Genomic DNA, 57671 nt, shown 5'->3' with positions numbered 1-57671 from the left:
TCATTCTGCAAAGCATTGGTCGATATTGCTTGTGAGGCGATATGCACACCTTGAATAGTTCCAAGATGCAGATGGTGCGGTTGAATAGACTCCGGTGCGATATGCACGGACTTCACCGCCCCCTCTGCCAGCGCTCTGTCCTGTACAACACCGGGTGCCAAATGCCGAGGGTGTACGGCATGCTCAGACAGCTGTGAAGGACCAACACTTCCTTCCGCGAGATTCGTCGCGTGCACCGAGCGTGCCGCCAGTTTTTCCGAGGTGATGCTTTCTGCTTGAAGCGCACGACCTGACACACTGTCCTGGGCCAGATGTCTCGCAAATACCGAGGAAGCCTGCAAATGATCAGAGGTGACGGATTCAGGAGCCAGATGGCTCGACTGGACGGCCTCTTCTGCCAAATGATTGGCTTGCACCGCTTCGTCTGTAATGTGCCATGGCTGGACTGAGTGAGCAGACAGCTTGGCGGCAGTCACGCCCTCATCCGCCAGTTTGTCGGACGTAACGGACTCATTCTGCAAAGCATCGGTCGGTATTGCTTGTGAGGCGATATGCACACCCTGAATGGTTCCCATTTGCAGATGATGCGACTGGACGGACTCCGGTGCGATATGCACGGATTTCACTGCCCCTTCTGCCAGCGCTCTGTCCTGTACTGCACCAGGTGCCAAATGCCGGGGGTGTACGGCATGCTCAGACAATTGTGAAGGGCCGACGCTTCCTTCCGCGAGATTCGTCGCTTGCACCGAGCGTGCCGCCAGCTTTTCCGAGGTGACGCTTTCTGCTTGTAACGCACGGCTAGACACACTATCCGGGGCCAGATGGCTCGCAAGTACCGCCGAAGACTGCAAGTGGGCTGAAGTGACAGATTCCGGTGACAGATGGCTCGACTGGATGGTCTCTTCTGCCAAATGATTGGCTTGCACTGCTTCGTCCGCAATGTGCCACGGTTGTACCGAGTGAGCCGACAGTTTGGCAGCAGTCACACCCTCATTCGCTAATTTATCAGACGTAACGGACTCATCCTGTAATACATCGGTCGATATCGACAGGGATGCTAGATGCTCGCTCTGAATAGTTCCAGGGTGCAGGTGATGCGGCTGGATGGATTCCGGGGCAATGTGTACTGACTTCACTGCCCCCTCAGCTAGCGCTGTATCCTGCACAGCGCCGACTGCCAAGTGCTGAGTGTGTACCGACTGTGCAGATAAATGCGAAGGACCGACGCTGTCTTCCGCAAGATTCGTCCCTTGTACCGAGCGTGCTGCCAGCTTTTCCGAAGTGACGCTTTCCGCTTGTAGCGCAAGACCGGATACACTATCCGGCGCCAAATGACTCGCAAGTATCACCGAAGACTGTAAGTGGGCTGAGGTGACAGATTCCGGCGCCAGATGACTTGATTGAACGGCCTCTTCTGCCAAATGATTAGCTTGCACTGCTTCATCTGTAATGTGCCACGGCTGTACCGAGTGAGCCGACAACTTAGTGGCAGTCACACCCTCATCGGCCAATTTATCAGATGTCACAGACTCATCCTGTAAAACATCAGTCGATATCGACTGAGATACCAGATGCTCGCCCTGAATGGTTCCAGGGTGCAAATGGTGTGATTGGATTGATTCTGGAGCGATATGCACGGATTTCACTGCTCCCTCTGCCAACGCTCTATCCTGTACCGCTCCGGCTACCAGATGCCGGCTGTGTACGGAATGTGCAGACAGATGTGACGGTCCGATGCTGCCTTCCGCAAGATTCGTCCCTTGTACCGAGCGCGCTGCCAGCTTTTCCGAGGTGACGCTTTCCGCCTGTAGTGCACGACCGGATACACTATCTGGCGCCAGATGACTCGTAAGCACTGAGGAAGCCTGCAAATGGCGAGAGGTAACGGATTCGGAAGCCAGATGGCTTGACTGGATGGATTCTGCTGCCAAATGATTTCCTTGCACTGCTTCGTCTGTAATGTGCCACGGCTGTACCGAGTTGACCGCCAGCTTGGCGGAAGTCACACCCTCATCCACCAATTTATCGGAGGTAACAGACGCATCCTGCAAAGCATCGGTCGATATGGCCTGGGATGCGATATGCTCGCCCTGAATGCTTCCTGTGTGCAGGTGATGTGGCTGGATTGACCCCGCGGTAATGTGTACCGACTTCACTGCTCCCTTTGCCAGCGTTGTATCCTGTACTGCGCCAGTTGCCAAATGCCGGGCGTGTACCGACTGTGCAGACAAATGTGACGGGCCGACGCTGTCTTCCGCAAGATTCGTTCCTTGCACCGAGTGGGCTGCCAGCTTTTCCGAGGTGACGCTTTCCGCTTGTAGCGCACGGCCGGACACACTATCCGGGGCCAGATGGCTCGTGAGCACTGACGAAGACTGCAAGTGGGCTGAAGTGACACTTTCCGGTGCCAGATGGTTCGACTGGATGGATTCTGCTGCCAAATGATTTCCTTGCACTGCTTCGTCTGTAATGTGCCACGACTGTACGGAGTGGGCCGACAGCTTGGCGGCAGTCACGCCCTCATCTGCCAGTTTGTCAGATGTCACAGACTCATCTTGTAAAGCATCGGTCGAAATGGCCTGGGATGCAATATGCTCGCCCTGAATGATTTCAGTATGCAGATGGTGTGGTTGGATCGATTCCGGGGCAATGTGCACGGACTTCACCGCTCCCTCTGCCAGCACTCTATCCTGTACCGCTCCAGCTGCCAAATGCCGCGTGTGTACGGACTGCACAGATAGATGTGAAGGGCCGATACTGCCTTCTGCAAGGTTCAATCCTTGTACCGAGCGGGCTGCCAGCTTTTCCGAGGTTACACTTTCCGCTTGAAGTGCACGACCGGACACACTATCCGGAGCCAAATGTCTCGTTAGCACCGAGGAGGCCTGTAGGTGCACCGAGGTGACCGCTCCAGATGCCAGATGGGTCGAGTCCACAACCGCCACGGCCAAATGGTTGCTTTGTACAGCTTCATCCATAATATGCTCGGACTGCACTGCATGGGCCGACAACTTGGTAGAGGTTACACTTTCCTCTGATAGTTTGGCAGAGGTAACCGCTTCATCCTGTATGGCTTGAGTCGCTATAGCCTGCAATGCAATATGCTCTCCCTGAATGATCCCGCTTTGCAAATGCTCGGATTGGATGGATTCTGCTGTAAGATGCTCAGACTTCACAGCATTCTGGGCTAATATCGTGTCCTCTACTGATCCTGCGGCCAAATGTCTGGTTTGTACGGCCTGTGCAGCCAAATGCCCGGGTCCCACGCTGTTTTCCGCCAGGTTGGAAGCCTGCACAGCCCGAGCCGCTAACTTCTCGGAAGTGACGCTTTCCGACTGAAGTGCATGGCCGGACACACTATCTGGGGCGAGATGTTTGGTTTGGACCGAAGCAGACTGCAAATGGTTGGAGGTGACGGATTCCGGCGCCAGATGATTCGCCTCCACTGCTTCAACAGCCAGATGGTTGCTCAGTACTGCTTTATCCGTAATATGCCATGGCTGCACCGAACGAGCAGACAGCTTGGAGGAAGTGACACTGCCCTCAGCTAGCTTAGGCGCAGTAATCGCCAAATCATTAATTTTATCCGTAGCCACACTTTCCGGCGATAGTTTCAACGAAGTAACGGCATGATCCTGTAAATGGTGGGAGTATACCGCACCACTGGCCAAATGCGCGGTATGAACAGCGCCTTCGCCTAGTATGTCTGCGGTAACGGACTGTTCTTGCAACGCCGCGGTTCCGACACTTTCTTCCCCAAGATGCTTGCTCTGTACAGAGCTCTGGGCCAAATGGGTTGAATCCACCGATTGAGCCTGTAACGCCTTTCCGCCCACACTGTTGTCGGCAAGGTGGTTTTCACGGATTACTCCCGTTGCAATGTGTACGTGGGTAATGGCTTGAGACGCAACTTTATTTCCGGTTACCGCCCCTGTGCCAATTTTAGTTTCTATAACCGCCTCGTCAGCGATTTTGTCAGACTTAATAGCGCTCGAAGCGATGTGATTTTCCTTGATAGCCTGATTCGCCACATGGTAATCCAGAACTGCACCCTTCCCTATTTTCTCGCTTGTCACAGCCCCGGAATGCAAATGTTGCTCCGTAACCGCCTCTGGTGCAATATGATCTTTCCGAATAATTTCGGATTGAAGATGCACGGAAGAAACTGCCTCTGGAGAAATCTGAGGTCCTTGTATGGCTGCTGTTGCAATATGTCTGGTAAGTACTGCCTCATCGGCAATTTTGTGTGGGAGAATGCTCTGATCCGATATTTTGGATGAAGTGACGGATTGATCAACAATCTGCAATGAGCCTACAGACTGATCTGCCAGTTTATTGGATTGAATACTCCGATCCGCGATATGCCGGGCTGTTACTTGGCCCGTTCCAAGCTGCTCTTCCCCGATGGAGCCAGGACCCAGATGCTTTCTTTCAATCGCTCCTGCCTGAATGTGCGTACTGGTGACTGCCTCAGACTCCAGATGACGCCCGCTGACAACACCTTCCTCCAATTGTTCCCTGCCCACAATTCCGTCGGATAGCTGCTTGCGATTAATCGAACCGGGGGCCAAATGCCTTGCATGAACGGCATGCTCGGTCAGGTGCGCGCTCTCAATGCTGCCTGCCTGGATTTTAGTTCCATCCACAGCCCCATCCCGCAATTTGGAGGTGGTCACAGACTGATCGCCCAGCTTGGAGCTATCAACAGCTTCATTCGCCAAATTGTTCGATTGAATCGTACCGCTGCGAATTTTATCGGAGGTGACCGACTGATCTTGAAGCATATCTGAAGACACGATCCATTGCTTGAAATGACGGCTTTCAATCGAGCCATTGGCAATATGATCGCCGCTGATAATTTTATCCGCCAGCTTTTCTGGAGTGATGCTGCCATCACGAAGTTTTTCACCACTAATAGAGCGATCCTGCAATTTACTGCCTGCCACTGATGCGTCTGACAGATGCTCGACCGTAATGGAGTCGGGAGCAATCTTCGAAGCAGTCACAGCACCGTCAGCTATTTTAATTGTATGAACAGCATAATCTGCTAGAAATTCCGTTTGGATACTCTCTTGTTTCAGCTTGCTGGAATCTATGGAAGCGGGAGCGATCTTTTCACCTGTCACAGCGAAATCACTCAAATCGTCTGTATAGATGAAAGCATTGTTTACATGCGGAGCCTTCTTATTGTTCAAAATTTCTTCCACATCAATTGGATCAGGTTCTGGTTCTGGTTCCGGCTCTAGCTCTAGCTCTATCTCTGGCTCTGGCTCTAGCTCTGGCAGTGGGGGTTCTTCCATCAAAGCTGGAGTCTCCTCTACATCTGCAACCTCAATTTCTTTCTCGTGCAGAGCCTCGACTTCAGGCTCGAAAACTGTCTTTAGCTCCGACTCCTCTGTAGTTGGGGGAGGCGGAGAAGCAACTTGATGAAGTCTTGCTTCTGTCTCCCTCTCCGCAGGCAGTGGTTTTGAGCGTTGTATCATACTTAACTCATTCATATCCGGGTCAATTACACGATAGAGCGGCTTTTTGTTTCTGTTGGTTTTTCGGCTCTTGTTCTTCAAGCAGCTCTCTCCCTTCTCATGTTTATCGTTACAGCATCATATGCAGACCCTTAGGCACTTGCCACCCTGTACAGAGATTCACTTTTGGGTAAAAAGGATACTTACTAAAATCCACGTTTGAAAAAAAATAGTTAAAAGTTAAAATAGTAAGGGTGAAGATCGCTACAAGAAGAGAGGAATTACAATAACATGATTATCAAACCAAGAACACGTGGCTTTATCTGCACCACTGCTCATCCGGTGGGCTGTGCCCAACATGTTCAGGAGCAAATTGACTATGTACAGGCCCGTCCTGCTATCCAAGGCCCCCGTAATGTACTTGTAATCGGGGCATCTGCCGGATATGGATTGGCTTCTCGCATTACTGCCGCCTTCGGTGCGCGTGCCAATACAATTGGCGTGTATCGTCCTAGCAATGCTACGGCTACACGCACAGCATCGGCAGGCTGGTACAATTCTGCTGCATTTGAAAAAGCCGCTCAGGAAGCTGGGCTTAAATCCTTAAGCGTGACAGGAGATGCCTTCTCGGATGAGGTCAAAGCCAAAACGGTGGAAGCCATTCGCGAAGAACTGGGACAAGTCGATCTAGTGGTTTATAGTGTCGCTTCAGGTCGCCGTACAAATCCCCGCACAGGCGAAACGTTTAATTCCGTGCTTAAACCTATTGGTAAGCCTTACACAAACAAGACCGTTAACTTCCACACCGGGGAAGTCAGCAGCGTGACGCTCGAACCCGCAACAGAAGAAGAGGTACAAGGAACTGTAGAAGTTATGGGCGGTGAGGACTGGAAATTGTGGATTGACGCCTTGCGTGCTGGCGGCGTGCTCGCCGATACTGCAACGACCTTCTCTTTTTCGTACATCGGTTCAGATATTACACAAGCCATCTACAGAGAGGGCAGTATCGGAAGTGCAAAGGATCATCTGGAGGAGACAGCACGTCAGCTGAACGATCAGCTGAAAGTTACAGGCGGACGCGCCTTCGTCGCAGTCACCAAAGGACTCGTTACCCAATCAAGCTCCGCTATCCCTGTCGTTCCTCTGTATATTTCTGCTTTATATAAGGTAATGAAGGAAAAAGGGCTGCATGAAGGGTGCGTAGAACAGAGCTACCGCCTGTTTGCTGAGCGTCTGTACGCACCAGAAACTCCTGTAGATGAAGAAGGACGTATTCGCATTGATGATTGGGAACTGCGCGAAGACGTGCAGGCAGAGGTTGAGAAGATATGGGAGGCGCTGACGACCAACAATATCTACGAATTGTCAGATCTTGAAGGATATCGTCGCGAATTTTTCCAACTGTTCGGCTTTGAGTTCGAAGGTGTGGACTATGATGCTGATATTGATCCCATCATAAATATTCCTAACGTGCGCTAAGTCTTTTAGTGCTGTCCCTATGTTAGAAAAACAAAAAAAGCTGTTCTCCAGCAGAGAAACATTTCGTTCTGCATGGAGGACAGCTTTTGTTTTTAATTAAAAGGGACACTTATGTCCGCTTTGAACTGCAAATGATGCTATCATTGCAATTTTAAATTTCATTTGATATTGTACAGGTAGGCATAGCAAAATCCCTCTTCCTAACAAGAGGGTAAACACAGTTGGACAAGTCCTACCTTGACTGACCGTGATACTATTTGCTCAGCCCATCACACCCATATAAGGAGGTGCACAACATGGCAAAAGACGTTCTGTGTGAAGTCAACTCTTGTACGTACTGGGCCCAAGAGAATAAATGCAGCGCTAGCTCCATTTACATCGTAAGCAACAGACCAGAAGACACTCACAAGTCTGAAGAAACAGACTGCAAAACCTTCGAAGCCAAGTAAATCTTTGATTTCAAGCCTAGCTTTATAATGAAGGAGCCCATGCCCGGGTTCCTTCTTTCTTATGATATTCTAACAAGAATGATAATTATTATCAAGTCCTTTTTCGGTACAGAAAAGCGCTTTTCGCTTGTATACAATCATTTCTCTGCTACTTTATAAATCCACGCTGAAAAGGACACTGCTGTTCTCTCTAAAGACAAAAAAAGAAGCGTCGCTCTGAACGATTCGCTTCTTGTGCTTGACCTTTTGTAATTGTTCCTGCTTGGTCGGCTTCATTCGTATGTGCTGTGAAATCTCGCCATAATGGTCATTTGTTTTGCGGCTCTGTGCCGCGCAATAGATTCCAGCGCGTTTTGCCTTGCTTAGCGCTTTTTGTGTTTGAGTACGTGCCATACGGCTTCACTCTCCTTCATTGGACTCCTTTTATCATAGCATCCAATAGTCAAATCGTGAATGGTTTGTCTGACTCAAGCATTCTTCAATTCATTAAATGTCTGAAAAAATATCCGGATCGCCACTGGAGGCCGCTACAATAAAAACAATAACTATAAAAATGATGATCAGTGTATAAATCAGTGTACCGATAATACTACATACCAGTCCAGCAATGGCCATACCTCTGCCTTGCTCGCCATGACGGTTAATTTCCTTCAGGGAAAGACTGGACAAAATAATACCCACAATTCCGATAATCAACCCGATATAGGGAATGACAACAGATAAAATCCCGAGCACCATCGAGGCAACAGCTTTACTATTGGTAGGTGGAACTACTGGGGGCGGGTTAAATGGGGCGTTATAATCGTTCGTCTCCTGAAAAGGATCGGAAGATCGAGGCTCCTTGTACAAATCACTCATCTGTTAAATTCAACTCCAATACGAAAAATAGCAATTATATAAGTTCTAGGGTACCACAATCTTACAAATCAGGACAGTACTTATTTCGAATTTTTAAATTAGAACGTTAAAAAGAAGAAACATAGCGATATTAGCACTTTTTGAGGTAACTGGGCATACAGTATTTTACCTGTTACAGATCAATTGTGCTCCATGAGAGCATCCTGCCAAGGAGGTCGGAGCTATGCTATATCGTGCAACATCCCACAGAAAGCGCTCGCCTCACAAACGTTTAAATGCAAACACACTTAGGATAATATCCACTGCCATGCTGCCATTTTACAAAGCTATAGCAACTCGCCGTGCGTTTGCAGTTCAATGGTCACGAGCTGTCGTTCAGGCGAATTTGGATCGGATGAAATCCCTTCTCTGCTCAGTAGCTCCATTTGCCGCCAAACAAGGCTTAGGCACGAATGGCATCGGCTACTTTATTTCCTTTTTAGCTCAGCCACCGATGCTCTATTATACGAATGGAACAACGATTCCACCGGGGACTGTGCAGTTTACATTTGAGCCGAGAGTTCATCGCGCCATCGCAAAAGCCGTTTTTCCGCTGTATCGCGAATTAGCACGTAATCCATGTTTTGCTTCTGCCTTAGCCAAAGCGATCAACAGACAAGACCAGCGTGCAGTTCATGTCATGATCCGTAGTTTGATTCCATCCTCTGCGCTGAAATCCGTACAGATTGAGGACGATGGCTTTGCCTTGCTTTTTAAGTATCCCTTTAGTAAGTATCCCTATCGCAATCTGCTCTTTCGGGAGTTCACTTAAAAAGGTTGCTACTAGCGTGCTTGCTTGAGTTCTCCAATGAGCTCTTTTCCCAGTTGTATAGCCATATCTGTCAGCACTCGGATTTCGTCCTTGGATGCATGGTCCAAATGTGTCCCGCAGCAAATGGCAAAATTGCCCGCAAACTCTTTTCGTAAGCGAACTGCAATTTCTTCGGTAATATAAAACTCCTTGTGATTTTGCAATTGCACAGTTTGAATCGGCTCGAGTCTGGCCCCTGCTGTAATCGTTCCCAAATGGGGCTGATCACCGCCAGAAATGAGTACAACGATATCTTCCCCCATAAAATAGGCATCCAGTACAAGACGGATACGTCCGCTTTCTTTTTGCAAATGAATCATAGGATCCTCTCCTGCTAAAAAATATTATTGTGAAACGATTCACTTTATAGAGTTCTACTCATTGTATCGCTTCTTGAACAGTTCGACAATTTAAAAATGGCCCACAGCAGCCTATAAACCGTAGCTTGCTGTGGGCCTTCATTGTTATTCTAAAAGAAGCATTTCCCTTCCTGCTGGCTTTTAACGGATCGTGATCGTATGCACAGTCTTACCGCTTGCGCCATCATTATCCGTCACCGTTAGCTCTACGGTATACGTTCCAGCTGTGGTGAATTTATGTTTCACCTTGGAACCGACTGCCGTATCGCCATCGCCAAAATTCCAGCTGTAGCTGACGATTTCACCGTCTACATCACGGGAAGCTTTGGCGTTAAATTGTACATTTTTGTTCTTCTTAGCTGATTCATTAGCCTGAATAATGGCTACTGGCTTTTCATTGGATGTAGGTGGATTCGGATCAGGGTTCTGTCCTCCACCATTGGTTACATACAATCTTCCCGGCGCCTCCGTCTCCACTTCATTTCCCGCTGCATCCCTTACCCGGATCACGATGACTCCGCCTTCCAGGTTCAGAGAAGATGAAGTGAAATAAGTACCTTCATAGTGGCCTGACGAAGTCTCATTTAATGGAATATCGTTGCGGCCCAAAGTGGACAGGTTGAAAGGCAGCTCCACATGGAAGGACGCTTCCAAACCGGATGCACTGTCAAAGGATACTCGTACCGACTGTCCTGGAGTAATACGCACATCCTCAGCAGGACTAATGTTTTCAAGCTTCGGCAGAGCTGTATCGACATACACCGAGCGCGTAACAGTTGTTTCGTTTTCGGCAAGATCCTTGGCCGTCACTGTAATTTGATTTTCACCTTCGTTGATAAGCAACCGCTTGTTAAAGCTGCCGTCACTTCCAAATTCAGCGGGCTCACCATTAATCGTCAATTCGGTGAGGAACTCGTCATACACAGTACCGACTACACTGACTACACCCGCGTTTGTACGCGCCCCTTCATCAGGTGAAGTCAGGATCAGCCCCGGTTTAGTCTGATCGAGCGTCACAACTACCGGCTCGGAACGGTCCGTTACTTTGCCGTATACCGCTGCTTGAACACTTAGCGGATTAGCACCTGGCTGAAGATCGACCGACAGACTGAACTGACGATCCTTCACCTTCGTTGTGCCAGCCAGCTCCTTGCCGTTAAAGAGCTGAATATCGGCTCCTTCTGCCGGGGAAGTTCCTGTTACGGTAATCGTCTCTTCCTGCGTATAGGTAGCCTTCGTAGGAGTCGTAATCGTTGGAGCATTCACCGGATATCTGACGATAGCCCGGATCATGTAGTTCCCTTCCTCCTCAGGTGATTGGCTCCATGTGCCGCTTACACCTTGCCAGCTTCGAAGCGCATTGGGACTGCTTTCATCTGTAGCAAGACCCGGCGACTGTGTGCCTACAGCAGACTGTGTATATACGATGTAGAAGTCACCTTGAACCGTCACCGGCTCTGGGAGCTGCACCGTCGTCCATTGTGTCTCATCCCGTACGGCAGTCCCGTCGAATGGACCAGCCAACAATCGTCCAGGTGCTCCTGCCACACCGGAGGCGTCATAGACAGAATATTGGAATGCCGTTCCTCCCGGATTCGGGAAGGCAGAGTTCCAGAACAAAAGCGATGCTCCTGTCACTTGAGTCACTTCCGACTCAGGTGTCATTCTGACTGCCCATGAGTTGCCTGCCGCATTAAAGGCTCTGGCATTTTCTCCTGTCCCGTCATCGTAAGCAATGCCTCCTTGGAACCCGATAAAAGGTTTCAACATGACATTCGCTTCCACACTACCGTTCGGAGGAGCAGTAACGGATACACTGTCGCTATAATAATTTTCGGCTGCAATGGACAATGTGTATGTTCCTTCCAGCACGTCCAGTGTAAATTCTCCAGCCTCATTCGTTTCTACCGGAGCAATACGTGCATCCTCCAGCACCAACACTTTCGCTTTTTGGATCGGTTCACCGGATTGCTTGTCGGTAATGACCCCGTGAATCGTACCGTGAGGTATGGCCTGAAGACTAAAGTTTGCTCTGATGACTTTGTTATTCTCAATCGTGACTGCTTTCGTTTGAGGCACGTAACCATAGGCTTCAGCCTTCAGCGTATAGTCGCCGGCTACATGGGTGAAGCTGTATTTGCCCGTGGTCGGATCCGTTTTTACCGAACGTCCGGTTTCCAATACCGTAACCGTAGCGCTGGCTGGAAGACTGTCGAGACCGACACGTCCACGTTCCACCGTTGTTTCTGCCGGCTTCACTTTCTCCTGGAATTCACTCTTTTCAGTGCTTGTAATTTTGTACAGCGGGAACTGTTCTTCCGCTTTTTCCAGCTTGATATTCGACTCAGGTACAATGTCCTTGGTCACTGTCGCAGCTGGAATTCCCAACACACGGAAATCGTCAATATACCAGCCGTTCTTGTTGACACTGTTATCTGATTTCAAACGGAAGCGAATTTGAATTTCATTTCCGGCGTAGCTATCTAGATTGTAATAAACCGGAGCCCACTTTTTCCCGTTCGTATTGTGAGAGAATTTGCCCAGCTCGCTCCACGTGTCACCATTGTTTTTGGACACTTCCACATAACCGTAATCATAGCCAGCCTCAATTTCAAACCAGTGATTGAAGGTCAGTGTTGCGTTGCGTACAGCTTGCAAATTAATTTTTGGAGAAACCAGCGAAAAGTCAGCTCCGTTCTCATAATTGCTATCAAGATCGGTTGCCCACACATTCGGTTTGGACACCGCACTCTCTGGTCCTACTTCCTTAGGAATGCCGCGTTCCCACTCATCTTTGGTGCCGGAATGAGTCCAGCCATTATCCGAGCTGCCATCAAAATGATCGCTATACAGCGTATCCGGCACGTCTACTCTCAGAGAAGCCTCATTCGACTTGATTCCTTCATTGCCACTATAATCCTCGGCCGCCACTGCATAATGGTAAGTCGCTCCACCGACCGTGATGGTATCTGTGAATGTCAGTGCTGAGGTTGTACCGACGGAAGCATAATTTTTACCTGACTGGGTAGAACGATACACCTTGTACTGCTTCACATCTTCATCGGAGGAAGCATTCCAGGCCAGCGTGACGTTGCCCACAGTATCTGCTTCAGCAGTCAAATTGCTCGGCGCAGCAGGTGCAACGGTGTCTGGCTCCTGAATCGACAGATCGTCAATATACCAGCCATCTTTCACAACCGTATTGTCACTAGTAAAGTTGAACAGGAGGTACACCTTTTGACCCGCGAATGCCCGCAAATCAAGATATTGTGTTTTCCAGCCGTTGCTGGTACCGGTAAACGATAATACCTGTTCAAACGCATTCTGATTGTTTGTGGTTGCTACGTACACTTTGCCGAAATCAGAATTATTTTCAAGATCGTACCAATGCTTGAAGCTGACCAATGCCCCTTTTGAACTCTCGGTCAGATCAATCGGAGGGGCCATAAAATAACTGTTGGAGTTAGCCTGATATTGGCCTTCGAGATTAGTCGCGATGACCTTTGTACCCGAATGTGCGCTTTTAGGGCCGCTTGTCGGAGTTCCCCATTTCCAAACACTGCCCTGTCCACCGACATTAATACCGGCAATGTCTTTTTCAAAGTCTTGTGTGTAGCCTGGTTTTACGCCTTTGGAGATTTTAACTTTGTATACTTCAGTTTCAAATCCGTTATTACCGTAATCATTTACACGAATATAGTATTCCAGACCAGCGCTGTCCACCAAAAAAGTCGGGATGGATGCTTGATATGTACCATCTTTGCTGTCGCCGGAGGTCCGTTCGAACGGAATATATACATAGTTTGACGTACCTGCTGTTTTGGCAAATGCCTCAACGGCTGTCACGCCGACATCATCCGTTACATGAGCAGTCAGAGGTATATCAATACCCTCGAATGCGGCTGCGGGCGGTGTATGCTCGAGAACAGGTGCTTCCAGATCGTCGCCACCCGTTACAACTTTACCAGACACGGAGCCCAGACCTTGCATGACCGAACCGACTGCATCCAGCGCATTAATGACACCATGTCCGTAGCCATTGTTTGGCGAAGTAGGATATGTGCTGTCCGTGCGTGGTGTAGCCGTGTTCATCAAAATTTCCTCAAGCTGGTCTACGGTAAGAGAATGATTCGCCTGCAGCAACAGTGCTGCAAGACCCGCAACATGCGGACCTGCCATGGAAGTACCGTTATATCCACCTTTATAGGCGCCGCCAGCGACAGATGACCGGATATTTACACCCGGCGCGGAAACTTCTGGCTTCACCTCACCATAGGGTGAGGGTCCTAACAATGAGAAGCTGGCCAGATTATCATTGCTATCCGTGGCTCCAGTAGCAAAGGATTCCGGATAGTTCGCCGGATTGGCTACCGAGGCAGGTCCGCCCGGATTGGAAAGAGAGGTGTTACCTGCGGAGAATTCGGGGAAGATTTGAGCATCCCGCCATGCCTGAACCACAGGCCGGAACCATTCATCAAGACCCGGTCCGCCTCCCCACGAGTTGTTCACTACGTCTGGAGCAAGCTCGGGATGAAGATTTCCTTGGGCATCTTTTGGCGCAAGCAGCCATTGACCGCCATCCAGTATAATTGCATCCGTCGTTTCCGGATTAAAAATCCGAACCGCAATCCACTTCGCCCCAGGGGCAACGCCCACTCGGTTCGTTCCGTTTTCCTCAGAGCCGACCATGGTACCCATTGTATGTGTACCATGGGAATCGTCTTCCTGATCGACCGGAAGCGTTGCGTGACTATGCGGATCGTACCAGCTCAGCTCGGGATTCACGACATTGCCTGCCGCGTCCAGACCCCGCCATTTGCGATGAAGGGCCGGATGTGTATAATCTACACCTGTATCCAGATTGGCAACCACGATTCCGGTTCCGTCGATTCCTTTTTCCCACACTTGTGGTGCGTTAATATGGGATATGTTCCATTCCACCGTAGATGGGTCTACAGCGTTCTTACCTGCATTGCCAGGCTTAGCCGATGTTTTGCCATCGTCCTTCTCCAGTTCTACAGCTTTCTCTACCGTTGCAGACTTCGCCGTTGCTGCTGTCGCTGTTTCAGCTGTTTTGGCATTTGCCCCCTCTGCTTGCTTGTCAACCGTCACCTTTTGCAGATAACGCGTTTCATTCGGCAAGACTTTATCGACCTCAGGCAACTGCGAAATATGATCCAGCACCTCCTTGGTGCTTGTTACAGCCAATGCATTGACAATAAAAAAGCTTTTATATTCCTTCACTCCGCCGCTCTCTGATTGCTTATCCAAATAATTTTCAAGCCCATATTGGGTTCTTGAAGCCGTTTCGCGCAGAGAACTGATCACATGGCTGCGTGCAGCCATTTTGGCAGCGGAGGGTGTTATTTTCTCAAGTGAGGCCTTTTGGAGAGCATTTTTGGAAACCTTGTTGGTGTCTACCTGTTCTTTTAATTTGACCAGATAGGTAACATAGTTATTCTCCTCAAACTGTTTGGTCAGTTTCGGAGATACCTTCGCGGTCGTGACCTTGTGAGAGGCTGATTTCAGCTCCAGCTTGGAGCCATCCGGTGTGTTATTCGCCAAAGCAGGTTGAACAAAGGAAAAGGCCATTAGTAAAGATAGTCCGATAGACAGTGGTTTCTTGAATCGTTTAGGTTTAATCAATTACTTTTCCACTCCTTTTACTAGGTTTAATGTTTCTGAAACAACCTGTACAGAGTAAGACCTCATGCCTTGCACATCAAACACACGGGTTGCGCAACATGATGTGGTTGGCGACCACCTCCTTCATAGAATATAGAGGCACAAAAATATTTGGCTGTTCATAGATGGTGGTACTTCATAGGTGAGTTTACAATCCCAATAGAAGAGCGATGAAATTCAGTAGAAACCAAGGAGAAAAAGCAGGAGAACTTCGAAGAAAAACATGTTATATCATTACAGTTTATATTAAAAATTGATATATAATCATATATTATGGAATAGTATAAAGTTATCAAAACAGATATACAAGTCATTTTTTTGCATTTTTCTTGAAATTCTATGACTTTTATATTCTTTTATGTACGAAAACCCCTTTTTAGCAGCTACGTAATTAGTGCATTACACGGTTAGCAGCTGTATGCTATCTCTGTACGAGCCGCTCAAAGGGATTTTCGGGGGCTATCTTAATCCTATCTGTTCATTGGAAATCGCTTTTGGGATTTTTGTAAATTCCTCACTTAAGTACGGAATTCACCGCAGCAAGCGCATCGATCAGACCATTTCCATAGCTGTTGTTGGGTGAAGTCGGATACTGGCTGTCAGTCAGCGGCGTCGCTGTTTTCGAAATCACATCCTCCAGTTGATCCACCGTCAATGATGGTTTGGCCTGAAGAAGCAGTGCCACCAATCCGACTGTATGCGGACCTGCCATGGAAGTACCGTTCCATCCCCCCTCATACACTCCACCCCGTACAGAAGAACGGATGTTGACACCAGGAGCCGAAATTTCAGGCTTCACTTCGTCATAAGGAGAAGGACCGCGCAGCGAGAAGCTGGCCAGCTTGTTGTTAACGTCCGTGGCCCCTGTGGCATAAGCCTCCGGCAAATTCGCCGGATTGGCTACAGACCCGGCTCCGCCTGGATTTGACCATGTTGTGTTCCCTGCGGAGAATTCGGGGAATATCTGAGCCGCTCTCCACGCCTTGATCATTGGGCGATACCATTCGTTCAGGCCAGGTCCACCACCCCAAGAATTATTCACCACATCCGGGGCAAGTTCAGGATGCTTTTCGCCGTTTTTATCTACAGGTGCAAGAATCCACTGCCCACCATCCAGCAAGATGGAATCTGTGGTAGATGGATTAAATACTCGCACGGCAATCCACTTGGCCCCTGGGGCAACACCGATTTGATTCGTACCGTCGCTGTCTGAGCCAACGATTGTCCCCATCGTATGTGTACCATGTCCATGGGAATCGGTTGGCAGCGCTGCGCCTCTCACCGCATCATACCAGCTCAGCTCTGGATTTACGACTTGACCAGAAGCATTCAGCCCGCGCCATTTTCTTTTCAATGCCGGGTGAGTATACTCAACACCTGTATCCAAACTAGCAACGACAATGCCTTTGCCGTCAATACCTTTGGCCCAAACCTCTGGTGCTTTAATTTTAGAAATATTCCACTCCACACGACTTGGCGTTACCGCATCTTTATATACGGATTCTTGCACCGATTTTTGTGCATTCTCTTCCGTCACAGCCGTATCTACAGCGGCCTGATCTGCAACCGCTTGGTCAGCTGTAGATTCCTCAACCACAGGTAGGGCATCCTTATCTACTTCTACCTTTTGCAGTTCCCGCTTTTCATCCGGTAAAATTTTGTCGATCTCAGGAAGTGTGGCCAGATTATCCATGACCTCTTTGGTGCTGGTGACCGCAAAAGCGTTCACGATAAAGTAACTCTTGTACTTTTTGACGCTTCCGTTATTAACTTCTTTCTTTAAGTATTCTTCCACGGATTGTTGCGTTTTTTCTGCTGTATCCATGAGAGAGTTCACAACTGTTGTACGTACAGAAAGCTTAGCAGCAGCGGGTGAAATCTGCTCTGCAGAGGCCTTTTGGAAAGCATGCTTGGCAACGGACTCCGTATCCACCTGATCCTTCAATTTAACCAGATAGGTGACATACTCACTGGCACTGAATTGTTGGTTCAGCTTGGCTGAAACCTTGGCGGAAATGGTTGATCCTCCTGCTGAGGTGGTGGTGCTGGAATCTCCATATACCGGAGAAATTAGAGAAAAAGCAAGAAGAGCAGTAAAACTGACCGACAGCGTCTTTTTGATATTTTTCGACTTAATTAATACTTTCCATCTCCCTTTACTTGGTTTTTTAATTCTCAAGGACAACCTTCCGGGCAGCTACGTCAAAAGCTCACAAAATAGCCTCTGGTACTCACCTCCTTTAAAAAATATAGATTCCGCCGGGGTGAAATCCATAGATCATCATTCTGAGGTGAACAACCCTTGGTGCAGACCGTAAAAAACGAGCATCGGGTAGAAACAGGTGGACAAGTTTGAAAATGATAAGTGAAAAAAATGAAGAGAAAGGTAGGATAAGAAATTTAGAAGTAATCGAGGAGGTTAATGTGCAAGTATTAAAATACAATTTAAAACAAAAGAATGAAACACATGGTATCTTTTGAATCTAGTATAGTGTCATAAAATCAGATATTCAAGCATTTTTTTGAATTTTATTCCTTTTTTCCTTGAAGAAAAGAAAAATCTCTTCCATTTTCGAAGCAAATGCAAGTCTTCATTGTGCACTTGGTTTCGGAGATCGGAAGAGATTTTTCGACATTCAGCAAGAAACTTAAAAGAGTGTTATCTGCCGCTATTTACAGGTATGGGAACCGAGACGGCTCCATCTGGAAAGGATGATTTGGTTGGCTGCGGTCTGCGGCACAGACTCGTACATTCTCGGAAAGCCATTTGCCTGCATCCACAGCAATGATCCTGATTCACCAGTGCAAGAGCAGCCGTAAGGGCCTCTCCTGTGTGTTCAAAAAAATGCTTTTGTCCAATCATGTCGTAGCATCCAGTTTTCTGTAGTAATGCCAGCGGTTGAGGCTGGAGTCCGGAAACAAGCACTGTCCCGCCAGACTTCCGGTATTTCTGAATTAATGCAGTAAAGTTACCTTCTCCCGTCATATCCATAAAAGGAACCTTTCCCATACGTAACAACAAAATCCCTTGTAGGTGATCAGTCCGGCCTCCCACACCTGAGTTTTCCAATACCGAGGCTGCACCGAAAAATAGAGGGCCTTCCACATTGTAAATAGCCACTTGTGGACAATCATGCTGATCTGTGACCATATGGGCGCCTACTTTTTCATGTTTTACAGAAGGATCAGGAAGTACCTTGTCTACTGAAAGTGTACTGCTCATACGTTTAACAAACAATACAACCGCTAGAATCAGGCCTACCTCCACAGCCGTTGTCAGCGTCGTAAAAACCGTCAGCAAAAAGGTGACAACCAGCACAATAGAATCCGCTGTCCGCGTTTTGAGAATGTGCGCAAAATGCTTGCGCTCACTCATATTCCACGCTACTACCATCAGCACCGGAGCCATACTGGCCAACGGAATGTTAGATGCGTAAGGTGCAAAAAGCACCAGAATGAGGAGCACCACGAACCCATGTACGATGCCTGACATAGGAGAAACAGCACCATTACGGATATTTGTGGCGGTGCGGGCAATTGCACCTGTCGCAGGAATACCGCCGAACAGCGGAGTCAGCAAATTAGCAATCCCTTGTCCAACCAGTTCACGATTGCTGCTATGCCGGGCTCCCGTCATACCGTCAGCTACCACCGCTGAAAGCAGAGATTCAATAGCTCCCAGCATTGCAATAACAAGTGCTGGCGGCAAGAGTTTCACGATCAAATCCCACGTCACCGCAGGAATATGTAGCTCAGGCAAAGATGCTGGAATTGCGCCATACGCAGAGCCAATCGTAGCCACCTGCCCTGGAAAAAGTAAAGCTGCCACCAGCGTTGACAAGAGTAGACCAACCAGTGATCCGGGTATCTTGGGCCATTTTTTAGGCACCAAAATAAGCGCGGCAAGACAGATACAAGCCGTCAGGATACTATACACATTCAGTGAAGGAAGTCGATGGATGAGCTCTGCCATGGAAGGCAGAAAAGTTTCATGCCTCTCTACCCCGCGCAAGCCGAGAAAGTTAGCAATCTGACCACTGAATATCGTCACGGCAATTCCGGCCGTAAAGCCAATCGTTACTGGCTTGGGAATAAACTTGATCAATGCCCCCAGCCTGAGTACACCCATTAAAATGAGCATAATGCCCGCCATAAAACCGGCTATGAGTAAGTTCTCATAACCGTATTGCATGACAATAGCTAGCAAAATCGGAATAAACGCGCCTGTAGGTCCTCCGATCTGGAATTTGGATCCTCCCAGCAGCGAAACCAAAATTCCCGCAACAATGGTCGTATACAGCCCATATTCCGGCTTTACTCCTGATGCAATGGCAAACGCCATACCGAGTGGAATCGCCACAATCGCTACAATACTTCCGGAAATGAGATCCTTTCGCAAAGCCCCTGCGTTATAGCCTTCGAACCTTCCTATCCACTTCATTCCTGTAACCCTTCTTTTCTGTAATAGCATTACTTCTCGTTACGTATACCTTCCAGCAACGAGATAGCTTCGACCAAATGATTGTCAAAAATCCGTCGCGCCACTGCAAGCAGCTCCGTCAAAAGCGGATCACGTAGTGAATACACAACCGATGTACCTTCCTTGAAGCTGTTCACCAAATTTTTGGCTCGTAAAACGGCCAATTGCTGCGATACGGCAGAACCTTCAGAACCGAGCGCAGTCTGCAGCTCGTTCACATTCCGTTCCCCTTCACTCAGCACCTCCAAAATGCGGATGCGCAGAGGGTGAGCCAATGCTTTGAAAAAGTCGGCCTTAAATTTCTGGAGATCTCCTTCCATGCCTGCTCCGTCCCCCTCACAGAATTGTCCTATAAACGATCAACAATATCTGAATATTTGAATATTTAGTACAATAACAGCTTCGGGCCAATTGAACTATGATGTTACTCACACTTCACCATGAGTAAAGTCACATTTTTCCACACTTCTACCTTTCAGGGGTTGACAGCTTCCACAGGTTTCCATTAACATAGCAATTAACTTTAAGAAAAGGGGGCCGACAGACATGACCGTGCTTTACATGATAACGACAGACAGGCAGCATGATACAACCACATATTTGAGTTTTCGTCTCATCGGCCCCGTTCGGGCGACATGATGGGTGATATCACGCTGTCTGACGGCGTGATTAGCCAGGCTTTTTTATTTTTTTATGCTATTGGAAGAACAAGTTATTTTACGTATTTATGATGTGTTGATCATAAAATGTAATAACACTTTCGGTGCAAGAAGCCGTAGACGACAAGTCTGCGGCTTTTTTTGTTTTTTAAATCTTTTTATGCAAGTATTTATGAATTTACTTGAAGAAGGGAACTACCCATTTATATGAATATACAACATACAACCGACTCGTCCTTGCATGAAGGACCATACAGCCATCTGATGAAGCTTCCGGCAGGTGATCTAACCGTCTATGCTTCTCAGCAACTTTTCTCCTCACTGGATTACAAAGTGTTCGAGATGGCTAATAACAATTTACAAATTCCAGGTATCCGCTATATGGGATACACACCAGATGTACATGTAGGCGTCGGAACCTGCATCGGTACGACTGCTGTATGGGGAATGGAGGATGGTTACGTATCTCCCTCCATCGTCGGCAGTGATATTGGCTGCGGCATGCGCGTACACCTGACCAATCTGCACAAGGATGCTTTGAAGGAAACCAAGCTGCGCCGTAAGCTGGTCAAAACCATCGACAAATATTTGCCCATGGAAGCCCACCAACGCGGGCATTATTCGGATATCCGACTGGAGCATATTGTACGCAAGGGTCTACACGGCTTACCCAACAAATATATTCCGGACAGCTACACTCCTAAGAAATCCACCTCACTCACCCATGTAGAGCACAGTAAGTTCTCCTTTGACGAGGAGGTGCTGAATCTTGTCGAAGACCGTACATGGCACCGGGCTCACCGACAGCTCGGCACACTGGGTGGAGGCAATCATTTCGTCGAAATTCAGGCGATTGAAATCGCGGAGGAAAACCGTGAAACAGCTGAAGCTTGGGGGATGTTCGACGGTCAGGTGGCTGTGATGATTCATTCTGGATCGCGGGCTTGGGGTGGAGCAGTCAGCCAGGCTAGTTCATCTGCCATTGCCAAGACGATGAGCCGTCTCGGACTCGGTACCTCTGACCCGAGACTGGTATTCGCACCGCTGGACCATCCCGAAGCTGCACATTATGTCGATATGATGTATTCGGCGCTGAATTATGCCGTGGTGAACCGACATCTCATCGCATACTCCGTGCGTGAAGCCTTTCGCGATGTCTTTGGTACAAAGTGCGAGTTGCGTACTTTGTACGATCTAATGCACAATTATGCTTGGGAGGAATCCCATCCGGATCACGGTAGTGTGTTTGTGCATCGTAAAGGTGCTACGCGTGCTCTTCCAGCAGGACACCCCGACAATCCGCGGCCTTATCAGGCGACAGGGCATCCGGCCCTGATTCCCGGCTCTATGGGAACAGCCTCTTATATTATGGTAGGCTTACCGGGCGGTCAGGATAACTTCCACTCCATTTGCCATGGAGCAGGCCGTATTCGTTCGCGTTCTGCGACCAAACGACTCGTCAGTGTGGACGATTTTGCAGGGGCCCTGGGTGTAGGGACAGACGACGAAATTGTGGTCAATCAGGCATCACTGGAAAGCATTATCGACGAATCTCCGCAAGCCTACAAAAATGTAGATGATATTATCGAAAGTGTCACCGGGGCAGGACTCGCAGCAGTTGTAGCCAAATGCAAGCCGCTAGCTGCCCTGAAAGGAGCCAAATAATTTGAGTATAGACATCCCAGCTATTTATGAATTTGATGAACGTACAGATGGACGTATTACCGGTTATGCCGCTTATGCCCGTCTGATCGACGGTATCAGTGAAGCACTCTATAACCGCTATGGCGTAAAATACGTGCTGTATGCCAGCGATGATCCCAATATTGAGTATTGGGATCTGCTGGAGGAGGATATTCGTTCAGGCAGTCCCGACCTGGAGCATGTGGCACGGGTCTTCGATCGTTTGGAGGAACGCACCATCCAGTATGACGATGACGGGCCGACTCCTGAATACGGCGTGCATCTGTCGATGCGTAATAATGTATTCGCCTATCCCAAGTGGGGCATCGCGCTGGCGCGAGTTCCCTTTTTCCGTGATAATGGCGTGTACAATGAAGATTACGTATTTGCGATAGGCGACCAGGAGCTGCAAGGCTTCCTCGCGGGAGTACGCGGTCGTGAACGTAAGCAGAATATGAAGCGTGTCACCGTGTTTACCGACACAAGCCGTGGACTTTCTCGGCAGGCAGAGCCGATAACCCGCGCAATTACGCGAGATGACGTGATTTTGAAAGCGGAAATCAAACGGGATATTTTCCGATCACTCGATCAGTTTTTTGAAGCGGATCGTACCTTCTATCAGACTTATAACATTCCTTACAAGCGCGGTATTCTACTATACGGCCATCCGGGCAACGGTAAAACAACACTTGTAAAATCAATTGCCAGCAGTGTACCGGGTCCGGCAGCCTACTGGCAAATTACGGAGTATACAACCAGTGAATCGGTCAAAGAGGTGTTCGAGGCGGCTACTCGCCTGGCTCCGATGGTGCTGGTCATTGAGGACATTGATTCCATGCCTCAGGAGGTGCGTTCTTTTTTCCTGAATACCCTCGACGGTGCTACATCCAAGGAGGGCATCTTCCTGATCGGAACGACCAATTATCCCGAAAAAATCGACCCGGGTCTGATGAACCGGGCAGGGCGTTTCGACCGGGCTTATGAAATCAGTTTGCCTGACGAAGCGCTGCGACTGGCATATCTCAAGTTGCGTAACTTCCTTGTTTTTGCAGGAGAAACGGGTACACAGAAGGCGGCAGCCATGACTGACGGGTTTTCGCTGGCACAGCTCGGAGAACTTTATGTCAGCACGGCTCTGGAGTGGCATGAGCAGGGAAAAGCCGATATTGAACTGATTATCAAAGGTATGCGAGGCGAGCTCGATAAGAGCCGTAAGCAGGACTGGCTAAAAAATGTGGCCGAAGGACGAGTCGGGTTCTTCTGATTTATCCTTTCATTTCCTTATCAAGAAATTTATGTTACGTTGATAAACAATAAAGTATCGAAAGGGTGACCTTAAGCCAATGATCTACTAATCCTATTCCACCAAAGAAAAAAATCGTAATCTTACGAATTTTCTGGATAGGATTAGTGTAGGCTTTTGGGTATTAACGATAAGAGCATTGCTTCTTTGACGGGAGCAGTGTATCTTCTTGTTCGTATGTCTGCCTCCTATCCAGAAACCAATGGATAAGGAGGTTTTTTGCATGAAAAGAATACTTGGGATTCTAATGATTAATATCTTCATTGTTATGGTGGGCGTGGGTTTAATTACCCCCATCCTGCCGGAACTGATCATTGAGTTTGGAGCCAGTGGGCGGGCAATCGGTTTATTGGTATCAGCCTATGGCATAACGCAGTTCCTGCTCTCTCCCCTGACTGGACAGCTGTCTGATCGATATGGGAGAAAAGTTTTTATCCTCGTAGGTGTCATTGTTTTTGCTGTAGCTAAATTTATCTTTGCTATCGGAGATGAATTATGGATGCTGTATACCTCAAGACTTCTGGAAGGAATGGCAGCAGCCTTGATTGTTCCTCCTATGATGGCATATGTAGCGGATATTACAACAACCGAAGAACGCGCCAAAGGGAACAGCCTGCTCGCCGCAGCCATGTCATTCGGATTTGTTATTGGACCTGGATTGGGTGGTCTTCTTGCAGGATATGGAACGAGAGTGCCGCTTTACACAGCGACAGGTGCTGCTATAGCTGCTGTTATTTTTTCAGTGTTTTGTTTGCCTGAAAGTTTATCGAAAGAGCAAATGAAAGCAGCACGGGCAAGAATGATTCAGAAGGAATCTATTTATAAACAATACGCGAGATCATTGAAGTCAAAATATACAATGCTCTTTGTACTTGTCCTGGTGATGACCTTTGGACTCGCTAATTTTGAATCTGTTCTTGGTTTATATGTAACGAACCGCTTCCAATTCTCGCCGCAAAATATTGCTGTCATTCTGACCGCAGGTGCTGTGATCGGAGTCGGTATGCAAGCATTAGTTGTTGCTAAAATAATCAATAAGTTTGGTGAACAAAGAGTGATCAAAGGATCGCTTCTTTTCACCTCTGTTGCTTATATTTTATTTCTCTTAGCCAAAGATTTCTGGAGTATCTTCCTTGTCACTTCCCTTATTTTCTTTGCCACAGCTATGCTTCGTCCAGCTCTTAATACACAATTATCGAAGATGGCCGGGAATGAGCAAGGATATGTAGCTGGTATGAATAATGCCTATATGAGTGTTGGGAATATTTTAGGCCCTACTCTAGCGGGTTTTTTATTGGATGCAAATCTGTTCGCTCCATTTATAGCAGGCTGTTGTATTCTGTTGATTACTTTTTTGCTTACATTAAAAATGAAATAAAAGAGGACAACTGATGAGCAAAAGGCAGCTACGGGTGCAAGGCTTTATTTTTGAAATGCCCGGCTGTAGCTGCCTTTTATTCAGTCTAAACGCTTATTTTAATAAATACTGTATTTCCCTTTATTCCACTTCCCCGCTCAGACGATTCAAAAACTGAATAGCCCGTGGACTGGTGGGCTGTTCCAGAACCTCATGCGGCGTACCCTGCTCAACGATTACACCCTGATCCATCAAAATCACATGGTCTGCGACCTCGGCTGCAAACTTCATTTCATGGGTAACAATGACCATCGTCATCCCTTCGGCAGCCAGCTGTTTTATAACCTTGAGCACTTCGCCTACCAACTCGGGGTCAAGCGCGGAGGTCGGCTCGTCGAACAATAGTACCTCAGGTTCGACCGCCATTGCCCGGGCAATACCGACACGTTGCTGCTGTCCTCCTGATAACTGATGCGGATAGGATTCGGCTTTATCAGCCAACCCCACTTTTTTAAGCAACTCCAATGCACGTTTGCGCGCTTCGTCCTTGCTCTTTTTCTGAACCGTGACTTGTCCCTCCATCACATTTTGTGCTGCTGTCATATGTGGGAAAAGGTTGTAGGATTGAAACACCATCCCTGTCCGCTTGCGCAGCGCCAAAATATTTTCTTGCCGGAGCTTCGTTCCTTTCGCAAAATTCAGTGCAATATCCCCTGCTTGAATCTCTCCTTGGTCAGGAATCTCCAGCAAATTTAAGCAGCGTAAAAACGTTGTTTTACCAGAACCGGAAGGACCGATGATAACAAGCACCTTCCCCTTACCCAACGTTACGTCAACACCCTTAAGCACTTCCAGCGAGCCGAACGATTTGTGTATATTCCGAATTTGGATCACCGGTACAATCTCCTTTATCTGACGGAAAAACGGCCTAGTCGCTTCTCCAGGTAATTTTGCAGCACAGTCAAAATAGTGCTAAACAGCAGATAAATAACCCCCGCCTCGGTATACACCAATAGCGGTTCGTATGTGGTAGCTACAATCTGGTTAGCCGTTCTGAACATTTCCACATAGGTGATGGTCGCAGCCAGTGAGGTATCCTTCACCAAGCTGATGAATGAATTAGCCAACGGAGGTACGGACACACGGGATGCTTGCGGTAGCACGATACGTCGCAATACTTGCCAGCGCGTCATCCCCAGGGAGTATCCCGCCTCCCATTGGCCTTCCTGAATAGATATGATAGCCGCACGTATAATTTCAGAGCTATAAGCCCCTACGCTGAGGGTAAAACCGATTACTGAAGCAATAAACGGGTCCAATGTAATACCCACGGAAGGTAAACCATAGAAAATAATATACAACTGCACCAGCAACGGAGTTCCTCGAATCACCCATACATAGAAGCCGAAAATCAGCTTGAGTATTCTCCATTTGGACAGACGGGCTAACGCTGTAATCAGCGCCAGCACGAGTCCCAGAGCAAAGGAGATAAGCGTGAGCGGAATCGTAAAAGAAACCCCTGCTTTTAGCAGAGGCAATAATGAATCCATAATGATTTGTATTTGGCGATCATCCATTGTACAGACATCCTTTGAAAAGATAGGTTTGAGAAGATTCAGTTCGCCTTGGCGAACGTTTGGTCTTCATTTATTATTTGGATACGTCGGCTCCAAAATATTTCTCGGAAATTTTCAGATACGTACCGTCAGCCTTCATATCAGCCAGCGCTTTGTTTACTTCCTTGATCAAATCTTCGCTGCCTTTATTGAATACAGCTGCGCTGTGTGAAGCATCTGGAGATTCGTCCACCTTTTTGATGGGTGCGTCTGGCTTTTGCTTTTTCAGATCGAGATAGGATAATCCATCATTGACGGTCGCATCCACCCGTTTGGAAGTGAGGAGGTCAATGGCTTGGTTAAATCCCTCTGTTGCCACAATTTCCGCACCGTTGCTTTTCGCGATTTGAGTCAGGTTGCTGGTCAGGGATTGCCCGGACTTTTTCCCTTTTAGATCAGCAAATTTATGGATGTCTGTATTGTCTTCGCTTACGATCAGAACTGCCTTGGAGACAATGTACGGATCGGAAAAATCATATTTTTGCTTGCGCTCGTCTGTAATGGATACTTCATTGAACACTGTGTCAAACCGCTTGGAGTTCAACCCTGCGAATATGCCGTCCCATTGCGTCTCGATAAACTCCGGTTGTACACCCAGGCGTTTGCTCACTTCAGTCGCAATATCGACATCGAAGCCCGTCAGTTTACCAGCAGCATCATGGTAGGTAAACGGAGCATAGGTGCCTTCCGTGCCAATTCTTAGCTTGCCGCTTGCTTTTACAGATTCAAGAGTAGCTGTAGCAGTGGTATCTGCTTTTCCATTATTAGATCCGTTTTCTCCGGTAGATGCATTATTGGTACTGGCGCCTTTATCGTTGTTCCCGCAGGCCGAAACCAGCAATGCCATCACGATGAGTACAATCGGCAAAAAACTAAATTTTTTCATGGTATCCACACTCTTTCCCTTTTCTTGATAACCTAGCACGCGGCTGGTCATTGAATAGTACATCATTCATTTTCACGCGTCAATGCTTTTATCCAATAATCCCTATGAAAAAGGTAAGTTATATATTTTTGTGGCCTAAAGTTATTCTAGGTTGACTCTTTCATTGGCAGGTTATTCATTATAACTCCCCTCACAGCAACTTTTTCTGTACCCTCACGTTTGAGATTTCGTATAATAGGTTTTAATATGCAATTTAGAAATATGTACCGGAGTGTGATCATGGATACCCAGAATTCAACCTTATCCTCTACTTCACCTGAAGGCAGTCCCTCGGCCTGGGCTACCTTCACTTCACCCTTAAAACAATCCAAAGCGTTCACCTTGTTGTGGCTTGGACATTGGATCGCAATGTTGGGGAGCTCAGTCACCACAGTCATTTTGCCACTGGTTATCTATTCCCTAACAGGCTCGACTACTATCATGGGACTGACGATGACGGTTTATATGCTGCCTAACGTACTTATTCTGCCTTTCGCAGGCATGATTGTGGACAGAATTGACCGAATCCGTCTCCTTCTGTTTACGAATATCGCCCGGTTTGGGCTGATGTTCATTGCGGCCGTGCTGATGTTTACGGGCGGGATGAAATTGCCGTTTCTATTCGTTGGCCTAGCGTTATACGGATTGATGGACGGTATCTTTAATCCCGCTTATTCTGCCTTACGTGCACAGGTGTTCACACCGGACATACGCAATGCAGCCAACGCGCTTAGCCAGATTAGTATACAAGCCGTCCGTCTACTTGGTCCTCCGTTAGGAGGCTTCATTGTATCTTTTTCCTCACCGGGTGTGGGCTTTGGGCTGGATTCTATCGCTTATCTGATATCTTTTGCCTGTTTTTGGATGCTGAGCGCTCATTTGGCCTCCATCATCGGCAAAGGTCAGGTAGATCCAGAACAGCAAGATCAGGGGGGACAGCATTTTCTCAAGGATTTTATCGCAGGCTTTACCATTCTCAAAAGCCATCCTTGGCTATGGATTACGATTCTTGCCTTTTCATTCATTAATATTTGTTATTCAGGCATTATCGCTGTACTCATTCCATGGCTGTTCAAGGTTCATCATGGCTACAATCCAGTCGTATATGGCATTGCGATGGCAAGTAGCGGTATTGGCGCCATGTTGGGGGCCTTTGTGTATGGATCACGCAAGCATTGGAAGCATCGTGGCCTGCTCGCTTACTTAGGAGCTTTTGTCAGCGGTCTTGCTTTACTACTGTTGTCTGTAGTCACTTGGATGCCAGGACTGATTATGAGCATGATGCTCGAAGGGTTTGGCATTATGATATTTGCGATTATCTGGGAGACGAGCCTTCAGGAATTAGTCCCAGCCGAGTCTTTTGGACGTGTAGCTAGTCTGGATCTAATGTTTTCCTTTGCCCTGCTCCCTGTCGGCTATCTGGCAGTAGGTGCTGTGGCGGATAAGCTTGGTGGTATGTTCACCATGGGTATGTTTGCAACCATCGGCATGTGTATCGTGCTAGGCGTTCTGAGGGTTCCTCATATCAGGCGTTTTCAATAGGACTTTTCCTCAAAAAAAAGCTGCTCCCACAGGTTCATTTGCGAACCTTGCGGAAGCAGCTTCTTTCCATTTTAGCCTTGTGCCCCATAGGGGCTAGTCTATTCAATGATTCGTAAAGTTAGCCTCTAGTCCGTCCAACGGAACGGAAGATCAAGCTTACAATCACGACCAGCACAATCGCACCAATTAATGCAGGAACGATGTAGAATGATCCGATTTCAGGACCCCAGTTTCCCAGAATCAAGCTACCTAACCATGCGCCGATAAAACCAGCGATGATGTTACCTATCACGCCACCCGGAACATCACGACCTGCAATAATTCCTGCCAACCAACCAATAATACCACCAACAATCAATGCCCATAACCAACTCATTTTGCGTCACCTCGTTTAAGTTTTTATCGTTGTGTTCTATTATTAACCACTCGAACTCCTTTTGAACACACAAAAGACGATTGGTTAATATTACCACAGTATGGAACACTGATTTAGGGACTTGATACCATCTTACGTGCCTCTACGACTATTTATACCCCTTGTGTGAAAAGTGTGTCTCATATGCGTTTATCCTTGTATTCCTGCTTTTTTTGTGCCATCCTCACATTATGGCTTGATTAATGTCACTTCATGCATAAGTTACAAAAATAACAGATTTTAAGGAGTGACCCCAACTGGAGTGTCGAGTAGGATGTGCCGCGTGCTGTATTGCCATTACGATTTCTTCCCCTATTCCCGGCATGCCAGATGGAAAACCAGCTGGTGTTCCTTGCCCTCAGCTAACTTCCGATTACCGTTGCCGATTGTTTGGCAAACCTGAGCGCCCAGTTGTATGCAGTGGGTTCCATGCTGATGAGGATACGTGCGGAAGCACTAATGAAAGAGCATATCAGCTACTGAGAGAGCTAGAGGAGTCAACTTTACCGGGTAAAACTTAAGGAGAAGTTCATTCTATATGAAGGAGAATTTTGATTATGAATGTTATTGAAAAAAGAATTGCCGAATTGAAGCAATATCGACCCGATCTTACCGCCCCGAAGGATATAGATTTATTCTGGGCCAAAACACTGGAAGAAGTCCACGCCAAACCTGTACATGCGTTCAAAACTCTCGTAGAAACGCCATATCCTCATATTCTTGCCTACCGGGTTACTTTTGAGGGTGTCGATGATACGCCTCTGCATGCCTGGTATGTACGCCCCCGATTTGCCGGAGATCAAAAGCTGCCATGTATCGTTCTGTTTCATGGCTATACAGGCGGAAAAGGCTATCCTGAAGATTATTCCTCCTGGCTTATGCTTGGCTTTGCTGTATTGGCAGTAGATGTACGTGGTCAAGGTGGAGAAACGGGAGACCGTCTGGGTGATGCTCATGGTACGGTTAAAGGCTGGGTAACGAAAGGAATATTGGACAAAGATACCTGCTACTACAAAACGATTACAACTGATGCCCTTAGAGCCGTAGATTGGGTAGCGGAGCAGTCGGATGTCGATTCGGCTAAAATCGCAATCAGTGGCGCCAGTCAGGGCGGCGGACTTTCATTAATGGTGGCTGCGCTCAGCGATAAAGCTGCTATTACAGTAGCGGATATCCCCAATATGTGTCATATGGATTTTGGTATGATGAATTCTACCAGTTCGCTGACGGAAGCAGCTGAATTTGCTAACCGATTTCCGGAGCATTTGGAGCAGGTGCTACATACATTAAGTTATTTTGACGTGATGAATCTTGCTCATCGTATTCGTATCCCGATCATGGTATCGGTAGGGTTCAAGGATACTGTGTGTATGCCAGAGACGATTTTCGCCGCTTATAACCGTATTGAATCACCGAAAACGATTGAAATTTATCCGTTTACCGGACATTGGGTTGAAGGCTTTCAAAGACGTAAAACAGTTGAATTTTTAGTGCAGCATTTTTCATAATTCCTCCGGTGCACAAAAAAAGAACACCACGCATCAACCTGCGTAATGTTCTTTTCTGCTGCATCGGGGCCAGTCCCGCTTACGCCAGACAAACTCCTCGACAACTCACACAAAACAAAACTTCTAAGATTACGATGCAGCTCGCTGTTCTGCTGCCGAATCCCCTGTCCATTTTCGCACCCAAACAAAATCCATAATCATCAGACCAAACGGAATGAAGGAGGCAAACATAATAAAAAGAGGCCGCCGTATAGACCAATGCAGTGCTGTTTTCCCATAGATCAAAGCAACGAGGAGCAACAAAAAGCTCACCCGGTATATGTTACCAATCACCATAACCGCCTGGGCCATGCCCGCTGCTTGCAGCGGCTGGTGGGTGAATAGTATCGCCAAATAAGCTATAGCTTGAATCCAGAGCATGAGTCGGACACGCCCTAAAGGTGTTCTTAACACAATTTCAATCCCCTCTCCATTAGCAAGGATGTACTCTCATCCTTTACACATCCTTTATTATAACGAAAAGGTCCCCAAACTCCAACCTATCCATTTTGAATTTTGACCTAGTGAGTTGTGTCTGATAGAGTTGTGTAAGAGGTGATTATAAATGCTTAAACTGGGTATACTGGACCAGTCTCATATTCCTGAAGGCGGTACTGCTCAGGATGCATTATCCAATACAACAGATTTAGCCCGCGAAGCTGACCAACTGGGGTACAGCCGTTATTGGGTATCCGAACATCATGCTTCCAAAACACTAGCGCATTCCAGCCCTGAGGTGCTGATTGCGCATTTGGCTGCTCACACATCACGCATACGTGTGGGTTCAGGCGGTATTATGCTGCCACACTATAGCGCGTATAAAGTCGCCGAAAACTTCCGTTTGCTGGAGGCACTCCATCCAGGACGTATCGACCTGGGAATAGGGCGGGCTCCCGGCGGTTTACCGCTTGCTACTCGCGCCCTGCAGGAAGGCAAGTACCAATCTGTCGAACAATATCCACAGCAGATTCTCGATTTAATCGACTACTTCCATGATTCGGTGCCTGACAATCATCAGTTTGCCGGTCTTCATGCCTCCCCAATGATATCGACCGTTCCTGAATTATGGTTGCTCGGCTCCAGCGGAGAGAGCGCCCGATTGGCCGCGATGATGGGGGCCTCCTATGCCTTTGCCCAATTTTTCGGGACTCCAGGCGGTGTAGAAGCTACTGCACGTTACCACGAGCAATTTCAGCCTTCGATCCTGGGTGATAAGCCCCATTCCATGGCGGCAGTTACGGTGGCCTGCGCTGAAACCGAAGAAGAAGCTGAGCAGCTGGCGTCCAGTGCTAGTTTGTATTTCCTTTTGCTCATGCAAGGTAAAGAAATGAGTTCTCTTCCGTCGGTGAAAACAGCAATGGCCTATCCATACACAGAGTTGGATCGTGAGCGGCTGCGTCAGTCCGCAGCATGGCGTGTTGTTGGTACCCCTGAACAGTGTAAGGAACAGCTACTAAGACTGGCTGAGCAGTATCGTACCGATGAGTTACTGGTCGTTTCATCCATTCATGACTTTGATAAACGTGTTCAGTCCTACCGTCTGCTGGCCAAAGCTTTTGATTTGGTATAGACAGCCGTTGAACGGAGGCTGAGCTTCAGAAACATAAAAAACCCCCGCCAGCCTATAATGGCAACAGCGGGGGTTTGTCGTAGAGAAGGGTTCATTGGAACCAACCCATCTACACTATGGAAGTAATTCAAGCACTACAAAAGTCTAACACCATATGGTACTTTGGTAGTATACACATCGAAACTAAAGTTCCAGTTGTTACCTCCTAAAGTTCCAGTTCGTATATACCAAAGGCGCATATTCTATACTCCAAACCTTGGAAAAATTGCACCCAAAAGTCCCATTCTTTACTCATTCCGATAAAGTTAATAACGGTTAAATTCTAAGGTTCCTAAGGTTCTATACCCCAAACCAGCTTACCCTGCTGATATACAGTGCCATGGTCCCAGTCTGCAAATGCTTTTTGGGTAGCACCATAGGAGTAATCGTTGGTCTCATCAAAATTGCTCCAATTTGCAGCATGAATACGGGGTTGAATTTCTCCGCTTTCCCCACCGGGCTGAATCGTTCCGGCTCCATCTGTGAAAGAAATCTCCACATATTTATCAGCCTTGGCCTTTGGATTCGGCAATGTTACAAAAGTTGCTTTTACCTTCTCATTGCCAATCCTGGCCCAGTCTACAAAAAACTGCTGAGCTTGTTTGCTTTCATCTGTGTAATAGTAGCGAATTTTTAGATCGCTCAACTTCACAGCTGTTTTCCCTTTATTTTTGATATTAAATTCAGGACGGATTGCGTTATCCTTGGCATTTGTGTCACCGGTGCGATACTGTAGCACAATTCCTTGATCGTTACTGCCTGGTGTACTTCCTCCGTTGTCGTTATCGCCGCCGTTGTTGCCACCACCGTTATTACCGCCAGTGTTGCCATCTCCGCCGTTATCCCCACCGTTGTTTCCGCCTCCACCAATGTTGCTGGAGCCTTCCAGAATCGCCTGTTTTACGAATTTTCCAGAAGCGGACAATTGTGAATCAGGCCATCCGCCCTTACGGTCAGCACCAGACATCAGCGCAGCAGAGGTCTCATTTTTATCTGACAGCGACCAGTTAGTCCAACTGATTCCACGGCTAGCCAGAAAATCAGTCCATACTTTGGATTCATTCAGGAACGGACCACCGTTACCCGAAGCATCGCTTGTACCCCACTCGGTAGCAAATATGCCCACGCCTTTGTTCAGTGCATAATCGACCCGATCGCGCAAGAATTGTCCATGCGTACCCGCATAGAAATGTACGGTATACATTGTATTCTTGTCTGGAAGTGGATGGTCTGCTGCATCATGTACATCCTGACTCCATGTGCCTGTTCCTACAATAATAATATTGTCCGGGTCCTTAGCGCGAATAACCTGAGATACCTCAGACGCATAAGGTCGGATTTGATTGTTCCAGTTCACATTTCCATTCGGCTCATTGGCAAGTTCATAGATTACGTTAGGTAAATGGCCGTACTGAGTTGAAAATTCATTAAAGAAAGCTTTGGCTTCATTTTTATGAATGTTCGGATCGCCATCTGAAAGAATGTGCCAGTCGATAATGACGTACAAGCCCAGTTTCTGTGCTACCTCAATCGCTTCTTTCACTTTATTTTTCAAAGAAGGATTGGCGATATAACCACCTTCTTCAGTGTACAGTGCAACCCGAAATACGGAAATGCCCCAATCGTCCCGTAGCCATTTCATAGAGTCCTGATTTACCAGATCCCCAAACCATTGGACGCCGTGAGAGCTAATACCTTTGAGTTGCACAGGTTTACCGTTTTTATCCACCAATTTACCATTCTTTACTGAAAGTTGTCCGTAACGTTCCACAGGTGTCGTCCCAGCAGCCTCTGCTGTTTGCGTATTCCAGTTGAATCCGTTCGTTAACGTTAATAGTAATACTGCTGTTAGCATCACCGCTACTCTTTTTGCGATCCTTGACAGGATCCATTGCCCATTCATCATTTACACATTCCTTCCTTTTTATAAAGTAGATGAGACTTATCAGTACGTTGTTCTCTGCTCTTTTACCCCCTCCTTTATACAACAAGAGGATCAGGTCCAAACATCGATGTCACTTACCTGTATATGGATGATACTACTATTATAGTTAGTTCCATGTTACATTTCGACTTTATGATAGAAAATGAACAGGAAGTCACGGTTTTGGGATGTGTTCTACTTGGTTGGCTACTATGGAGTACTAAAGGGACAAAAGACTCATTTACCAATTGCAAAATTCGGAGAATTTTAGTTATTTTAATAAAAAAAGACCGCTTCCCGTGCCTTGGCTCGGTAGCAGTCTTATAGATGATCTTATATGTGATCGAATAATGTTACAAATATCGTCTTAACGTATGATCTCCCTATTACCCCTGAGCAGTTGCTTGAGGTTCTTTGGTCGTCTGATCTTTCTTCATATCGCCGCCATCCGTCGCTTGCTCTGTCAGTACAGTCTCAGATGAGTTACCTATTACCTTGTCAATAAGTTGCAGCCAAGGTTCTTCACTACCTCCACAGCTCTCAATATCACCGAGCAGGGACTCTAGCGTGGTTCCTTCTTCTGGCAAATCAATAACTAAACTGTCTTCGTCAACTTGGATGGTGCAGCAGGTTTTCATTGTAAATCCCTCGCTTAATTCATATTTGAGCATGCAGTAAGCTAGCTCAGATGGGATGAACTCCCATGGATTCCGGGATAAGCCCGTTGAATCCGTCTGAAATTATAAACCTAATGCACATCAATTGCAATGAACAAACCTTGAATTTTTAAGAATTAGCGAGTGGTACGGGCAGGAATGGAAATCTAAACGAAGTGTTCGTGCCAGTAATTTTGGATTTATAGAAAATCAGTTCAAACAATCAGCAAGCTCCGTAAAAATCACGCCAAGCGCATAAGCCCCCGCGTCTGGATAACCAAGGCTTCTCTCTCCTACCGTTCCGGCACGGCCCATACGCGCCACGATGTCTTCCGTCTTTTTGGCCCCTAATACAGCGGCTTGAGCACCACTTACAAAGGCTGTCTTCACGTCAAAATCTAATTTTGCGCTCTCCAACCAGCTATCTGCACATGGCACTAATGCATCTATAAGTGTTTTATCGCCAACAACGGCTCCTCTGCCGAAAGAACGTTCGCCTGTTGATTGTATGCCTTGCACCGCAGCCTGCATCATATCTGCGAATTCGGAAACGGTGAGTTCGGTTCGTTCGCCAGCAGATCGTGCCGCTGCGCGAAATGCTGAGCCCCAGATCGGACCCGAAGCGCCACCGCAGTATTCCATGATGACGAGCGAGCATGAATGAAGAAAGGCTCCCATCGTCAAAGAGTCTTGATTCAGGATGTCTCTCCATTCCCGTTTCAGCTGACGAAATCCCTTAGCAACGCTCATGCCAAAGTCGCCGTCGCCTGCATGAGCGTCAAGATCGCAGAAAGGTACCTCATTCTTGATGATAACCTCACTCATCTTATCGACTAGGTAGGTAAGATTGTTCAACGTAATTTTGTTGTTTTCAATAACTGCGAAGGCAGGGTCCGTTTCTACCTCAAAGGATACTTGCCGCTTTTCGTCTGCTACAGTTGAAATATCCGTGAATACGACATGATCAACAGGTCCAGCCACCTTGAACGCAGGCGCGTTGCTTTCATGAGAGAGGAGCGTTTTCAGTTCCTTGTCCAGCTTCATGATGGAAACCGAGATACCTGCCATATCGATACTCGTCATATAATTGTTGACAAAAGTACGATCAATCTTGACCCCCTTCGCTGCTAGTTCGCGAGTGACCGAATGGTTGAAGAGGTACAGTTCTTGCAGAGGCGTACCGCCGAAACCATTGATCAACAGGGCGATTTCTCCGCTGAATCCAGTTTCGATCTGCATGTCTCGAAGGAGATCGGTTACCATTCTGGCTGCCAGCGTATCTGCATCCGTCAGCTTCTCGCGGCTGGTCCCAGGCTCGCCGTGAATGCCAACACCGTACTCGATTTCATCATGCCCGAGCTCTAATGTTGGCGTGCCCTTCGCCGGCACGGTACACGAAGTCAATGCGAATCCGATACTGCGTACATTCGCAGCGGCTTTCTCGGCTACTGCTTTAACTTCCGCCAGACTCCGGCCCTCTTCCGCCGCTGCACCCGCGATCTTGTGGACGAGTACCGTTCCCGCCACTCCGCGCCGTCCGACTGTATATAGGCTGTCTTCTACCGCGATGTCGTCCTCAACCTTTACATAGTCCACTTCCAGACCGTCTTCAGTGGCCAGATGGGCGCCGTTTCTAAAGTTCATAATATCGCCGCTGTAATTTTTGATAATCAGCAGCGCACCTTTTTTCCCGGTCGTCGCTCGGATGGCCTGATATACTTGAATTTGTGAGGGAGAGGCGAAGACATCACCGCAGACCGCGGCATCGAGCATCCCTTGGCCAACGAAGCCGGCGTGGGCGGGTTCATGCCCGCTGCCACCGCCGCTGATGAGCGTTACTTTCTCCGCGTTCAATTCCTTTTTCTTGAGCACTTTGTATTTTGGCAGAAATTCCAACTCAGGATGCGCGAGCGCAATACCACTGCACATCTCAAGGACCAAATTTTCCGCACGGTTGATGACCTTTTTCATGCTACTTTACCTCCGCTTTGTACTGGCTCCCGATACGGTTGGCCGCAGCGATTGCCGCTGCAACCTGCTCCACTGTGACCGGAAACGGCATGGAATGAATCGATTCCTCCAAAATGCAGGCCTTTGCAGCTACTTCCATAAGTTCTTCCTGGCTGATATGATCGACGCCGATATCAGCCAAGCAGACCGGTAAACCGACGGCTAAACAGAAATCAAGTACCCGATGTAATTCTTCCGTCGGTGCGTTTTCGAGCACCAGCTGTGCGATCGTGCCGAATGCAACTTTCTCTCCATGATAATAATGATGCGTGCCTTCCAAAATCGTGAGTCCATCATGAATCGCATGGGCCGCCGCAAGTCCACCGCTCTCGAAGCCGAGGCCTGAGAGTAAAATATTAGTTTCAATGATATTTTCGAGTGCTTGCGTAACCTGGTTTTCATCACATGCCGCTTTTGCTTTGGCACCGTCTTTCAACAGCATTTCATAGCATAGCGTTGCAAGTGCAATCGCCGCATTTGTACCTACTGCTGGCGCACACTGTCCTTCGCGTACTCCGTTAGGCAGTCCGGCATTGACCCAGGAGTAAGAACGGGAGGTCGCACGGGCTTCAAAGTAAGTTGACAGTGCATCACCCATACCTGATACAAGGAATCGGGTTGGTGCATTGGCAATTACGGTGGTGTCGACTAATACGACACTCGGACTTTGCTTAAAATAGGCGTAATCGTCGAAAGCACCTTCCGGAGTGTACAGAACGGCCGAGTGACTTGTCGGTGCATCTGTCGCAGCAATCGTCGGACAGATGATAAGCGCTTCCCCTTGAGCTACGCATTTCGCCGCGTCGATCGCTTTCCCGCCGCCAAGACCTACGATACAATCGCATCCGTTTGCAGTAGCAATTTCCTGAAGTCTGGATACTTCCTGTCTGGAACACTCACCCATAAAACCGCTTTCAATAAAAGTCACGTTATATTTACCCAAAGTGGAATCAAGTTTATCTTTTACCCGCGCCACGTCGGCAGGATGCGCAATCAGTAAAGCGGATTTGCCGAAGGTGCTCACATAGTAACCCAAATTCAACAATTCATTTTCACCTTGTACATATTTGCTTGGGCTGATAAAAGCTTTTCTCATCTATAATTCCTCCTTATGATTGTGTTGGCTTCGTTCTGATTAAAACTATAACCGAACCATGTAAACTTTACATTGGAGGAATCAAGGAATATATTATAATCTACAATCGTATTTTTTTGCACTAAGGATCACGAATTGTACTTTTTTGTTATCGCTTACAGGATAATTTACTATTAAGGGATGAGATCTTGATACGTGAACATTTGAGCATCCAGAAAATCTTTGATTTAAAAAAGTGGGAGCAGTTGCAGGATTCATTAGCATCCGTTACCCAATTAGCTATTCTTACCGTCGATTATAAAGGGAATCCCGTAACTAGCCACAGCCAATGCCAATCGTTCTGCAAGAAGGTTCGTCAGAATGAGAATCTCCTTCCCTACTGCCAAAAATGTGACTCTCGCGGTGGACTTGAAGCGGTACGTTCCAACAAACCTTATATTTATCTCTGTCATTATGACATCGTCGACATCGCGGTACCGATCATTATTGACGATAAGTACATCGGCGCCGTCATGGCAGGTCAGGTCCGCTTAGCCGATCCTTCGAGTGCCCTACAGCTGGAGCAAATCCTCACGTCAAAAAATGAAAAACTGTACAGTTCCAAATGGGAGGAACTTAAGAACGACTACGCCGATCTGCCCTCCATGACCTATCAGGAAATTCAGACGATCTCCAACATGTTATCCTTATTGTGTAATTATATTGTAGAAGAAGCCATGAACAAAAATCTTCTCGCGGAAATGTTCGAGAAGGCGTCGGCCACACATTCCACTCCGCAGTTGTCCGAGATCCTTCCTGGCTACTCGCTGGAGCATATCGAAAACCTTAAGAAAGAAATGAATAATTTCTTAGCAGATGCCTATCTGAATTCCTCAGAAGATGTGGATATTCCGTGCGGAAATCCCGTACTCAAATCCGCCTTCGAATATATCTTTGAGCACAAGGGTGAAACTTTTTCTTTGAAAGCCATGGCTGACTTGTGCCACATTAGCCCAAGCTATTTTAGTCGGCTGTTTGCCAAGGAAACGGGTGAGAACTTTTCCAGCTATCTTTCCCGCTTGAAGATTAGATGGGCGAAGCAGTTGCTCGAAGCTACAGATATTCCTGTATCTCAGATCAGTAGCGAGCTCGGCTTTAATGAGCCGGGGTATTTTATCAAAATATTCAAAAAGTATGAAGGCACAACGCCCGCGGTGTACCGAAAGTATTACAAGGGATAAAACAAATGAAAAACAGATGATTCACGGGTCTAACGTCACCATGATCATCTGTTCATATTGTTCTGCTCAAATTACGTATCCAGGTTGTGCTTCTCAGGCTACCTGAGATTGTGTTTTACGCTCAACACCATCTCCTTTTTATCAGCAATTTTATGGAGTGTTTTTTATCTTTACTGTAGTGTTTCTGACTGATCCTGGGCGTTCGTTTCATTGTGCATGGATTCCGATTTTTTCTTGCGAAATAATTTGGCAAAAAACTTGCCTATCACGCCAAACACACCTGCACAAGCAGCACCAATAAGTAGGATAACCTTAATTCCCGCGCCCTTAAAAAAAGCAATGAGTAATGCCAACAAGCCTACTTTTTTAGCTACTGCCAAGCCTGCTCCTCCCAAAATCAACCCGGTTAGGCCGTATTCGGAAATTTTGTCCGTTGAAGCATTAAATTCCTCGTACCGCTCACCTGATTTGACTGTCAGCTTGGGTAATATGTTCTCATTCAAAAACTTCTTATCTGCGTCCAAATGCGCAGGATCGGACACTAATATTGCAGAGATATAACCCTGACGAGTGAGCAAGCGAACATTATAATTGATCAGCTTTTCCTTGTTCCCATCCTCCGCCAACATAGACCAGGTTAGATTATGGGTCCCTTCATTATAAAAAGGCTCGACATCCCAGCCCGTAACATACAAGCGATCACTTTCCGCTTTTTCCTTGTTACTCTCTTCCGTCCCCTCTTTATAACTATCTAGAATAGCATCCGCATCGATATCTTCTTTTTCATCATCCTTGATGTGTCCAAGTTCATCGTATTCAAAAACAACTTCCCAATTTTGATTTTCATCTTTCGGAAATATACTCCCAATTTCCTTGCCAGATGGCTTATCATGATTCATCTCGCTTGCCTTTGCTGTGTTAGCTGCATCCAAGAAAAGAAGAGATGAGTCCAGTTCAACCGTAGCCATTTTTCCCAGATCTACCTTTCGGCCGCCCTCAATCCAATTTAATTGTTCATTGGATGAGGCCCACGCATTACCCCCACTGAGTAACACCAGACTAAGCGCCAACAGCGCTCCAAAAATCGTTTGGCCCCATTTCATTTTGTTACTACATCTGTTATCTAGTCTCTTGTTCAAAACTCATTACCCCTTTATAAATTCCAATATCTCCCGTGTACCCAACCATATTAGCCACTGCTTCATATTTTGTCAATTCACAGTAGCAAAGGGAGTTTCCGAGACTTAATACTCATTTTTATACATATGTATGCAAATATTCTAATCTAATCGAACTGAATTAATAAAATGTGAATGAACGATTAGAAATACTCATAAAGGACAAGCACAATTGCGCAATAGCACTACTTCTCCGTTCCAGTTTCCTACTTATGAATTCCTAAACGGGGCTTATTCCTTGATGCGACAACCCCATTGACTTCTAGCTTAATTTCGAACAATCCATCTAGCATAAAAAATGTCGAATTTCATCAGATTAAGGAATGCATAATTCATCTAACAAGAGACTTTAGTCTTAGTGACTTTTTTCCTGTTTTTAAACATATGTCAACTTTTTTATTTAAAAGAATGTATAGGCTTTCATAGGGTCGATTTAATTAGAAATAAGCTAATCATTGAATAGCCTTCTAAGAGTTCACTGCTTGTTTTGGAGACTAGAGGCTATTCACCAGTATTTTATAGTGTCACCATAGCACACAACTGGTTATTCTCTACGAGAAAAAAACTTATTCCTCTCATGTTCGAGTGAAATAAGTTTTTTAAGATAAATTATAATTTTGGGGCCAATTAATTGTGTGAATTCTTTTTACAATCTGTTATTCTCGCTCTTTTAATTAGCTATTAATATCCTTATTTACATGCATTTAATCTATTAACTTCAACAATATCATTTACGTTGTATTCATCAAACTTTTCAAGAAGAGCACCAAAACCTTTTGATAGTTGAAATTCCATTTCTTCCTGATATATTGGACAAACAACTAAAAATTGTATTGTTTTATCTTTACTTAACATTAACGAGCTAAATCCTTCATCTTCACGAATGGGAGGTAATAATAGCATACAAGTGAAATTATTGTCATTTGCAATTGGTTCTGGAGGTTCCCCATTAGGTATAGTGTCTCCATAACAAAACCATGTGTTTCTTTCATGCGGGAACTTGCCAAGTTTTCTTAGCCAACCAAATGGCCAATAATCTTTAAAATCTTTAATATCCTCTTTAGCCACAGGCCATGATGCCGGAAGATACATGATAAGTTCTGTATATTCCCAATCTTTATTATCTTCTGAAACTTGTGCAGGTAATAAGCTCATTCCTGACGTTATAATAGTATGAAAGTCTCTTTGGTCGTTTGCTCGAAAAATGATTAAGTTTATATTTAGACTTTCTGAAACGGTCTCTATATTTATTAAATCTGGCTCACCAATGTATTTCTTATAATGTTCTAATAATTGATTATTTATATCCAATATTATCACTTCCTCTTATAAGCAATCTCTTTGTATTGAAGTCCTCCCATAGGCTGTTAGAATACCAATAGGCTTCCTTGAGGCCACTTCCCTTTCCAACCACAAGGTATATGTCCTGAATTATATATTTCCAACAATTCTGTATGAAAGCCTGGTTTTACATACGTGCTATATGCATATTCCATCATTGCAGTAAGCAAATCCCACTCAACGCTCTCATATATACAATTGTTTAATTTATTTCTTTCTATAAATGTAGAAATATTTTTAAGGACTCCATCCTTAAGTAATAATTTAGCCTCCATAGTAATATTATTCCACTGTCTGTATTCTTCTCGCCAATTCTCATGTAGAGTCGAAGTTAGTTGATTTCTTATTTGGAGTCTAACATTATCCCAAGTAGAATTAACTTTTTTTTTCAACATCAACCCAGTTACGTACTTGCGTAACATTAACATTGAGTGTAGCATTAATAGCATCCCCACAGTTACTGAAAAAGTCAATTTTAGATATTGTATTATCGTAAAAATCCTTTACTTCGTTCATTTTCTTCCCCTCAGTTTAGTTTTATTTTTTGAAATAAATATTTATATATAGAATTTATTTGTCCTGGTATTTTTGGTATTGGATCATCATCTTGTAAACCATATTTTAACCGTTGGCTTCTAGCTTTCTCCACTACATCTAAGGTTTGTTTTTCGGTTAATCCGGCCTTTCTCAACGATTTATATAATGCTACGTTATATTCAGCATTTGTAGGAATTAAACCTTTTTTATCCCCTTTTCTATATCTATTAAAAAATTCTTCCATAGTTTTATGTGCCATAAAATGTGGTGAACCAACATCCTTAAATGCATTGCCCTCTAATTCGATAGTATATCCTTCATCTGACGGGATTACCTGTTTGCCATTCCCATCTTTTTTAAATGCAGCATCTTGATTAAGGTGATGCTTTTGCTTCCCAGATTTATCATATTTCCACTCACCATACTTCTTAACAGTTACTTTTTCTTTACTTCCTACTGTTCCCTCAACCTTTTTCGCCGCGCTCTCTTCCATTTCCTTCATGACCTTGTTGTAATTCTTCTGCACATCCGTCTGTGGAAGTGGTCCGCTGTCCATCTTATTAACGTGCGGAACTGGCGCTCCGTTGGCTGTGGCCAACTTCCCGGGGCTGAGGCCGTCTGCCATTTTACTCAGTTGCTCATTGAACTTCTGACCCAGTTTACTGCCGGACTGCTCCAGCTTGGTTACAGCTTTGCCAAAGCCTGCCCCGACTGCATCTACACCTTTGCTAATCCATTGCGGTGTAACCTTGCTGCCTACTTTTTCAGCGAATCCGCCAATGGCCTTGCCTACTTTGGAATCCAGTACGCCTACGGTGACAAAACCCAATCCCGCGTCCTTTGCTACTGAGCCCCAGTTGATCTTTTCACCACTCAGCACCTGACTCGCTAGATTTTCCGCGGCATTTGTGACACCGCCGATCGCTGCTTTCCTCAGTAAGGTTCCCCCTACACCGAGAGGGCCAAAGATTGCTCCAGATACCGCCCCGATTCCCGCTTCCTTCAAGCCGGTCAGGGCATAGTCGCTGAAGTCGCTCACTTCCCCTCGGGCGATATCTGATGCGGCCAAGCTTGCTACACCCAAGCCACCCGCCAGCAGCGCTCCTCCGGCTACCGCTGCAATGACCACCGTACCCGCTCCAAGCGTCGCTACCGTAATGGCTGCTACCACGGCTACGGCTGCCACTACTGCCAAACCGCCCAAAATATTCATCCCCAGCTTGCCCCAGTTAAACGGTTCAGGGGGTGGCGGCGGTGGAGGTGGCTCGCCTTCCTTCGGTTCATCATCAAACGGCGGGTATGCAGTTCGGTCGCTACCGTCCGCCCAGACGCTTCCTCCCAACACGTGGTATTCGTTTTCTACCGAAAGCCCCGTGCTTCCTCCCGTTTGATACGCCATGACCTGGCTGGTTCCATCAATAATGATTTTCTTCGGCGTATTCAGAATGATTTCTTGCTCTGCTTCTAACGATAACTTCTTGGGACTAGTTAATTCAATCCCAGTAGCATCGTCCAGACTCATCTGCAATGTCCCACCCGGATCACCCATGATATGGATGCGACCCGGTGCCATTTTCAGCTCACTTCCATGCTCCGTTCCAAAATATCGATCATTAGGATTACTCGTTTTCGCGCAACCGTCTCCATTTGTACGAACCGCACCCAAAATCATTGCTCTGGAACCAGACGCATCTGGAAAGTACAGGCTTGCCTGTGTTCCCACCTTCGGCATACTGTACATCGCACTTCCCGTTGGGGGAGCGAACGGATACCAATGCGGCTCGGATACCCCATCATCCTTATCAATCGCCAGCCGCAGCTTCACTTCCTCTCCCCGTACCGCAATGACCTCTCCTTCCAGAGAAATTCCGATTGTTTTGGGATTGGGGATGAAATCACTGCGAATGCCCTCTGCGCGGGCCAACACATAACTGAATAGCAAATGCCCCTTTTCCATGCGGCTTCGCAATTCAGTTACAATCATTATTTTCTGGCGAAATTGCATCTCGTCTCCAAGAGCATACCGTTCTCCGCTTTCAATCTCGTATTTGAAAAAGTCGGTATCATGTAGCCCGGCTGACTTTCCGCCTGCCCGCTGATAGCCCTTTAAATCCTTACTTGCCGTATATGGCGTATCCTTCCGAATTGTTCGCTGGGTGCCAGCAGGCATGCCGAAATACAGCTTCGGCGATGCGGACTCCCATATGTCGCTGACCACCACTGTATGTAAACGGCTCGCCATCCGTTTCATAAACTCCCAGTCGGTTTCATCATACTGTAAAATGGCTTCGCCTACCGACTGCTCTCCGGTCTGGTACAAGACATCACTTCGCTCATATCCTTGAGCAAGCTTATTCACTAACTGTTTATATGTTTGTTTTTCCTCAGGAAAAGACCGCTTTCTTTTGACAATATCCAGCTCAAATGAGCCACTGATTCCTTCCAGTGTAAGTGTATACACTCCATTATGGTTCTCAACTTCTACCGTATGGACGACACCCTTAAACAAGCTGACTTCCTCTTGTCCATTCTGCGCATACACATGTAGCTGATCCTCTGAGGTCGCATTCAGCGCAGCCGTGGCATGACTCGACTCCTTACAAATGCCTGTGAGTGTAATACGCCCATGCTCACCCGGCTTCCACTCGATCTGAACATCCTTTAAGACCTGAATGGGGTAAGGGGAATCTATTCGAATCTGATCATATCCTATCATGTTTTCAAACCTCCCTTCCAGCTACTCCTCCTGCTGGCCATTCGTATGAAATTCGATAAATCCATGATATAAACAAGTCTGAAATGAAGAGGTCGTCAAGGCTGGCTGGCCTTCCACCTTTGTCGGTTCTTTTGTGTTTTTCCACTTATCCGTCAGCATTGGTAGGCATGGCTTCCCTGAGATTGTGGAGCCATCTTCGGCGATCAGATATATAGTCTCGGCACTCGGCTGTTCTGGACTGGTACAAATTCCAAAATGAGGGACATTCTCAGGAGAATAATCTCCTTCATTCATCATGGGTTTACCGTTAACATAAGCCCCGTGGCTGTTCGGCAAATTGATCTTTCGAGGATGGGTCCCGCAAGTGCAACGCATACAAGCCCCCCGTACGACATAATACTCATTGTCTGACATGTGCCCTTTCCCTCCCTATTTCACCTGAATTTGCTCCAAAGCGATCCCGGTATAATCACGCCGCAGTATACTTTCCGCAATGTCCAAACGGACGATGATCATCGGGATAGCACTCTCCTGGATTCTAAATATCTTGTGGCCCCGAATAGCATCTGCACGTAATACCAGCTTTCTAAGCACACTTTGATCTAAATTCCATTCGCTTTCTGGATGTACTGCTGCAAGCCGCTCCACAAAAGGAATATAGTAATTCTTCTGTATCCTCTGTTCGATCTGAGTAAGTATCGTTAATTTCATAGGCATCTCCGGCACATAGGCCTGGACAAGGCGTTTTAAAGCATCTGAAATGAGTGGGATGGGACCTTCTAGATAATCAATAAAAATACTTTCTGCATCTGCCTTCACGTGAAACATCAATGGCTTGACAATATCCTCCGGCTGCAAATCATACAGCTTCCACGGATCAATCGTTTCCATCACCTTTTGTAGCGCAGGAACATGGGTATACCGCACATCCTGTTTTAAGAGGAAATAATCCATGAAGATTCCCCCTTTCGTGTCTCAGCTCCCTCACTACGCGTAAAACGGCACAATATTTCGCTATCATCTCGATACTCTCCAGCAAATATCGTGCATACATTTGCTTTTGGCATCCTTTCTAACGAAGGGGAAGCTATAAAAACTGGCATCTGGCTTTTCAAGAACTCTACAGTGAGCAGATGGTATTTGACCGCCTCAATTTGTTGAATTTGTTCAATATCCATCGTCGAGATCTTACGGACATAATCTGATTTAAGCTTTTCCAGCTTAGTCATACGATTGAACAGAGGCTCGAAAACAAAGTCTGCCGACCATTCCACAGCGCATTCAGTCTCATCCAGAAACCAATTTTCATCATAGGCATCTAGACGATAAACCGCTTTATTTTTCGCAACACGAGTTCTGAGCAAGGAGATATAAATATATCGAATATCCCCCTTACGACCTTGCTCGTGCTGAAGGGTAGCGAGCTGGCATAGCGACTCTAGAGCTGCTATAAGCTCGTCTTCAATGGCTTGCTGGCGCGTCAGAAAGTTGTTTTCAATAAGAGCCAAATCATGTATCCATTCCGTAAATACGTGCTTTTCCAGCAAATCCTGCAACGCAGCATCCCGATCCATGAGCTTCATTCAATGTTCACCTTACCCCCGGTTAATCTCACATCGTCCATGATGTCGAGTTTGGCTCCGGATTGAATAAAACTTACGCCTTCTTTCCCCTCCATAATAATTTTCGCTCCCCCTGTAATTTGGATATCTTCCTGAGCAGACAGGGTTATTTTTTTGTTACTATTAATTTCGATCCCGCCTTCATCCGTGAGACGCATGAGCATTTGCCCACTGTTGATAATTTCTACTGCACCAGGCTTGAAAACGACTTGTTTGCCGTATTTGGTGCTGATACTTTTAACCGCAGGATCACTTCTTTTAACAGGATCATAGGAGGCAAGATCGACAGAACTGGCGGCAAAAGCATGCTGCTCCCGTTCATCCGGAAAGTACAGACGAATTTGATCACCTGCTTCCGGCATAACATACCAACCGCTGCCATCAGGAGAAGAATAAACCGTAGAATAGGGAAACCACATAGCCCCGGATGCAGTCGAGCCTTGATCAATTTCCAGCTTGATTTTTACTTTTTCTTTGGAAATATCAATTACCTTGCCAAACAGAGAGGCTCCTGAAAGATCATAGGCATAGACGGTTGGGCATTTTAACCCATGTGCATCCCGTAAAATGTAACGATTAACGATCAGATTTCCTTCCGTGGTCGTCTCCGCCCTAGCTATGTAAAGCGTTCTTCTATGAAAAATGACGGAACTGCCCAGCTCTAGCACTTTGTTGCTGGTCACTTCATAACTCAAGCTGTTAGACTCACCGTATTCCGGCAGTCCGTTACGGGACATGAGCTTGTGCTCCTTCAAGTCTTTTTTTATGGAATAGTTATGTTCGTTCAGCGGTTGAGGGGCACTAGAATGGGGGATACCAATCACATATTTCAATCCTTGTTGCATCGTAATTGGAATTAAAGCAGCATGCAGCCGAGAAGCAATTCTTTTGACAAAAGCCCAGTCCGTTTCATTGTATTGCACTAACAATTCACCGATAGCTGCGCCATGAGAAGCCTCGCCAATCACTTCTGCATCAGTATATGAACTTGTAACATGCGAAAATAGATTGTTATATGATTCCGCTGTTTTTTGGAATGAACGACGTTTGGGGCGAATGTCCATTATTAAGGTTTCACTGCTAGCCTCAATCGTAAGCTCGCGTACTCCGTTTACAGCTTTTACAGCAATATTCGTGACGATTCCCTGAAAAAGCCGGATCTCCTTGCCTTCACTTTTTAAGAAGACTTCGATGTGCTCATCTTCATCTGCTTTTTCTACGTATTGATCCAGCTTGTCCTCCGAAACAATTCCACGTATGCAGAAGCTCACATGTTCGTTTAACTGTTTAATGAGATGGATACTTAATACACGTTGAAACTGATAAGGGGCCACCTGAACATCTGCTGTGGTGTAAATGGGGTTACTCATTCATATCCCTCCTTTTCTGCCTCGTCAACCGTTTGAATGGTGCGTATCATCTGTAGGGCGACATCCCGCCATTCAGCATACTGCTTATACGGACAACAAAATGTTCCCATGACCGTCTTTCCTTCCAGCTCAAAGTAAAACATATTGTGGTAGATGGGCTGGTCCAGCGCAGGACTTTTAAAGTCAAAATAGCCAATCTGCTTACCATGTACCTCTTCTATTTTTTCTTCATAAAATACATGGGCAGGATTCATATTTTTCATCATTGCCTTCATGCCAGAAGTGAGCTGTTCCACCCATTCATCTTGTAGCGTCTGGTCCACCCGATTCAGGGTAACATCCACACTGCCCAAATCATTCGTCAAAATCATTTCTGGACGTTGCTCATGAGGATATTTAATCTTTTGCAAATGCTTGGGCATTGGACTAAAGATAGAGGGGACATGCATTTTCAGCCGATCCTTAAAGAAAGACCGCTCTTCAAACACATAGGATTGACCGTCAATGATTATGGGTCCTGCTAAAATATTGTTAGGCCTCTTCAGCTTCTCCATCTCACGGAGCTGATCCAAAATCTTTTCATCCTCATATTTCATAATGCACACTCCTCTACCTGATTTTCTAATCCACAATCATCCGTCCGGCTCCGCCGCCCTGCCAACGGCCTGCTGTTCGTTTTCCACGTCCGGCGCCTTCCAGAATAAGAACTAGCTGTCTATGCAACTGAGCATGAGAATAATCTCTGTATTCCGCACCATTTCGGTTTGCGATGTAATGCTGAATGGATTCCCTGTCTACAACTTCCGAGTTCAGGCACATCAACGCAAACATACAATCCATCGGATCTGATGCACCACTTTTAAGCAGCTCGGATGCGAAGTAGCGCATCGTCTCCGGGCGCAATGTACTCTGCTTCAAACCCGCAAAAGGAGCATGGATATCACTCCATGTATTGAATTCCGTTGCCATGTCGGCAAAATCCTGATAATCCGAGCGAAGCACGGCTCCCTCTTTGAGCTTGAATCGGCCCAGCTCCATCTCATCCAGACCGATTTCTGCCTCATCCTCCAGCACGATATCTGCATGATGGGCTGTGAAATCCGGGCGATCTGTTTGTTCCAAAAAGAGCAGCTTCAACACCGACAGCCGCCCTGTGGCCGCATACGGCACTTCCTGCTCCTGCTCCAGCAGATACAATCTACCCTTGTGCTTCACGATGCCTCTACCAATGGTTAGCGTGTACTCCCCGACAGTTACGTTCATTCCTGTAATGATGCCATCCGAATAATCCTGATACCGGATATCGAGAAAGCTGCGGGGGTAGTCCCGCAGGTTCTCTAGCATCTCGGTTTTGAGAATACGGCCTTTCTCGAACTTCGGCACGATATGGGTTAACATGTGGTTTCCTCCTCTCCGTGCCGATTTCGGCACAAGTGTCGCCCGGCACCTCAGTAATGACATTGCGTAGCAACGTTATGCGCCAGCCGGGTCGCTCTGCGACGTCATTACTGCTCTTCTTTATTCAAGGGAACGGACAACCGATTCACACCGGGTGCAGGAGCCGGGACAGGCATCTCTGTCAGCGATGGATTTTGCTTAATATACTCAGAGTAGTCCAGCCAATTTTTGTTCACCACATAGGTACGAGCGATTTTGTCATGCAGCGCCTGCTTTTTTTCAGTGAAAGCTGCCATGATATAGCCTACAAATATAGTGACTAAGCTAATGATTTTACCCCAGTAGCGGGCGTTGGCCCGTCCGAAAGATATTTTTTCATTATTTTCATCCGCAACGACAATCCCCGCAGCCAGCTTGCCGACCGTTCCTCTGCATTTTGATGATTCCATGATGGTGTGGTAAAGCCAATCCAATAAAAGAGGGCCAAAAATAATAATAGCTCCCAAAATTCTCACCGACACATCGTCTAAGTGTGAAACAAACTCCGAAAAATTCGGCATTTTTACGAACGCAGAGACAAACCCTATCGTCACAAACGGCAACGTATCAATCAAACGAATAGTCACAAATAAAATAGTATAATCTAGCAAATGGGCTAAAAATCTTTTCCAAAAACCAGCGTACATCCTACTGCTCCTCCTGTTTAAAGCCTGCTGTTCATCAGAATCTTTGAATCTGTGTGCCAACCTAAATGTTACATTCCAGCTCCGCGCCCAGCCTGCTCACGAAGGATATAATTCAGCTCGCGTTTGTCCACAACGTAGGTACGGGCAATCAGATCGTGGAGAGCCTGTTTTCTCGCCGTAAAGGCTGCCATAATAAAGCCGGCGAACAAAATGATGACTGATAGAAGCTTACTCCAGTAGCGGGCACTAGCACGTCCAAAGCTGAGCTTGTGATTAAACTCATCTACTACAACGATGCCGAGAGCCAGCTTGCCCACCGTGGCTTTGCATTTCGATGATTCCATAAGCGCATAATATAGCCATATAGCTCCCCAATTCAGCAAGGTCTGTCCTATTACTTTCATGGTAACAATAGAAGACGATCCGTCTGGGAGCAAAGAGCTTTCTGCCGGAGACGGTACCCAATCCCCTAAGGTCCGAATTACCAACCAGATCAACCCAAATATTAAAAATACAAACCATAAAATAAGGCTATCGATGATATAAGCCAAAGTTCGTTTCCAAAAACCTGCATACAGCACGTTATCCCCTCCAAGTGTTGTGTACTTTTCTAATTTCAGCATTTTGCGAAATCCTTAATTTACTATTTCGTGCCGTCAAAGAAATCCAGCTCGGAGAGATCATTTTCGAAGGCAAAAAAGCGTTTGGGACCCAGATGCAGCAATTCATCTCGGCGAGTAATCGGGACTACATAAAAGCCCCAGCGGCTATCCCCGACAAAAACAAAATATTTCGTTTCCCCATTACGGATGGAGTCCGTATCATCCTGCGGGATATCCCGCCCGTACAGCACGGCAATTTCCTCATACGGCATGGGTTCAAAAGCTTCTGGCCGACTACGGTACACATGGCGCTGACGCAGCTTGCCGTCGTCGGCCGTCAGGAAGAACTCCACCTCAGCCGCATGAGACGGCCGGGAAATAGAACCGCGTACCCGGTTGCTTTCCAAACTCGCAATCAGCTCCTTTTCGCGCCCCGTATGCGTCCATGCGCTAACCGTGTACGGTATAGCCGGAATATGATTGGTAATGACAGGCTCAATCGTGCCCATTTTTTTAGCGTTCAGATAACGGATAGCCCCGCGCAGACAGGCCATTTTCAACTCAGGTACCCGGCTGAGGTCCTCTGCCTTTTGACGAAACTCAATACTGCGCCCCGGTACAAATTCCTTGAGTGCTTCGCGAAATACGTCAATCCGGCAGGATTGCCCGGTTAGCTTGATAATCGAATAATCCTGCAAGCGTCCCTCCAGATAAAACTCATCCAGAAACTTGCGCACAATATTGTAGATGTCCGCCTTAAGAAGCTGCTGTATTTCCCGAATGTTAAACACCACATCAGGCAAACCATATTCATCACGAAACCGTCCGTTCTCGATGACTGAAACCAGCCAACGGTCCATCACTGCAATGTTCAGGTCGCTTTCAGCAGATAATACCTGCTCGGATTCGAAGCGGCTGCGCAAGATCCCCGTACGTAGAAAAAATTCCTTTTTCATATTTTCTGCCGCGCTCCACAACAGATGAAAATTACTCAGTACCCGCTGATATTCATCCCGTGTAGCATGCTCATACTGTTTGAACGCGGTAGGCAAGATGGCCTCTGCCTCACGGTAGCGTTCTTCCAGTCCTGCATACACAGCATCTACACCAAACTCATCCACATGACGGTACAAATCTCCCGAAGGAATGCCGATCAGGGCATCAATATCGGTGTCAGGCAAACGAGTCTCGGCAGCATAATAACCTGCAAATACAATTTTCATAAACTGCATAATCCGATACGTCAGATTGTTGCCGCCAAAATTGGTATCCCCGTTTTCATATGTTGTGTGAATGTCCAGCTTATAAGCAATACGCCCGTTCTCAATTCGGAATCGGCAGGAAGACAAATCTGTCGTGCCTCCACCACAATCAATGACAAGTGCCTGATATTCTTCACCATCCGCAAAGGTCCCTCGTTCCATCTGGTCTGCCAGCGTGTTGTACAACACAGCCAACCCTTCGTCCAGCGCATCCTCCGCTTCAATCCGGTAATCAGGCAAAATATCGCTAAACATCTCTATAAACTGGGGCTGTAGCTTGACCGGAGCAGAAAAGTGCAGGTTGCGGAACCGACACTTAAATTGCTGCTCGGCTGTAGCAATCACATAACGGATAAAAGCAGCTAAAATATCATTGCGGGAAGCAGTTGCTGTATTCCCCTCGGAATCCATTAATTCCTCGATTCGCTTATAATCGTTGACCCACCGCTTGATCCCCCGCAATACTGTTGCACGGCTGCCTGCCACGTCAGATCCACGTAGTGCATCCTCCCCAAATACATAAAGGATATGTTCCGGATTGGAGCAGTCTGCGACGCGAATAGCAGTCGGCAATACTTCGATCCAGTCACCCTCTGCCCCTTGTGGGCCGGGGAATGACACATAGTTGATGGCGTTCAGCCTTACCGTGCTGCTCATACCTGTATCAGGAGCCGTAACGTAGGAACTATCTAAATAAGCACCTGCTGTGGTGTTCGAGGTGCCAAAATCAATCGCAAGCACCGCATCTGTTGTTTCCGTGCCCCGAATGATCAGCTCTGCCACAGGAACCCGGTGGCCTTGAAGCTTCAGCGGCAGCATGGGCTTATCTCCATAGTAGAGGTTATAAAAATATTCTGATTCCTGTCTTCGCAGAAACAGCAGGCTATAACTATGATTGGACGTCTCTCGCAGTTCAGCATCACGATGACGAGAAAGATAATATACGCCTGTTCGTGCCTCATCCTTCACCAAATTCAAAACACCGCACAGTTCTCCTGTTGCATTCACCAGCAGCACATTAGATGAGCTCAGCCAAGGCAAATCGGATTCAATCCGGTAGTTGTCCATGCGACCTGTGCGTACACCCTGATACAGCGTGATTTTGGCGGGAACCCGGATACCGCTGCTCTCCTGCCGACGGTCGTTCCAGTTTCGCTGTAGTGCCGATTCCATGCGTTCAAAGCCGCCAGGATTCGGCCTTGTGATGAGTAAATGCTCTTCCGCGCTCCGAAATCGCAAAATCACGCGAATCAACTCTTCACGTGCTAGGCGATTGGCAAAGCCCTCGACCAGTCGTTCCTTATCGCATATTCCGCGTAACTGAAAGGTCGTCATTTGCTCCAATTCCGCCCGCGTGTATTTCGCCGTGAAGCGTATGCTTTTTCGATCGGTGAGCGGGTCTAGCAACCTGTATGTATAGGGTCCGTTCATCGTTCACATGTCCTTTCTTAGCCATTTAGCCTTAATAGAGGGCGATAGCGTCTATTTTCATCGTAGGATCTTCCTCCAAAATGCCGAAATGACTTGTCCAATACAATTCCGTCGTAAAACGTGCCGGAAGAAACAAATCCAGAATCAAATCCACTTTAATCCGTGACAATGGTGTCTCCTCTTGGCCGATATAGATGAGCAGTTCGTCTTTTTCCTCACAATTGGTGTAAATGATTGAGCGATGAAAGACGCGCCGCATCGTTTCTTTTAGCAAATGTACGGCTTCTCCCGTCTCATACAGGCGCAGCAATCCTTCAGCAATCGCGTCCTGATTCTCACGGTTTAATTGTCCAAAGCCTTCCTTTACCTTCGGGCCAAAAATGCCCTCTGCAATATCACGCTGAACAAACCGGATATGGTACTCCCGCCGATTCATCCCTTGATACAAGTCCATTTCCGCCAGGAAATGCATCATAATATCAAATAGCGATTCTCTCAGCTCTAGATACTCTTCAGCATCCGGTGGAAACAGATCCCGAAAAATAGAATAAAAGCGGTAGTACGGATTGATTTCCACTACCTGCTCCAAATGGGAAGTATTCAACTCTGCCAGACTAAGCTCCATATACGGAGAGTAGCTGACAGCGGGTACGAAGCGGAATTTATCTACATCCAGCCCCTGTTCCCTCGCGCGCATGAGCAAATCCCAGACGTAATTCACACCCATTCTCCTTCACACTTGTACTCCGGAAAATACATCTGCACTTCTGATACTAGAAAGCTCATTAAATCGGATAAAATATAAGCAGGCGCAGTGGGCAAAACATCGTCAGAACCACGTCTGAACCCCAAACGCATGATCTGCTTGCCTTCCTCTGTCCGTACGTTATCGCTGACAAACGGATTTAACGGATACGTCTGGGTTTTGGTTAAAAGGTTGCTTACATCATTTCTCCCTGCACCTCCCCAGATGTCTACACGTTCCAGCTCAAGCCCCTGCGCTGCTTCAAACGAGTTTACGATGCGCATGATTTCCGCTTTGGCACGGACAATCACGGCCTGTTTTCCTGCATAGCGGCCCAAAAAGCTGTCCTGTCGCCGATTGGACAATAACGGATAAGTCTGACGACTAAGTCTCGTTGTAACAGGCTTCGTAACCTTCAACACATTCCATTCGCCAGACTTATCACGTGGTGTGACAATCGTCAGTTCCTCTTCTGTACGCTTGATATACCGGATATCGCCTTCAGTCCCGTCAATCAAGTAACCATGCTCAGGACCTGTTTTTCGCAAAGGTAGCACATGCTCATAATTCACACGATCCATAGCGGGTATAGGAAAGCCGCTGTTCTTTAGAGATAGCCTTTCAATGTTCCAAAGCGGAAAAACGTCACCCTTCTTAAAACCGTCGAATTCCTCCAATGAAATTGTAATTTCATGAATTTCTTCATGGGCGGCCGGCTCGCCGTCTCCACCAATCAATACACAGTCCACAAACTTATAAGCGTACGGGTGATTAATTGTTTTCCACGGCATGCCATTTTGCATAAACGTGTGATATAACTGCTCAATCTCTAAAATATAAGAACGGTTATGCTCCAGACGAAAACGAATCGGATAATTGCCGGTTTCCGTGACCAACATTCCTGAGAAAATTCGCTTGCTGCGCACCAGTGCTGAGATTCGTTCGGTCTCCATCTCAAGGAAAAGCGTAAACAGCGGCATCGATCCGCCTTCGCGTACCACCTCTGCCACATGGCTGATGTCAATCTGCTTTTCCTCCGTATCCGACGGTAAAACAGGATATAAAAATTCATGAATCGGGTCATAGTCCTCACGCGATGTCAATGACACGTACACATCAATCTTTTCTTCCGTATTCTCAATTTCCTCAAATACCCGCCGTTCTAGCTGGCGGGTCATTTCTTCCTGATATTCGACGAGGTTCATAAATACCCCCGCCATCATATTTTTCAATAAACGTCTCTGCTCCAAATCGTCCATCTTGCTCAAACGGTCCTGTACCAACTCTTTCACGACGTCTCACTCCTTTCCAGCTCCAGCTTCATTGAACATGAAAACTTAACTTCCGTTCGCAGCAGCCCGATCTTGGTTCTCTGAATCAGACGCCCCTTCTGCTTTAGAAGCGGAATCAGCAGTTCCTTGTTCTTTGCTGGTACCCGCCTTGGCCGAAGAGGCATTTCCATCGCCCGTACCGCTATTTTTTGCCGCTGAAGAGACTTCCTTCTTCGCGGGTGTAGTTCCCGCTGAAGCCGTTGGCGTAGCCTTCGTTTGCGATTCTGCAGCAGGGGTTGCAGCAACGGAAGCTGAAGCATTACTCGCTGCGTCCCCTGCGTCCGTGTCGTTCAACGCTCCGTCAGACAATCCCAATCCAACAGGAAGCTGACCGTTTTTCTGCTGCTCAGCGCCCTGCTTTTCCTCCGCCTTGGCTATGCTCCGCTCCAATGCCAGAACACTTTCGAGCTTATCGATCTCCTGATAAATTTCCTGTGCCCCGCTATAGGCATCAATGGCTCCTTCATAATCGAGATCCTTCATCATCCGATCTCCTTTAGCCTGAAGCTTGCCAGCTTGAATCTCCTTGAGCTGCTGCTGAATAGCTGTCAATTTATCGTTGGCCTCGGTAATTTTCTTCTCCAGTTCTTTTTGCGCAGACGTATAACCGGATTCCATCGCAGCCTTATTTGCTTTTTTGTACAGCTTGAGTGCATTCGTGTAATCGCCGCCCTGAAATTTCATATCTCCGTCCTTCATCCAGCTCGCCGTCTCAGCATAGCTGTCCAGTTGGTCGATTTTATGCTCAATATCCTTCACATTGAAAGGCGGGTACAGACCAGCGCTTTTCCGCGCTTTCTCGTAGCTGGCTTCAGCTTTGGTAAAGTCCGCCTTTTCCACGTAGCCGTCTCCGTCAACCAGCAATTGAGACAGTTTCTGCTCGGCTGTATACATTCGTTTGTGAATTTTATCGTTAATTTTAACTGCCGCGTTTTTCGCTTCACTGTAGGACTTGAGTGCCTTCGCATAATCTCCTGCCCTGGCATAATCATCCGCGGCCTGAGCCGATTCGACCATCGTTTCCAGCGCAGCCGCCTTGTTCGCTGCCATACGCGCCAGTGTAATCCATGCTCCCCCTCCCACGATTACAAAGGCGAGCAACGCAATCAAAATCCGTTTGATCAGCTTACGGCGGTTTTTAGGCTTTTCCTGAAAAACTTTATTTACATAAATGGCCGCAGCCGTGTAATTGTTCACCGTCCGGTGCTGTTTGCTTAGCAGAACCTCTTCCAATGTGTCCGTCAGCATGACCGGGTCCTTCGCTTCCTCCAGCGCCCCCAGCATTTCCGCCAACTCGACGTCCTCCCACATCCCTGATGTGGCGAGCAGGATTACATCTCCATCTGCAAGCTGCGTCTTTTTGGCGTAATGGGCATGAACCCCATTCGGATTGCCCAAGTATTCCAGCAGATTGCCACGTTCCTCATGTGTGCTGGTCGCTTCGTCTGGAATGCGTCCATCATCTGCCAATGACTGAGCCAGACTATGATCCTTGCTGCGAAAATTAAGCCTTCCATTGCGAAAATGATATAGCCGCACATTACCGCACGAAACGTACACCATTTTGTTGTAGTTGGTCACTACCATCAGCAGACTGGCTTTGAGCCGAACACGACGGCTTTCAAATTGCAGCCATTCCTGCGCTTCACGCAGATCTCTCATCAAGCGCCGCTTGGACATGGAAGGCTTCTCCATGAAGTTTTCCAGCACCGTTTTGACAACCATTTCTGCGCTGCGCAGCTCCTGATCCGAATCCAGACCGTCTGCGAGGACATAACAGGCCATGTCGTCCGTCTCCATGAATGCAAAATAGTCCCGGTTGTCTATATAAGAGCCCGCTTCCGACACAAAGGCGGTACTAAAATCGCTGTTGTCCTTGCGCATCGCTACCCCCGTCTTTCTGGTTTCATCCTATCGCCAAAATAAGTACTGTTGCATTATCCTGACTTTTAAAGCCTTTATCATTAATGGCGTCGATCATGGCATCCGCTGTTTCCTGCGGTGTTCCACCCTTGCGCATAATCTCTTCCAATTCAATCTCCGTCAGCGCCTCCTGAATGCCATCGCTGCACAACAGCACATGATCGCCCGAATACAGACGAATCGGTGCACTCCCCAGTTCCATGCTCTCAAAACCCTCATAGCCCAAGTAGTTGACCAGTTGATTGCGCACTGGACTCGTTTTGGCTTCCTCCGAGGTCATTTGTCCAGCAAGCACACGTTCCTCCAACAGTGTTTCTGCTGTATGCTTGGAATTGACTGTTTGGA

Annotated in this window: 46 protein-coding genes (2 of these 46 only partly in view); 11 read left to right on the top strand and 35 right to left on the bottom strand. The window is 46.9% G+C overall.

Annotated elements, in window-relative coordinates; genetic code table 11:
* Nucleotides 1-5564 carry the 5' portion of a WIAG-tail domain gene (locus tag ACWA2B_RS16085; protein ID WP_342434372.1) on the bottom strand. The gene continues 1201 nt to the left of window position 1, outside the view, so 5564 of the gene's 6765 nt are visible here — the first part of the coding sequence; its start codon is at nucleotides 5562-5564; the stop codon falls past the left edge of the window.
* Between the two features lie 189 nt (nucleotides 5565-5753).
* Between ACWA2B_RS16085 and fabV the strand changes: the two genes are divergently transcribed.
* Nucleotides 5754-6941 carry an enoyl-ACP reductase FabV gene (gene fabV, locus ACWA2B_RS16080; protein WP_029515641.1) on the top strand — a complete coding sequence of 396 codons (1188 nt, stop codon included), beginning with the start codon at nucleotides 5754-5756 and terminating at the stop codon, nucleotides 6939-6941.
* A 296-nt stretch (nucleotides 6942-7237) separates the two neighbouring features.
* On the top strand, nucleotides 7238-7390 hold the full coding sequence (locus ACWA2B_RS16075; RefSeq protein ID WP_013311427.1) for a DUF1540 domain-containing protein: 153 nt from the start codon (nucleotides 7238-7240) through the stop codon (nucleotides 7388-7390).
* A 153-nt stretch (nucleotides 7391-7543) separates the two neighbouring features.
* Here the strand turns inward: ACWA2B_RS16075 and ACWA2B_RS16070 are convergent, their stop codons facing one another.
* Together ACWA2B_RS16070 and ACWA2B_RS16065 are read right to left on the bottom strand one after the other, a co-directional pair.
* Nucleotides 7544-7783: a hypothetical protein gene (locus ACWA2B_RS16070; RefSeq protein WP_340886161.1), complete on the bottom strand. Its 240-nt coding sequence runs from the start codon at nucleotides 7781-7783 to the stop codon at nucleotides 7544-7546.
* Between the two features lie 93 nt (nucleotides 7784-7876).
* Nucleotides 7877-8248 carry a DUF4190 domain-containing protein gene (locus ACWA2B_RS16065; RefSeq protein WP_025720792.1) on the bottom strand — a complete coding sequence of 124 codons (372 nt, stop codon included), beginning with the start codon at nucleotides 8246-8248 and terminating at the stop codon, nucleotides 7877-7879.
* A 223-nt stretch (nucleotides 8249-8471) separates the two neighbouring features.
* Here ACWA2B_RS16065 and ACWA2B_RS16060 point away from each other — a divergent pair, with 223 nt between their 5' ends.
* Nucleotides 8472-9059, top strand: coding sequence for a hypothetical protein (locus ACWA2B_RS16060; RefSeq protein ID WP_025720794.1), 588 nt, complete (start codon nucleotides 8472-8474; stop codon nucleotides 9057-9059).
* An 11-nt stretch (nucleotides 9060-9070) separates the two neighbouring features.
* Here ACWA2B_RS16060 and lpdD read toward each other — a convergent pair whose 3' ends face one another.
* The 5 genes from lpdD to ACWA2B_RS16035 all read right to left on the bottom strand — a co-directional run bounded on the left by lpdD (nucleotide 9071) and on the right by ACWA2B_RS16035 (nucleotide 19942).
* Nucleotides 9071-9418, bottom strand: a complete 348-nt coding sequence (gene lpdD, locus ACWA2B_RS16055; RefSeq protein ID WP_029515644.1) for a prenylated flavin chaperone LpdD — start codon at nucleotides 9416-9418, stop codon at nucleotides 9071-9073.
* 180 nt (nucleotides 9419-9598) lie between these two features.
* A complete protein-coding gene (locus ACWA2B_RS16050) occupies nucleotides 9599-15103 on the bottom strand; it encodes a S8 family serine peptidase (protein WP_449292391.1) in 5505 nt (1834 codons plus the stop codon).
* A 553-nt stretch (nucleotides 15104-15656) separates the two neighbouring features.
* On the bottom strand, nucleotides 15657-17321 hold the full coding sequence (locus ACWA2B_RS16045; RefSeq protein WP_449292390.1) for a S8 family serine peptidase: 1665 nt from the start codon (nucleotides 17319-17321) through the stop codon (nucleotides 15657-15659).
* A 480-nt stretch (nucleotides 17322-17801) separates the two neighbouring features.
* Nucleotides 17802-19583: a SulP family inorganic anion transporter gene (locus tag ACWA2B_RS16040; RefSeq protein ID WP_029515646.1), complete on the bottom strand. Its 1782-nt coding sequence runs from the start codon at nucleotides 19581-19583 to the stop codon at nucleotides 17802-17804.
* A 29-nt stretch (nucleotides 19584-19612) separates the two neighbouring features.
* Nucleotides 19613-19942 (bottom strand): ArsR/SmtB family transcription factor, encoded by a 330-nt coding sequence (locus tag ACWA2B_RS16035; RefSeq protein WP_013311437.1) that lies wholly within the window; start codon nucleotides 19940-19942, stop codon nucleotides 19613-19615.
* 546 nt (nucleotides 19943-20488) lie between these two features.
* On the opposite strand from ACWA2B_RS16035, the gene ACWA2B_RS16030 reads away from it, so the two are divergent.
* From ACWA2B_RS16030 to ACWA2B_RS16020, 3 genes are all read left to right on the top strand, one after another.
* Nucleotides 20489-21946: an RtcB family protein gene (locus ACWA2B_RS16030; protein WP_029515647.1), complete on the top strand. Its 1458-nt coding sequence runs from the start codon at nucleotides 20489-20491 to the stop codon at nucleotides 21944-21946.
* A 1-nt stretch (nucleotide 21947) separates the two neighbouring features.
* On the top strand, nucleotides 21948-23228 hold the full coding sequence (locus tag ACWA2B_RS16025; RefSeq protein WP_029515648.1) for an AAA family ATPase: 1281 nt from the start codon (nucleotides 21948-21950) through the stop codon (nucleotides 23226-23228).
* A gap of 262 nt (nucleotides 23229-23490) precedes the next feature.
* Nucleotides 23491-24645 (top strand): MFS transporter, encoded by a 1155-nt coding sequence (locus tag ACWA2B_RS16020; RefSeq protein ID WP_449292389.1) that lies wholly within the window; start codon nucleotides 23491-23493, stop codon nucleotides 24643-24645.
* 120 nt (nucleotides 24646-24765) lie between these two features.
* On the opposite strand, the gene ACWA2B_RS16015 is transcribed toward ACWA2B_RS16020, so the two are convergent.
* From ACWA2B_RS16015 to ACWA2B_RS16005, 3 genes are all read right to left on the bottom strand, one after another.
* Nucleotides 24766-25518 (bottom strand): amino acid ABC transporter ATP-binding protein, encoded by a 753-nt coding sequence (locus ACWA2B_RS16015; protein WP_029515650.1) that lies wholly within the window; start codon nucleotides 25516-25518, stop codon nucleotides 24766-24768.
* 14 nt (nucleotides 25519-25532) lie between these two features.
* Nucleotides 25533-26201 (bottom strand): amino acid ABC transporter permease, encoded by a 669-nt coding sequence (locus ACWA2B_RS16010; RefSeq protein ID WP_029515651.1) that lies wholly within the window; start codon nucleotides 26199-26201, stop codon nucleotides 25533-25535.
* Nucleotides 26202-26274: 73 nt separating this feature from the next.
* Nucleotides 26275-27126 (bottom strand): amino acid ABC transporter substrate-binding protein, encoded by an 852-nt coding sequence (locus ACWA2B_RS16005; protein WP_165149613.1) that lies wholly within the window; start codon nucleotides 27124-27126, stop codon nucleotides 26275-26277.
* Nucleotides 27127-27405: 279 nt separating this feature from the next.
* Between ACWA2B_RS16005 and ACWA2B_RS16000 the strand changes: the two genes are divergently transcribed.
* Complete coding sequence (locus ACWA2B_RS16000; RefSeq protein WP_449292388.1) at nucleotides 27406-28707, top strand: MFS transporter; 1302 nt, start codon at nucleotides 27406-27408, stop codon at nucleotides 28705-28707.
* Nucleotides 28708-28825: 118 nt separating this feature from the next.
* On the opposite strand, the gene ACWA2B_RS15995 is transcribed toward ACWA2B_RS16000, so the two are convergent.
* A complete protein-coding gene (locus ACWA2B_RS15995; protein ID WP_013311445.1) occupies nucleotides 28826-29083 on the bottom strand; it encodes a GlsB/YeaQ/YmgE family stress response membrane protein in 258 nt (85 codons plus the stop codon).
* 296 nt (nucleotides 29084-29379) lie between these two features.
* On the opposite strand from ACWA2B_RS15995, the gene ACWA2B_RS15990 reads away from it, so the two are divergent.
* Nucleotides 29380-29643: a YkgJ family cysteine cluster protein gene (locus ACWA2B_RS15990; RefSeq protein ID WP_238437904.1), complete on the top strand. Its 264-nt coding sequence runs from the start codon at nucleotides 29380-29382 to the stop codon at nucleotides 29641-29643.
* A gap of 36 nt (nucleotides 29644-29679) precedes the next feature.
* Nucleotides 29680-30630 (top strand): acetylxylan esterase, encoded by a 951-nt coding sequence (locus ACWA2B_RS15985; protein ID WP_069012508.1) that lies wholly within the window; start codon nucleotides 29680-29682, stop codon nucleotides 30628-30630.
* A 129-nt stretch (nucleotides 30631-30759) separates the two neighbouring features.
* Here the strand turns inward: ACWA2B_RS15985 and ACWA2B_RS15980 are convergent, their stop codons facing one another.
* A complete protein-coding gene (locus ACWA2B_RS15980) occupies nucleotides 30760-31083 on the bottom strand; it encodes a DUF3817 domain-containing protein (RefSeq protein ID WP_029515655.1) in 324 nt (107 codons plus the stop codon).
* Between the two features lie 151 nt (nucleotides 31084-31234).
* Between ACWA2B_RS15980 and ACWA2B_RS15975 the strand changes: the two genes are divergently transcribed.
* On the top strand, nucleotides 31235-32239 hold the full coding sequence (locus ACWA2B_RS15975; RefSeq protein WP_341039819.1) for an LLM class flavin-dependent oxidoreductase: 1005 nt from the start codon (nucleotides 31235-31237) through the stop codon (nucleotides 32237-32239).
* A 331-nt stretch (nucleotides 32240-32570) separates the two neighbouring features.
* Here ACWA2B_RS15975 and ACWA2B_RS15970 read toward each other — a convergent pair whose 3' ends face one another.
* The 4 genes from ACWA2B_RS15970 to ACWA2B_RS15955 all read right to left on the bottom strand — a co-directional run bounded on the left by ACWA2B_RS15970 (nucleotide 32571) and on the right by ACWA2B_RS15955 (nucleotide 37964).
* Nucleotides 32571-34184, bottom strand: a complete 1614-nt coding sequence (locus ACWA2B_RS15970) for a cellulase family glycosylhydrolase (RefSeq protein WP_340886173.1) — start codon at nucleotides 34182-34184, stop codon at nucleotides 32571-32573.
* Between the two features lie 404 nt (nucleotides 34185-34588).
* On the bottom strand, nucleotides 34589-34840 hold the full coding sequence (locus ACWA2B_RS15965; protein ID WP_039273050.1) for a hypothetical protein: 252 nt from the start codon (nucleotides 34838-34840) through the stop codon (nucleotides 34589-34591).
* A gap of 228 nt (nucleotides 34841-35068) precedes the next feature.
* Nucleotides 35069-36829: a dihydroxyacetone kinase subunit DhaK gene (gene dhaK / locus ACWA2B_RS15960; RefSeq protein WP_069012505.1), complete on the bottom strand. Its 1761-nt coding sequence runs from the start codon at nucleotides 36827-36829 to the stop codon at nucleotides 35069-35071.
* 1 nt (nucleotide 36830) lies between these two features.
* A complete protein-coding gene (locus ACWA2B_RS15955; protein ID WP_449292387.1) occupies nucleotides 36831-37964 on the bottom strand; it encodes a glycerol dehydrogenase in 1134 nt (377 codons plus the stop codon).
* Nucleotides 37965-38152: 188 nt separating this feature from the next.
* Here ACWA2B_RS15955 and ACWA2B_RS15950 point away from each other — a divergent pair, with 188 nt between their 5' ends.
* The gene (locus tag ACWA2B_RS15950) at nucleotides 38153-39184 is read left to right on the top strand and encodes a PocR ligand-binding domain-containing protein (RefSeq protein WP_318627524.1); all 1032 of its coding nucleotides are present in this window, start codon (nucleotides 38153-38155) and stop codon (nucleotides 39182-39184) included.
* A gap of 170 nt (nucleotides 39185-39354) precedes the next feature.
* Here the strand turns inward: ACWA2B_RS15950 and ACWA2B_RS15945 are convergent, their stop codons facing one another.
* The 18 genes from ACWA2B_RS15945 to ACWA2B_RS15860 all read right to left on the bottom strand — a co-directional run.
* Nucleotides 39355-40287 (bottom strand): DUF2167 domain-containing protein, encoded by a 933-nt coding sequence (locus ACWA2B_RS15945; RefSeq protein WP_449292415.1) that lies wholly within the window; start codon nucleotides 40285-40287, stop codon nucleotides 39355-39357.
* A gap of 765 nt (nucleotides 40288-41052) precedes the next feature.
* The gene (locus tag ACWA2B_RS15940; protein ID WP_029515664.1) at nucleotides 41053-41673 is read right to left on the bottom strand and encodes a suppressor of fused domain protein; all 621 of its coding nucleotides are present in this window, start codon (nucleotides 41671-41673) and stop codon (nucleotides 41053-41055) included.
* Nucleotides 41674-41729: 56 nt separating this feature from the next.
* Nucleotides 41730-41978, bottom strand: coding sequence for a hypothetical protein (locus tag ACWA2B_RS15935; RefSeq protein WP_449292386.1), 249 nt, complete (start codon nucleotides 41976-41978; stop codon nucleotides 41730-41732).
* A gap of 100 nt (nucleotides 41979-42078) precedes the next feature.
* Nucleotides 42079-42219: a hypothetical protein gene (locus tag ACWA2B_RS15930; protein WP_449292385.1), complete on the bottom strand. Its 141-nt coding sequence runs from the start codon at nucleotides 42217-42219 to the stop codon at nucleotides 42079-42081.
* Between the two features lie 10 nt (nucleotides 42220-42229).
* Nucleotides 42230-44956, bottom strand: a complete 2727-nt coding sequence (locus ACWA2B_RS15925; protein WP_449292384.1) for a hypothetical protein — start codon at nucleotides 44954-44956, stop codon at nucleotides 42230-42232.
* Between the two features lie 21 nt (nucleotides 44957-44977).
* Nucleotides 44978-45370 (bottom strand): DUF4280 domain-containing protein, encoded by a 393-nt coding sequence (locus tag ACWA2B_RS15920; protein ID WP_029515668.1) that lies wholly within the window; start codon nucleotides 45368-45370, stop codon nucleotides 44978-44980.
* A 15-nt stretch (nucleotides 45371-45385) separates the two neighbouring features.
* Entirely contained in the window at nucleotides 45386-45910 is a 525-nt protein-coding gene (locus ACWA2B_RS15915; RefSeq protein WP_029515669.1) for a hypothetical protein, read from the bottom strand.
* The gene (locus ACWA2B_RS15910) at nucleotides 45892-46539 is read right to left on the bottom strand and encodes a hypothetical protein (RefSeq protein ID WP_340932905.1); all 648 of its coding nucleotides are present in this window, start codon (nucleotides 46537-46539) and stop codon (nucleotides 45892-45894) included. The genes ACWA2B_RS15915 and ACWA2B_RS15910 overlap by 19 nt, the downstream gene beginning before the upstream one ends.
* Entirely contained in the window at nucleotides 46536-47948 is a 1413-nt protein-coding gene (locus ACWA2B_RS15905; RefSeq protein ID WP_449292383.1) for a phage tail protein, read from the bottom strand. The genes ACWA2B_RS15910 and ACWA2B_RS15905 overlap by 4 nt, the downstream gene beginning before the upstream one ends.
* Nucleotides 47945-48544, bottom strand: coding sequence for a hypothetical protein (locus tag ACWA2B_RS15900; protein ID WP_039272935.1), 600 nt, complete (start codon nucleotides 48542-48544; stop codon nucleotides 47945-47947). Before ACWA2B_RS15900 ends, ACWA2B_RS15905 begins: the two co-directional genes overlap by 4 nt.
* A 25-nt stretch (nucleotides 48545-48569) precedes the next feature.
* Entirely contained in the window at nucleotides 48570-49346 is a 777-nt protein-coding gene (locus ACWA2B_RS15895) for a DNA and RNA helicase (RefSeq protein ID WP_340886180.1), read from the bottom strand.
* 107 nt (nucleotides 49347-49453) lie between these two features.
* Nucleotides 49454-50032: an RDD family protein gene (locus tag ACWA2B_RS15890; RefSeq protein WP_029515674.1), complete on the bottom strand. Its 579-nt coding sequence runs from the start codon at nucleotides 50030-50032 to the stop codon at nucleotides 49454-49456.
* Between the two features lie 68 nt (nucleotides 50033-50100).
* On the bottom strand, nucleotides 50101-50613 hold the full coding sequence (locus ACWA2B_RS15885; protein ID WP_165149679.1) for an RDD family protein: 513 nt from the start codon (nucleotides 50611-50613) through the stop codon (nucleotides 50101-50103).
* A 62-nt stretch (nucleotides 50614-50675) separates the two neighbouring features.
* Nucleotides 50676-53327 (bottom strand): molecular chaperone, encoded by a 2652-nt coding sequence (locus ACWA2B_RS15880; RefSeq protein ID WP_165149633.1) that lies wholly within the window; start codon nucleotides 53325-53327, stop codon nucleotides 50676-50678.
* A 31-nt stretch (nucleotides 53328-53358) separates the two neighbouring features.
* A complete protein-coding gene (locus ACWA2B_RS15875; RefSeq protein WP_165149635.1) occupies nucleotides 53359-54048 on the bottom strand; it encodes an iron-dependent peroxidase in 690 nt (229 codons plus the stop codon).
* The gene (locus tag ACWA2B_RS15870; RefSeq protein ID WP_069012495.1) at nucleotides 54045-55364 is read right to left on the bottom strand and encodes a normocyte-binding protein; all 1320 of its coding nucleotides are present in this window, start codon (nucleotides 55362-55364) and stop codon (nucleotides 54045-54047) included. The genes ACWA2B_RS15875 and ACWA2B_RS15870 overlap by 4 nt, the downstream gene beginning before the upstream one ends.
* 45 nt (nucleotides 55365-55409) lie before the next feature.
* On the bottom strand, nucleotides 55410-57287 hold the full coding sequence (locus ACWA2B_RS15865; RefSeq protein ID WP_449292382.1) for a serine/threonine protein phosphatase: 1878 nt from the start codon (nucleotides 57285-57287) through the stop codon (nucleotides 55410-55412).
* Between the two features lie 22 nt (nucleotides 57288-57309).
* Nucleotides 57310-57671 carry the 3' portion of a PP2C family protein-serine/threonine phosphatase gene (locus ACWA2B_RS15860; protein WP_250270555.1) on the bottom strand. Its footprint extends 469 nt past the window's final position, so 362 of the gene's 831 nt are visible here — the last part of the coding sequence; the start codon falls outside the window, past its right edge; the stop codon is at nucleotides 57310-57312.

It is taken from the genome of Paenibacillus sp. CMM36, assembly GCF_053570945.1.
Note: the sequence above shows the minus strand (reverse complement) of the source record. Positions and strands in the feature narration are given on the sequence as shown.

Coding starts and splice junctions, on each gene's coding strand:
- fabV (WP_029515641.1), top strand. CDS start 5,754: ATGATTATCAAACCAAGAACACGTGGCTTTATCTGCACCACTGCTCAT.
- ACWA2B_RS16075 (WP_013311427.1), top strand. CDS start 7,238: ATGGCAAAAGACGTTCTGTGTGAAGTCAACTCTTGTACGTACTGGGCC.
- ACWA2B_RS16070 (WP_340886161.1), bottom strand. CDS start 7,783: ATGGCACGTACTCAAACACAAAAAGCGCTAAGCAAGGCAAAACGCGCT.
- ACWA2B_RS16065 (WP_025720792.1), bottom strand. CDS start 8,248: ATGAGTGATTTGTACAAGGAGCCTCGATCTTCCGATCCTTTTCAGGAG.
- ACWA2B_RS16060 (WP_025720794.1), top strand. CDS start 8,472: ATGCTATATCGTGCAACATCCCACAGAAAGCGCTCGCCTCACAAACGT.
- lpdD (WP_029515644.1), bottom strand. CDS start 9,418: ATGATTCATTTGCAAAAAGAAAGCGGACGTATCCGTCTTGTACTGGAT.
- ACWA2B_RS16040 (WP_029515646.1), bottom strand. CDS start 19,583: ATGAAGTGGATAGGAAGGTTCGAAGGCTATAACGCAGGGGCTTTGCGA.
- ACWA2B_RS16035 (WP_013311437.1), bottom strand. CDS start 19,942: ATGGAAGGAGATCTCCAGAAATTTAAGGCCGACTTTTTCAAAGCATTG.
- ACWA2B_RS16030 (WP_029515647.1), top strand. CDS start 20,489: ATGAATATACAACATACAACCGACTCGTCCTTGCATGAAGGACCATAC.
- ACWA2B_RS16020 (WP_449292389.1), top strand. CDS start 23,491: ATGAAAAGAATACTTGGGATTCTAATGATTAATATCTTCATTGTTATG.
- ACWA2B_RS16010 (WP_029515651.1), bottom strand. CDS start 26,201: ATGGATGATCGCCAAATACAAATCATTATGGATTCATTATTGCCTCTG.
- ACWA2B_RS16005 (WP_165149613.1), bottom strand. CDS start 27,126: ATGAAAAAATTTAGTTTTTTGCCGATTGTACTCATCGTGATGGCATTG.
- ACWA2B_RS16000 (WP_449292388.1), top strand. CDS start 27,406: ATGGATACCCAGAATTCAACCTTATCCTCTACTTCACCTGAAGGCAGT.
- ACWA2B_RS15995 (WP_013311445.1), bottom strand. CDS start 29,083: ATGAGTTGGTTATGGGCATTGATTGTTGGTGGTATTATTGGTTGGTTG.
- ACWA2B_RS15985 (WP_069012508.1), top strand. CDS start 29,680: ATGAATGTTATTGAAAAAAGAATTGCCGAATTGAAGCAATATCGACCC.
- ACWA2B_RS15975 (WP_341039819.1), top strand. CDS start 31,235: ATGCTTAAACTGGGTATACTGGACCAGTCTCATATTCCTGAAGGCGGT.
- ACWA2B_RS15970 (WP_340886173.1), bottom strand. CDS start 34,184: ATGATGAATGGGCAATGGATCCTGTCAAGGATCGCAAAAAGAGTAGCG.
- ACWA2B_RS15965 (WP_039273050.1), bottom strand. CDS start 34,840: ATGAAAACCTGCTGCACCATCCAAGTTGACGAAGACAGTTTAGTTATT.
- dhaK (WP_069012505.1), bottom strand. CDS start 36,829: ATGAAAAAGGTCATCAACCGTGCGGAAAATTTGGTCCTTGAGATGTGC.
- ACWA2B_RS15955 (WP_449292387.1), bottom strand. CDS start 37,964: ATGAGAAAAGCTTTTATCAGCCCAAGCAAATATGTACAAGGTGAAAAT.
- ACWA2B_RS15945 (WP_449292415.1), bottom strand. CDS start 40,287: ATGAAATGGGGCCAAACGATTTTTGGAGCGCTGTTGGCGCTTAGTCTG.
- ACWA2B_RS15935 (WP_449292386.1), bottom strand. CDS start 41,978: ATGGAGGCTAAATTATTACTTAAGGATGGAGTCCTTAAAAATATTTCT.
- ACWA2B_RS15930 (WP_449292385.1), bottom strand. CDS start 42,219: ATGAACGAAGTAAAGGATTTTTACGATAATACAATATCTAAAATTGAC.
- ACWA2B_RS15925 (WP_449292384.1), bottom strand. CDS start 44,956: ATGATAGGATATGATCAGATTCGAATAGATTCCCCTTACCCCATTCAG.
- ACWA2B_RS15920 (WP_029515668.1), bottom strand. CDS start 45,370: ATGTCAGACAATGAGTATTATGTCGTACGGGGGGCTTGTATGCGTTGC.
- ACWA2B_RS15915 (WP_029515669.1), bottom strand. CDS start 45,910: ATGGATTATTTCCTCTTAAAACAGGATGTGCGGTATACCCATGTTCCT.
- ACWA2B_RS15910 (WP_340932905.1), bottom strand. CDS start 46,539: ATGAAGCTCATGGATCGGGATGCTGCGTTGCAGGATTTGCTGGAAAAG.
- ACWA2B_RS15905 (WP_449292383.1), bottom strand. CDS start 47,948: ATGAGTAACCCCATTTACACCACAGCAGATGTTCAGGTGGCCCCTTAT.
- ACWA2B_RS15900 (WP_039272935.1), bottom strand. CDS start 48,544: ATGAAATATGAGGATGAAAAGATTTTGGATCAGCTCCGTGAGATGGAG.
- ACWA2B_RS15895 (WP_340886180.1), bottom strand. CDS start 49,346: ATGTTAACCCATATCGTGCCGAAGTTCGAGAAAGGCCGTATTCTCAAA.
- ACWA2B_RS15890 (WP_029515674.1), bottom strand. CDS start 50,032: ATGTACGCTGGTTTTTGGAAAAGATTTTTAGCCCATTTGCTAGATTAT.
- ACWA2B_RS15880 (WP_165149633.1), bottom strand. CDS start 53,327: ATGAACGGACCCTATACATACAGGTTGCTAGACCCGCTCACCGATCGA.
- ACWA2B_RS15865 (WP_449292382.1), bottom strand. CDS start 57,287: ATGCGCAAGGACAACAGCGATTTTAGTACCGCCTTTGTGTCGGAAGCG.